The following is a 46439-nucleotide window of genomic DNA, read 5'->3' as shown; positions in this document are numbered from 1 at the left end:
GTATGCGTGCATACTCTCTGCTGTCATTCTCCACGATTGCATCGGCATGGCCGGTGATGACACGCTCCCCTTACCCGGCACCGCCAAACCGCTATGATTAAGGCCAGTCCATGCTTGGAGGATGCATTGTGTCTAGCCTGTTGCTGCGCGTGTTTGTCTTGTGCAGCTTGCTGCTGAGCCATCCACTGATGGCCGCTGAGCCGCGTCTGTCGCCCGATGCCTGGGAGCAGCAGCGAACCCTGGTTTTGGCCGGGCAACCGGTTTATCTGTTTCTGGGCAAGGAAGGGGAGCTGACTGCACCACAGCGCGTGGTGCGTGTGGAAGCGCGGATGCGTGGCCTGGAGTCGGCAGATGCTGCGTTTCCTGTATTGGCCACACCGTATGGTAGCGGTACAAATACCGCCTACCGGATATCCGTGAACGGCAAGCCGCTGTTCAATATCGTTGCTGATGATCTGGATCCGGCTGACGGCTTGAGCTTGAAGCAATCCGCCACCAATGCGGTGGAGCGGCTCAATCAATTACGGCTTCACTATCTGCAGGAGCATTCCTCCCAGGCGCTAAGCATCGCGGCTGGCTATGGTATTGCGGGAACGGTGGTGTTTGTTGGCATGCTCTATCTGACGCTGCGTCTGCGTCGTCATGCCTTGCGGCGCTTGCCCTTGCACCCGGATAAGCTCCCCGGCTGGATTCGGGGGCGGCTTGGCTTACGCAGTATGGTGTTGCGGGCCGAAGGCGGCATCATCAATCTGACCACCGCGCTTTGCATGCTGTTCCTGAGCTATTTGTGGCTGACCTGGTTGCTGGCCCGTTTTCCTTACACCTTGCCATGGAGCCGGCGTCTGGGCGCATTTCTGTGGGAGCTGGTGAGTGCATTGCTCAATAACACAGCTTCGGCGATTCCGGGTTTGCTCACGGTCGCGCTGATTTTTCTGTTTACCCGTTTATTGTCCCGTGGCTTGCGCCTGGTGTTTGGCATGGTCGAAAGTGGCCAGTTACGCTTTCCCGGCCTGCATCCCGAAACGGCGGGGGCCACGCGTCGCCTGCTGGGTGTGGTGCTGTGGTTGTTTGCACTGACCATTGCCTACCCTTATTTTCCGGGTGCCGATTCCGATGCATTCAAGGGGATGAGTGTGTTTTTCGGCTTGCTGGTGACACTGGGCTCGGCGGGTATCATGAATCATGCAATGAGCGGCCTGGTCCTGGTGTATTCCCGAGCCTTGCGTGCCGGAGATTATGTACGTATCGGTGATGTGGAAGGTTATGTGACCGAGCTGAGTGCCTTGTCCACCAAGGTGATGACGCGACAGGACCATGAGGTCACGCTGCCTAACGCCGTTGTGGTGGGCGGCAAGGTGGAAAACTACAGCCGGCCAAGCCAGGGGCGCGGGCTAGCCTTGACCACGATGGTGTCGATTGGTTACGACACCCCATGGCGGCAAGTGCAGGCCATGCTGGAGTTGGCAGCGCACCGCACGCCGACCGTGGATGCAAAACAGCCCATTCTGGTACGTCAGCTGAAGCTGCAGGATTTTTATGTCGAGTACGAGCTGCAGGTGAGTATCCTGCCGGACACCCTGCCAGTGGACCTGTTTACCGCGCTACACGGGCATATACAGGATGTGTTCAATGAGTTTGGCGTACAGATCATGTCCCCGCATTTCCGCGCCCAGCCCGCGCAGGCGGTGATCGTACCGCCACAGCACTGGTATGCCGCTCCGGCGACACCGCCCGAACAGCAGCAAGATGTGCGCTGAGTGAAGGCAGAATGGCAGATTTTCCTAGTAATGACTTTAATTTCATTCTGCTTTTATCAAGTATCGGCCGGGTAATGCTTGCTCCGGAGTGATGTGGGCTGCTATACCAATAGCGTAAACGACCGCATTGCTACCGGCCATGAAATCCGGTGGACATTGCATTCCTGAGGAGTCCGCAATGCCGCCACCCCTGAGATTGTTGATCCTGGAAGACCAGGTCATCCTGCGCAAGCTGATTTCCCGCCAGACCGGCTTCTTCAGTCGGCAAGCCACGACGATAGACGAATTCAGTAACCCAGCCGAAGCGCTGCGCAGTGCAGCGGAAAACAGCTACGACCTGATCATCACCGATATCGGCATTCCCGGCATGAGCGGGATCGACTTCATCAAAAACCTGACGGCCATTGGTTGTCGGGCATCCTTGCTTATCATTTCCGGTTACGACAGTCGCATTCTGCATGCCATAACCAGCATGGCGCGCGGCCAGGGCATACCCAGTGTGAATTTCCTGCGCAAGCCATACAGCATCGACCAGTTCCTGCATCAGCTCAATGCGGTTTTTTCCGACATGGAGCAGCTTTCTGGCAGCGCCCCGCTCGATTCGCAGCAGTTGTGGCATGAGTGTGCGGCGGCCCCCCTGGCGCTGGAGTTTCGCCCTGTGCTGGACGGCGAGCAGCGCCAGCTCCGGGCCATGCAGGTAGCCAGCTTGCAATTGCCAAGTGGCCTGCTGCCACTGGATGCCGGTTTTTACCGACAGCTGACCAGCAATCCGCAGCTGCCGGTGCTGATTCTGGAAATGGTGATGGAGCGGCTGGTGCAGGTTCTGGTTGGTATTCCCCATTCGCTGCGTCAACACATACCGTTCTTGCTGCATCTGGATGCCAGTTGTCTGGCGCATGACAACCTGTTCGATCGCTATGCTGCCTTGTTGCGCCAGCACGGGCTGGTGCCAGGACAAATCGGATTTCTGCTGGCCGATGGCTTGCAGGCCCACCACTCTCCGGTATGCTATGAGAATATTGCCAAGCTGAAATACTTTGGTTTCCATTTGCTGGCAGAGCAATTGGGCGAGGGGAGTCTCACGGTGTGCAATCTGCTTGGCCTGCCGCTGGACGGCGTGCGTGTTACCGCGTCCACGCTGCAGCAGTGGCCGCAACGGCAACAAAGCCTGCTTGCCTTGTTGCAGTGCTGTGGATTGACCACCGCGCAACTGACCATGACGCAGCTGGACAACGAGGCCGATCTGGCGGTGATCAGCGAATTATCCGGCTGCAATGTCAGCGGCGAGCACATTGCCCTGCAGCTGGGCGTGGGGGAGCTATCCTCTTATCTTGAACAACAACAGACTGCTGGCACCTTGCAGGAATAGACCGGCAGCAATGATGTCATGACGTGCAAGGGGTAAATCATGTCGATTGAGCTGGAAAAGCTGAAAATACTGGTGGTGGACGATCAGTCGCTGGTCCGCACACTGGTCAGCCAGTCACTGCAAACGATGGGAATCCGTGCGGAGCATATTTCGCAAGCGCCGGATGGCAGCACTGCCATGCGCACGCTGGACATGCGCATGGTGGACCTGGTGCTGTGCGATGTGGAAATGAAGCCGATGAACGGGCTGGACCTGCTCAAGGAACTGCGCTGTGGCCATACGGCCAATGCATCCAACCTGCCCTTCATCATCTTGTCTGGCCATGCCGATCGCAGCAATGTCACGGTGGCGGTCAAATTGCATGCAGACGGCTTTGTCGTGAAGCCGCCAAAACCCGCAGATGTGGAAAAAGCGATTACCCAGGCCCTGAAGCGGGCACGGCCTGAGGTGGACCCGTTCAGCTATTACAGTGTTGACACCGGAACCGACTACGACAAAAAGGTGTTCCGTCGTCTGTTCGAGCCGCGCGCAGAAGATTTGCCTGCCGTGCAGGGGGAAGTCGTGACGATACACAGTGCCAAGCCCGGTTCGATACTGGCGGCGGACCTGCGCAGCAAGAGCGGGCATTTGTTGCTGCCGCAGGGTGCAAGTATCTCTGCCAACCAACTGGCAGTATTGCGTAATTTCAGCGACCGTTACGGCGTGCACCAGCTGGAAATAGAGATGCCTGACCAAACGCCGGTTGCGGATGCCGCGGCTACCGAACCGTCCGGTCAGCAAGGCTAGGCCTTTGCGCCGGCAAGGGGGGATGGATGGCCAGAATCAACAACAAGACCAGCCAGACGCTGTCCATCGGCAGAGCCGTCATTGCCATAGTCGTCTTGCTGGGCATTTTCCAGATTGGCTGGGTCACCCGCTTGCTGGAGGCATCCTGGCAGCATTATCAGCAGGCGGTGGAGCTGGCCGACGTCCATCAAATCAGCAGCAAGTTTTACACCGCGGCCGATCTGCTGCGGCGTGAAGCCATTCTTGGCCGTGGCTTGCTGTACCGCGACACGCCTCCCTATCCGAGCGAACGCAGCGCACTTGACCTGCTGCGCATGCAGGCGGACAACTGGATGAAGCAGGCGCTGGAGGCCGGTGAGCGCGATATTGTGGCTGAACAGCGTGCCAGATTGGCCGATGTCACATTGCAGCTAGAGAGTTTTCGCAGCTTGCGGCCGGAAGTCGACATGCGGATCGGCCCGGCCTGGGGGCCGGATGAAACGCTGGGCTATGGTGTGGAACTGTCGTCACGTCATTTGCAGGACGCCATCAATGACGTGCTGATCGGCATGAACGGGCAGATGAAATGGCATGCACCGCCCGGCTTGTACATCATGATGGATATCGCCCAGGACAGCTGGAATATCGGCCATGTCCTGCGCACCACCGCCTCTGCCCTGTTGTTGCGCAGCGAGCGCGATGCGCCGCTGAGTGAGACCGAAGAAGGCGACCTGCAATCCCGGCTGGACTTGAGCAACCTGATGTTGCAACAGCTACGTGCCGATGTGGCGCATACCCAGGATCAGGCCTTGCAGTCCAGCTTGCGGCGGGTATCGGATGCCGCCTTGCAGCTGCACATGCTCAACAAGCAGCAACTGGCTGCCATGCAGGCGCACCAGAGCATAGCCGGCATGCAGCCCGACATGCAGCAACTGCTGGCACGGGTACAGCAGGAAAGCTGGAACCTGTTTGTACAGACTAATCGGCAGAGTGCCGCCCAGATCCAGCTGGCGCTCGAAGACTACCGCCGACAGCTGATTCACGATGCGGTGCTGGGCCTGGCCATTCTGGCTCTGGGGCTGGTTTTGCTGTACAGCATGACCAAGCGGGTGCTCAAGCCGCTGAACCGCTTGCAGCGCATGCTGGATGCCGCGGGCGATGCCATCATGACCATCAACCAGCATGGTACGGTGCTGTCGGCCAATGCCGGTGCGCAGCGACTGTTCGATAACGGCAGGGATGAGCTGGAAGGGCGGCAGATCAGCCAGCTGCTGCGTCTGCCAAGTGAACTGGGTGATACCTTGCACCGGGTGACCGAGCTGGGTAGCCAGACCTTGCAAGGCGAAGGCATCAAACTCAACCAGGAGCTATTTTTTGCAGGCATCACGGTCAGTCTTTTTCGCAGCACGGACACCCACAAGGAGTTCATGCTGATTGTGCGTGATGAACATCAGCGCCGCATTGCCGAGCACTCCCTGGAACATAACCTGAGCATGCTGTCCGCCATTTCCCAGGTGGAAAACCTCATGCTCAGTCGCTGGCCGCGCAAGCAGGTGCTCGACCGCCTGCTGGAAGAGTTCATTCGCTTTAGCAGTGCCGAGCAGGGCTTCATGCTGGTGCTGGCAGAGTTCCCGGACGACAGGTTCGAGATTCACTTGCAGGCCGGTAACTGGCCGGACTCCCTGCCGCCACTGGAAACCGTGGCGCATGAACCGGAACCGCTGACCTGGTTGTTGCAACGCCTGGCCGAGATGCCGCCCTGGATTACCCTGCCGGTCTCCATGGATGACGATGTGTCGGCACTGATATGCCTGCTGAAACCCGACCTGGCCTTACTGGGCAAAGGCATTCAGCCCTTGGTGGGGGCTTATGCCAATATCTTGGGCTTCTTTGATGAAGAAGACCGGCGCAAGCTGTCCGAATCCCAGCTGCGCTCGGTCTTGCAAGAAGAAGAGGCGATCTATTCCGCCTCACCCATCGGCCTGTTGCGGTTGAACGAGCAAATGCAGATCGTACGCGCCAACCGCATGGCAGAAGACATTTTTGGGCGTGGTGGCAGCAGCCTGCCCGGCATGCACCTGATGGAGCTGCTGGCCTCTGACCAAAGCTGGTTCGACCTGACCAGCCAGCTCAACAACATGGTGCAGTATCAGAGCAAACTGCGCTGCGAACTTGAATGTGTCGATGCCGAAGGCCGCCCTATCTGGGTGCTGTTTGAAGGCATGCTGCTGTTTCCCGATCGTCCGCGTGAAGGCACCATCCTGGCCTGCCTGGACATTACCGAGAGCAAGCTGGCCGAGTTTGAACTGCGCATGGCGCGTGATCAGGCCAATGCGGCCAACCGTGCCAAGAGTTCTTTCCTGGCCACCATGAGCCACGAAATCCGTACCCCGATGAATGGCGTGCTGGGCATGCTGGAGCTGTTGGCCATGACCCCGCTCAATGCCGAGCAGAAGGACAGTGTGGACACCATCCAGGAGTCCGCCCGCACCTTGTTGCGGCTGATTGATGACATTCTGGATTTCTCCAAGATCGAAGCGGACAAGCTGGAAGTGGTGCTCACCCCCACCGCGGTCAAACCGCTGCTGGAACAGGTGCGCACGCTGTATGCCGAAACCGCGGCGGCCAAGGGCCTGCAATTGAAGCTGGAAGTGGATGAACGCCTGGCACCAGCACTATTGCTCGATCCCTTGCGCCTGCGCCAGATCCTGCAGAACTTCGTCAGCAATGCTGTCAAGTTCACCGCCAACGGCGGCATCACCCTGCACGTGGAAGTGCTGGAGCAGGAGTTTTCCGCCCAGACCCTGCGCTTTGACATCATCGACACCGGGATAGGCATTTCGCCGGACAACCTGGCCCGGCTGTTCGAGCCCTTTACCCAGGCCGAATCCGATACCAGTCGCCGCTTTGGCGGAACCGGGCTGGGTCTGGCCATCTGCCGGCGTCTAGCCGGGCTGATGGGTGGTCATGTGGAACTCGACAGCCAGCCGGGCCAGGGGACGCGTGCGTCCTTGCTGCTGGTGGCCAACATCGTCGATAGCCAGGAGCTGGCTGCCGGCGAGCTGGATGACGATGCCACCCGCACCACCCTCGCAGCCGCACCGGAAACCGAGGACGGCGCGCATGGCCAGTACCTGCCCATCCTGTTTGCCGAGGACAATCCCACCAACCGCAAACTCACCTTGCGCCAACTGGAAAAGCTGGGCTATACCGCCGAATGTGCGGAAGACGGTGCCCAGGCCTACGCCATGTGGCAGGCCGGCCATTACAGCCTGCTGTTGACCGACTGCCACATGCCGGTGACCGATGGTTATGAACTGGCGCGGCTGATCCGGGCTTACGAAGCCGAGCACCCCGAGCGCGGCCGGCTGCCCATTATTGCCTGTACCGCCAATGCCGGTCAGGAAGAACTCAACAAGACCAGCGCGGCTGGGATGGATGATTTCCTGACCAAACCACTGGCGATCAATATTTTGTCAGCCATGCTGCAAAAGTGGCTGCACAACGCAGCGGAGAGTGTGATGGAGCCTAGCAACGTAACGTCTTCTGTCGGCATGACTTGTCCGGTAGACCGGTCTGTGCTGGAGGTCTATAGCGATGGTGACATGGCGGTGGAGCTGGAAATACTGCATGACTTTGCCCAGGCCAATCAGGAAGACATGGACGCCTTGCGCCAGGCGGTGAAGGCCGCCAGTGCCGATCAGCTGGCGTGGGCGGCGCACCGTATCAAGGGTGCCAGCCGCATGGTGGGGGCCAATGATATGGGGCATGCGGCCGAGGCGGTGGAGAAAGCCGCCAAGGCTGGCCAGGTAGAGCAGGCCATCAGCCTGGTGGCTGGGCTGGAGCAGTTGCTGGCAGTGTTCGAGAGCTGGTTGCAACAGCAGGACACCGCCAGCGTTTGATGGCTACATGCTGCGGCTGATTGCCTCGCTGCGCTCCAGCGTGGCAATCAGCCAGTCGCGGAAGGCACGAATCTTGGGTTGCTGTGCCATCTCGTGCGAATACATCAGGTAATACGCCCACTCGGTTTCCAGCACGGTATCAAACGGAATCACCAGCCGTCCGCGCTGGATGTCATCGTTCACCATTGAAACCTGCGCCAGCGTCACGCCCATGCCTGCCGCCGCCGCATGCAGTGCATATTCCAGTGCATCAAAGGTCACGCCGCTTTCCGGGTTGATGTTGCTCACCCCGGCCAGTTTCAGCCAGCGGTCCCATACATCCTGATCCCGCCAGGGGTGCAGCAGGGTGTGGTATTGCAAATCTTCCGGGGTGCGCAGCGGATGGGGGCCTACCAGCAAGGCGGGCGAACAGACCGGAACCAGCTTTTCGCGGCAGATACACTCGATGCGCATGTCGGTATACACCTCGGGGCGCGGCATGCCGATGATAGCCAGGTCGTATTCGGCCCGGTTGAACGGCTTGTCGTGAATCAGCTGGGTAATCAGGTGCAGGGTGTATTCCGGGTAGCGGCTCTGGAAGTCCGGCAGGTTGGGTAGCACCCAGCGCATGGCAGGCGTGGGCGGAATGCGTACCCGCAGGCCGCTTTGCCGTAGTCGCAGCATTTCACTGGCCTCATGCAGCAGCTGGAAGGCGTCGCGTGCCGGCTTGACCAGGGCTTCTCCCTCGGCGGTCAGCGCCAGGCCGCGTGCCTGACGGATGAACAGGCTGGTGCCATAAAACTCCTCCAGTGTCTGGACGTGGCGGCTGACTGCGCCTTGCGTCAGGTGCAGGGCGTTCGCTGCGCGGGTAAAGGACAGGTGTTCGGCGGCGGCAACAAACACCCGCAAGGCATTCAAGGGAGGCAGTTTCATCAGATTCATGCTGTTTATTCATGGCTGGCATGATTATAACTGCTTTGTCACATCAACAGGGGCTGGTTATCCTTGTGGCTAGCTTGTTGATCTGTCAGGGCAAAGTACAGATTATTTGATGTGAAGCATTTTATTTCAGCAAGCCGGCTATCCCGGCTTGTTTGTGCGACTGATGTGTTGTTTGCATGGCTGATATGCCCGGACACCGCCATCAGGTGCGCGGTCGGTTTTTCTGCGGCAAGCAGCCAGCTTGCCGGTAATCACGCTTTCCACCATCTCCACGTTGGGAACGGTCGGGTCCTGCCTCTGTGACCCGGCCGATTTTTTTTGTCTGCCATTTGGCACGGCTGGCAAGCGGGCAAGAAAAAAGGCCACTTTCGTGGCCTCAAGATTCGGAGAAAAAGCCTTGGGGCCTGGCCCCTGCCACCCTGTTACCAGGCAGCTGCTTTTTCGGGTTCCGAGTGTACAACGATGTGCCGGACGGGGCAAACCACATTGTCGGGCACAAAGCCCGGTCAGTCGCCCAGCGCCGCCAGCAGTTCGGTTTGCTGTTCGGCAATCAGCGCATCGGTCAGCTCGACCAGATCGCCATCCATCACGTAATCCAGCTTGTACAGCGTCAGATTGATACGGTGGTCGGTAATGCGGCCTTGCGGATAGTTATAAGTGCGGATGCGCTCGGAGCGGTCGCCGGAGCCAATCAGGCTCTTGCGCTCGGCCGCTTCTTTCTGCTGCTGTTCGCGGCGCTGGATGTCATTGATGCGCGCCGCCAGCACCTGCATGGCGCTGGCTTTGTTGGCGTGCTGCGAACGGCCATCCTGACATTCCGCCACAATGCCGGTGGGCAGGTGGGTGATACGCACGGCGGAGTCGGTCTTGTTGATGTGCTGGCCACCTGCTCCGCTGGCGCGGAAGGTGTCAATACGCAGGTCTGCCGGGTTCAGCACCACATCCACCAGTTCGTCCGCCTCGGCCATCACTGCCACGGTGCAGGCCGAGGTATGGATGCGGCCCTGGGTTTCGGTCGCCGGTACGCGTTGCACCCGGTGACCGCCGGATTCGAATTTCAGCTTGGAATACGCACCGAAGCCGATGATGCGGACGATGGCTTCCTTGTAGCCGCCCAGGTCCGACTCGCTGGCAGAGACGATTTCCACCTGCCAGCGATTGCGTTCGGCAAAGCGGGTGTACATACGCAGCAGGTCGGCGGCAAACAAGGCTGCTTCGTCGCCACCGGTACCAGCGCGGATTTCCAGGAAGATGTTCTTTTCGTCGTTCGGGTCCTTGGGCAGCAGCAGTTTTTGCAGCTCCAGCTCCAGCGCGGCCAGCTTGTCCCGACCTTCGTCGATTTCCAGCTGGGCAAACTCCTTCATGTCCGGATCGGACAGCATTTCACCTGCGGTGGCGATATCGTTTTCGCACTGCTGGTATTGCTGGAAGGTTTCCACCACCGGGGTGAGTTCGGCGTGTTCTCGGGTCAGTTTGCGGAACTGATCCATATCGGCAGTAGCCGATTCGCTGGCCAGAAGATGGGTGACTTCTTCCAGGCGATCGGCCAACTGCGACAGTTTTGTCGCAATCGACGGTTTCATTACGACTCCGGGTGTAAGCGGTACAGGCGGGCGATGGTTTCCACCAGGGCCGCATGCTCCGCGCCGCTGCCCGAGGACAGTGCCTGGGTGGGCGGGTGCATCAGTTTGTTAGTGAGTTGCAAGGACAGGCTTTCCAGCACCTTTTCCGGTGCCGTGCCCTTGGCCAGCTGCTTGAGTGCAGCCTCCAGTGCATGGCGGCGCGTGCGTTCGGCCTCATCGCGCAGGGCGCGGATCAGCGGCACGGTTTCGCGCTTTTTCAGCCAGTCGTTGAATTCGGCCACACGGGCCTGAATGATGGATTCGGCTTCTTCCGCCGCGCTCTGTCGGGCTTCCTTGCCGACTTCCACGATGCTGGCGATATCGTCCACGGTGTACAGGTAGACATCATTCAGCTTGCCGACTTCGATTTCGATATCGCGCGGCACCGCGAGGTCCAGCATGAAAATGGGGCGGTGGCGGCGTGCCTTGAGCGCGCGCTCCACCAGGCCCTTGCCCACCAGCGGCAGCTGGCTGGCGGTGGAAGTCACCACCACATCGTAACGATGCAGCACGTCGGGCAGCTCGGACAGGGTGATGGCGTTGCCGCCAAACTGCTCGGCCAGTTTTTGCCCCCGCTCCAGGGTGCGGTTGGCAATGGTGATACAGGAGGGTTCGCGCGCGGCAAAGTGGGTAGCCACCAGCTCTATCATCTCACCCGCGCCGATGAAAAGGATGTTCAGTTCGCCAATGGTGGGGAAGATCTGCTCGGCCAGCTTCACCGCCGCGGCCGACATGGACACCGAGCTTGCGCCCACCGCGGTGCTGCTGCGTACTTCCTTGGCGACGGCAAAGGTGCGCTGGAACAGGCCATTGAGCAGCGAGCCCAGTGTGCCGACATTTTCTGCCGTCCGTACCGCGTCCTTCAGCTGACCCAGAATCTGGGTTTCACCCAGCACCATGGAGTCCAGGCCCGAGGCCACGCGGAAAGCATGGCGTGCCGCGCTGCTGGCATCCAGCTGGTACAGGTAGGGGCGCAGTTCTTCCACCGGCAGGCCATGGTATTGCGACAGCCATTGCAAGGCCTGCTCCGGATTATTGCTGTTGCAGTAGATTTCCGTGCGGTTGCAGGTGGACACAATGGCCGCCTCACGAGCCGCCTGCGAGCCGACCAGGCTTTCCAGTGCGTTGGGCAGCACCTCGGCCGGGAAGGCAAGCTTCTCGCGCACCGATAGCGGAGCTGTGTGGTGATTCAGGCCAAAGGCAACCAGATGCATGGGCGGAACAGGGCTGCAGGGGAAAGGCCATATTCTAGCCTAAGTTAATCGTCAACGTCCCCAATTCCGGGGCTTTGCGGTGCAAATGCCACGCAGCCGCGCACATTCTTCCACGGTGCGGGTGGCTACCCTTTGCGTCATCTTCTGTCTTAACATGGCGGCATACTGAACCAGGAGAGCGATATGTCGCTGAATCTTGCCGATATCCGCCAGGATTATTCGAAGAAAGAACTGTCACCGGACGACTGCCTGCCCGATGCCATCGCCCAGTTCGAGGTATGGCTGAACGAGGCCATGACCGCCCAGGTACACGAACCCACCGCGATGAACGTGGCGACAGTCGGTGCCGATGGTCGCCCCACTGCACGCATCGTGCTACTCAAGGGCATCGAAAACGGCCAACTGGTGTTCTACACCAACTATCTCAGCCGCAAGGGGCAGCAGCTGGCAGACAATCCCTTTGTATCCATTACCTTTTTCTGGCCGGAGCTAGAACGTCAGGTGCGCGTGGAAGGCCGGGTGCAGCAAGTGGCACCGGAAGTGTCTGACGCTTATTTTGCCAGCCGTCCCTATACCAGCCGGCTGGGGGCGTGGGCCAGCGAGCAGAGCACCGAAATCAGCTCCAAGAACGTGCTGGTGAGCCGCGCCGCCATGTTTGGCGTCAAGCATCCGCTGCATGTACCGCGCCCGCCGCACTGGGGCGGTTATGCAGTGATTCCCGACCGGGTGGAGTTCTGGCAGGGCCGCCCCAGCCGCCTGCATGACCGGGTGGTTTACCTGTTGCAGGCGGATGCCAGCTGGCAACGGGTGCGCCTGGCGCCGTAAATGGATTGGGCGGCTACTGGCCGCCCAATTTTTTGACGAAAGTACGGGAATTACTTTTAATGTTGTTCTGGACTTTCCTGAAACTGCTGCGCGTTGTCACAGATTTCATACCATGAGGGCTTGGAGCCGACAAAAACATGGAATTGAATTGCTAAGCGAGGTTCATCATCCAGGCAATTTGCTGGAATCGGAAATGAGTCATTTTCTGAACCAATCTCGCCTAAGGCTGTTCCGCAAATTTTACAAAATGTTCTTATGTGTTTATATGGGGCACTAGGCACGTAACGTGCAATAAACTCCTGTCCTTCCAGTAGATGAAAAGATTTCTTGTCTGTGAATACTAGTGCACTTGCGCCTAGCTTTCGACAACGAGAGCAGTGACACATACCCATCATGCTCGGTGGCGATGTTAATTCAAATTTTATCGAACCACAGCAGCAGCTTCCTTTAATCATGATTTTCTCCTCCGCTAAAAATCTGAATTCCAAAATCGCTTACTAAAGAGTGTGTGTTGAACGAAAGCCTTTTTGCTGACGATTGGGATCTGTGTTTTATTAATTTTAATTAGTGGCGATGCAAATTTTGATTGCTTGCATCAATTTCAGACTATTCTCTTGTTCGAGTGAGAATATTTCTGCATGTTTGCGGAAAAACTATCCTTTGCGCTGGTTGTATTGAGGGTGATTTTGTGAAAAATGAGGCGTAGCCATCTTTATTGTCATTGTTGATGTCATGTAAGGAGAAGGGCATGCGCAGCGTCGTGAGTCATCCATTCCGTGAAGCAGTTAACGATTTCATCAATAAGAATGCAAATCGCCCAATGGCGAATAAAGTGCTGCATGCACACCGATCGCCGATGCACTGGAAGGTTGAGTATGATCATCAGCGCTTTGATCAAGCCTTGCAAAATAGTGCACAGCAATCGACAAGCATCAATTTTTATATCGGCATACCATTTTGCTTGCCAACGGATCCTCCGCACTGTGGATTTTGCTTGTTTCCTACCACCGCGTATCAGGAAAGTCTGCCATTTCGCAATATTTGCACTATTTGGCGATCAATGTTCCATCGATATGAACTCAGTTGTAATGTGGACATGATTTACGGGTGGCCAGAGCAGTCGATTGATAGCATGCTGGATGGATTGCGGAGAATTTCAGCTGCTGGTGTACATCATATTACGCATTATGAATTGAATATTGCAGGGCGTTCCCATTTTGCTACTAAGCAGCGGGCAGCATTGCCTTCACAAGATGAAAAATATGAAATGTACAAAATTGCGCAACAATTTCTACAGGAAAAGGGGTTTGTACAGAAAACTGCGTATGACTGGGAGCGAAGGTCTGTCAGTAGCCGTGGTGACATTAAGCCATGGGAGTACCTGTATGAGCAGAATCTAAGACAGCCATTTTCTGGCGGTGAGACAAATCCCAAATGTTATATGGGGGCTTAGGTTATGCTGCGGTGAATATTCGTTTGCAGCCAGACGGAAATAAAGACTCATTTTTAGCGATGAATAAAAGAAATCTGGCGGCATATATGGAAGATGTCACTGATAAGCGCAAGCCAATAGGGCGCGTATATTTTCATACTCCGGAGGATGTCAAATTATGCTGGATATTTCAGGCATTGCAGGAGCTTTGTGTGAACATGGCAGATTATCGAGCAGTGTTTGGGAGTGATTTTTTGGCAGAGTATGCGCTGACTATTTCGGGATTGCAGGAGAGAGGATGGGTTGTAGTGCGTGATGACATGGTTTATTTAGTAGGGCGAGGAGAGTTTAATGTCCCTCTGATTCAGGCGATTTTTGCTTTTCAGCTTAGCCCGGAAATCAATAAGCCGGAGTCAGTTATTCCAATTGCTGCAATATGATTATTGAAACGAGGGCAAGATGGAGCACATCATCATTACTACAGCAGATAAAGTACAGATATCACTGTGGAAAGTGACGGGCTCAAACCCTGTGATAGCGTCGACGGCAACACATATTTTCATGACGCATGGTACGTTTTCCGACAAACGTATCTGTCTGGGGTTGGCACATTAATCTGGCGGTGCGCGGTGCCATCTGCTGGGTGATGGAGTGGCGCGGGCATGGTAGTAGCCCGTTGACAGGGGTGAGTTTGATTTTGAGACCATTGCCTTATATGACATTCCAGCGGTGTTGCGCTATTTGCGGCAGCACGAAAAGGTGGCAACCCTGCATGGTGTGACACATAGTGGCGGCGGTTTGGCGCTGTTGATGTGCCTGCTGCGCCAGCCCCAACTGTTGCCTCTTATCGGTAAGCTGGTGTTGTTTGCCTGTCAGGCCTGCCATGCTGCTCCAGCGCTGTCGCGCCGTCTGTTGATGAAATTGGCCCGCCATTTGTCAGCCTGTCTGGGGAGGGTGCCAGGCAAGCGTTTGGGCATTGGGGTACAGGATGAATCGTTTTATTTGATGTCCCAGTGGTTTGATTGGAATCTGACAGGCCGTTTTGTTGGCCGTGATGGCTTTGATTATCTGCCAGCGTTGGCGCATTTGCCGTTTCCGGTGCTGGCAGTGTGTGCCGATCAAGACCGTTTCATTGCGCCTCCCGCAGCCTGCCGCCGTTTCTTTGAGGCTTTGTCGGGCTCGCAGCATCACTACTTGCTGGCTGGGCAGGGAGGCATCGCTGCGGGCTACCGGCACGGCAGCATTTTGCTGTCGCGCCGTGCTGCACTGGAAATCTGACCCAGAGTAGCCAACAGGCTGGATGTGGGCTGAGTGGCGCAGAGCCTGGTACTGGCAGCGCCACTCAGTGGGTAGGTGGAAGCTGATGCGCCGCCAGCAAATCCTGGGTGAAGGCGCGGATCACCTCGCTTTGTCTGGCGTTTTGCCGTGTCACCATGTGGAAGGTGGGGTGGTAGTACAGCTGCACCGCATTGAGCGCCCGCAGCATGCCCTGCTCCACCATGGGGCGGGCGAAGTGCTCCGGTAAAAAGCCCAGATGATGGCCGGACAGAATCAGTACGGCCATCGCTTCCATATTGTCGGCGCGCGCGGTGACGCGCCAGTTTTCCACCGGTAGCGGGATGTCTGGCAGCGGATAGCTGCGCCAGGCCCAGTCATGCCGGGCGGCCTCTTCCACCGATATATTCCCCGCCTGCAAGAACAGCGGATGCTCCTGGCTGCAATAGGCCAGCTGGTGTTCGGTAAACAAGGGCAGGTATTGCAGGCTGGGGGCACGGTGCCAGAAATAGCCGATGCCCAGATGGATGTCGCCGTTGATCAGCGCCTCTTCCAGTGTGCCGGGCGGCAGCATGGATAACATCAGCTCGACCGATTCTTCGCGCTGGCGGAAGCGGCGAATGGTTTCCGACAGGCGGGAATGGGCGCGCATGGTGGTGTGTCCCACCACGCCTATGCGCAACTGCCCCAGCAGTTTGCGCTCCAGCTGACGCGCTTCCACGCAGAAGGCTTCGGCGGCATCCAGCAGATGACGGCTGGCATTGAGCAGCTGGCTACCCTTGGCGGTAAGGGAAAAGCCGGCGCGGCCACGCTCGCACAGGCGATAACCCAGCCGGGTTTCCAGCGCGGCCAGCTGATTGCTGATGGTGGACTGGCTGACGTTCAGGGTGGATTGGGCAGCTGAAATGCCAACAGCATCGACAACGGCACGAAAAACCCTGATAAGGCGTAAATCAAGGCTGGACAGGGTATGGAGCATGGTTTCTTCCAGGTGCTGGCAGTGGGTCAGGCCTGTCATTACACACATTCAGATTTATCAATGTAAACAGTGGAATACGGTGATTTTTCCCAAGTTGCCGCCTGAATAGACTGAGCGTCCCTCAACCTCAGTTTCAGGAGTCAGCATGTCAAACGCTGAACACAATCAGCCGCTGGGTGGCAATGCCATGCCCCGCTTTGGCGGCATTGCCACCATGATGCGGCTGCCCAAGGCCGACACTGCCGCCGGGCTGGATGCTGTTTTTGTCGGCCTGCCCCTGGACATCGGCACCTCCAACCGCAGCGGCACCCGTTTTGGTCCGCGTGAAATCCGCAATGAATCGGTCTTGCTGCGCCCCTACAACATGGGCACGGGTGCCGCCCCCTTCGACACCCTGCAAGTGGCCGATATTGGTGATATCGCCACCAATCCCTACAACCTGCTGGACAGTGTGGCGCGCATTGAGGCGGGCTACCGTGAGTTGCTGCAGCACGATGTGATTCCGCTGGGCCTGGGTGGCGATCACACCGTCACCCTGCCCATTTTGCGCGCCATCGCAGCCAAGCATGGCCCGGTGGGGCTGATTCATGTCGATGCCCATGCCGACATCAATGACGAAATGTTTGGCGAAAAAATTGCCCACGGCACCACCTTCCGCCGTGCCCAGGAAGAAGGCTTGCTCGCGCAGGGACGTGTGGTGCAGATCGGCCTGCGTGGCAGCGGCTATGCCGCCGAGGATTTCGACTGGGCGCGCCGCCAGGGTTTTCGCGTGGTACCGGCGGAACAGTGCTGGAACCGTTCCTTGCAACCGCTGATGCAGGAAGTGCGCCAGCTGTTGGGTGGCGGGCCGGTATACCTGAGTTTTGACATCGACGGTATCGACCCGGCCTTTGCTCCGGGTACCGGCACGCCGGAAGTGGCCGGGCTGACCTCGGTCCAGGCGCTGGAAATCGTGCGTGGCTGTCATGGCCTGAATCTGGTGGGCTGTGATCTGGTTGAAGTCTCCCCTCCTTACGACACCACCGGCAATACCGCCTTGCTGGGGGCCAATCTCTTGTTCGAGATGCTGTGCGTGCTACCCGGCGTCACCTTCCGGCGCTAGGCCATCCTCAGGCTGCCGCAGAGCAGCCGAATCCATTGTGTTTGAACAGCCAATACATTGCCGCTAGGGCAGAGTGAAGGAGAGTAACCATGGGACTCGATATCTTTGTCGTGTTCGTTTACATCGCCAGCATGTTATTGCTGGGCTGGCTGGGCATGCGTCGTGCCACCAGCCGGGAGGAATTTCTGGTGGCCGGACGTAATCTGGGACCGGGTTTTTACATGGGCACCATGGCTGCCACGGTACTGGGTGGAGCCTCCACTGTGGGTACGGTAAAGCTGGGTTATGTGTATGGCATTTCCGGTTTCTGGCTGTGCGCGGCACTGGGCTGCGGCATCCTGGTGCTGAACCTGTTTCTGGCCAAACCGCTGTTGCAGCTGAAAGTATTTACAGTGACCCAGATCCTGGAGCGCCGTTACAACACCGTGGCGCGGCGTACCAGCGCGCTGGTGATGTTGCTGTATGCCGTCATGCTCTGTGTCACCTCGGTGCTGGCCATTGCCACGGTGATGCAGGTGTTGTTCACCCTGCCATTCTGGCTGGCGGTGCTGATTGGCGGTGGCGTGGTGGTGGTGTACTCGACCATCGGTGGCATGTGGTCGCTCACCCTGACGGATATTGTGCAGTTCCTGATCAAGACCATCGGGCTGATGTTCATCCTGTTGCCCATTTGTCTGAACCGGGTGGGTGGCTGGGAGCAACTGGAAGCCAAACTGCCTGCCTCTTACTTCAGCTTCACCAATATTGGTGGCGACACCATTCTTACGTACTTTGTCATTTACTTCTTCGGCATCCTGATCGGCCAGGATATCTGGCAACGGGTGTTTACCGCGCGCAGCACCGGTGTGGCGCGCTATGCCGGTACCGTGGCCGGGCTGTACTGCATTGTGTACGGGCTGGTGTGCGCTGCCATCGGCATGGCCACCAAGGTGTTGCTGCCGGACCTGGCCGTCCCGGCCAACGCCTTTGCCGCCATGGTGAAGGATGGCTTGCCGGATGGTGTACGAGGCCTGGTGATTGCCGCTGCACTGGCGGCGATGATGTCGACGGCCAGTGCAGCCTTGCTGGCTGCCTCTACTACATTGAGTGAAGACTTGATCGTTGGCGACAGGAGTGGCCTGTGGCTAAACCGTCTGCTGACCTTGCTGGTGGGAGGCGTGGTGTTGCTGCTGGCCATGGTGGTGCATGACGTACTCACTGCCTTGACCCTGGCATACAACCTGCTGGTGGCGGGCATGCTGGTGCCTTTGCTGGGGGCGATATTCTGGCGACGCGCCACCACGGCCGGGGCGATTGTCAGCATGGTACTGGGCTGTGGCACGGCCATTCTGGCGATGGTGAGCGATGGGCTGGAGTCCAATCTGCCGATCTATCAAAGCCTGGCGGTGGCGTTGGTCAGCTTCGTGCTGGTCAGCTTGATGACCGCGCGTGGCAGCCAGGTAGCCGCCCGCTTCTAAGCGCGCAGTCCCTGGCCCTACTTGCACGGCCGCTGCCGGTAACGGCGCGGCTGTGTCACCTCTTTCCGCGGCTCAAGCGAGCAGATGGCTGGCGTGAAAGCGCAGCTGCGCTTCGATCAGGCTGGCAATGAAGTAATAGCTGTGGTCGTACCCCGGGTGACGGTGCAATTGCAGTGCATGACCGGCATGGCGGGCGGCGGCTTCCAGGGCATCGGGCTTCAGTTGTTCATCCAGAAAGGCATCGGCCAGGCCGATATCCACCCGCAGCGGCGATATCTGTGCAGCCTCGCCCAGCAAGTGGCAGGCATCCCACTCCAGCCATTGCTGACGGTCTTCACCCAGATAGGCGGCAAAGGCCTTTTGTCCCCACGGTACATTCACCGGGTTGGCAATCGGGCTGAAGGCCGATACCGATACATAATCCTGCGGCCGTTTGAGTGCGCAGATCAGCGCACCGTGCCCACCCATGGAATGGCCGGCAATGGCGCGGCGCGGGCTGACCGGAAAATGCGCCTCAATCAGGGCGGGCAACTCGCGGCTGACATAGTCGTACATCCGGTAATGGCGGTTCCACGGCGCCTGGGTGGCGTTGAGATAAAAACCGGCACCCTGTCCCAGGTCGTAGGCAGGGTCGTCCGCTACATCCTCGCCGCGCGGGCTGGTGTCCGGTGCCACGATGGCGATGCCCAGTTCGGCGGCAATCCGCTGCGCACCGGCTTTCTGCATGAAGTTTTCGTCTGTGCAGGTCAGGCCGGACAGCCAGTAAAGCACCGGCACCTTGTCGCCCTGCGCCGCTTGCGGCGGCAGGTAGATGGCAAAGCGCATGCGGCAAGCCAGTACCGCCGAGTCATGCAGATACTGTTTGTGCCAGCCGCCAAAGCAGCGGTTGCTGCTGATGTTTTCCAGATTCATTTCCGTCTCCCGGGAGCCTGCCGGGCCAGCAATTGGGGCGGCCCGGCAGCATGGTGCTTAGTCTTTGCTGTAGTGGATGACGGAACGAATGCTCTTGCCCTCATGCATCAGCTCGAAAGCGGTGTTCACTTCCTCCAGCGGCATGGTGTGGGTGATGAAGTCGTCCAGGCGGAATTCGCCCTTCAGATAGCGTTCCACATAGGTGGGCAGCTCGGAGCGGCCACGCACGCCGCCAAAGGCGGAACCGCGCCATACCCGGCCGGTCACCAGCTGGAAGGGACGGGTGGAGATTTCCTGCCCGGCACCGGCCACACCGATGATGACCGACTCGCCCCAGCCCTTGTGGCAGCATTCCAGCGCCGAGCGCATCACATTGACGTTGCCGATGCACTCGAAGGAGAAGTCCACGCCGCCATCGGTCATTTCCACAATGACGTCCTGAATCGGCTTGTCGAACAGCGTGGGGTTGATGCAGTCGGTTGCCCCCAGTTTTTTCGCCAGTTCGAACTTGCTTTCGTTGATGTCGATGCCGATGATGCGGCTGGCCCCGGCCATGCGCGCGCCGATGATGGCCGACAGGCCGATGCCGCCCAGGCCGAAGATGGCCACGGTGTCACCCGCCTTCACCTTGGCAGTGTTCACTACCGCACCCATGCCGGTGGTGACGCCACAACCCAGCAGGCAGACTTCTTCCAGCGGCGCGGCCTTGTTCACCTTGGCCAGCGAGATTTCCGGCAGCACGGTGTATTCGGCAAAAGTGGAGGTGCCCATGTAGTGGTAGATGGGCTGGCCGTCCTTGGAGAAGCGGGTGGTGCCGTCCGGCATCAGCCCCTTGCCCTGGGTGGCGCGGATTTTCTGGCACAGATTGGTCTTGCCGGACTTGCAGAACTTGCACTCGCCACATTCCGGCGTGTACAGCGGAATCACATGGTCGCCCACCGCCACGCTGGTGACGCCTTCGCCCACCGACTCCACAATGCCGCCGCCTTCATGGCCCAGGATGCAGGGGAAGATGCCTTCCGGGTCGGCTCCGGACAGGGTGTAGGCATCGGTATGGCACACGCCGGTGGCCACCAGTTTTACCCGTACTTCACCCGCCTTGGGCGGGGCCACTTCCACTTCCTCGATGGACAGCGGCTGACCGGCAGCCCAGGCAACGGCGGCCTTGCACTTGATGATGTCTTGACTCATGGCGATCTCCTGACGGGGTAATCCGCCCGCAACGGCATGCAGCTGTGCGCGGGGCGGTTGAGTAGGGATGCTGGCTGGCAGCAGTAAAGTGCCATTGTATTGCGACTGTTTTTGCCGATAATCTGCCTAATCGGTAAATGATTTTTTCACAGGAGTAATAATGGCGGCATGGCAAGGGGTAAGCGAATTCGTCAGCGTAGCCGAACTGGGCAGCTTTACCCGCGCCGCCCGTGCGCTGGACCTGTCGGTAGCGCAGGTCAGCCGCGAAGTTACCCGGCTGGAACAGCGCCTGCATGTACAGCTGCTGTACCGCACCACCCGCCAGTTGACGCTGACCGAAAGCGGCCAGCTGTATTTGCAGCATTGCCGCCAGTTGCTGGACGGGCTGGACGAAGCTGAACGCGCCCTGTCGCTGCATCAGGCGGTGCCGCAAGGGCGGCTCAAACTCACCGCGCCGGTAGCCTATGGCGAAAGCCACATTGCCCCGCTGATTACCAGCTTTTTGCAGCAATACCCGGCGCTGGACATTCAGCTCAACCTCAGCAATCAAGTGCTCGACCTGGTGGCCGAAGGCTATGACCTGGCCATCCGCCTGGGGCATTTGAGCGAATCCAGCCTGGTGGCACGGCGGCTGGCCACCCGCCGTCAGCATGTCTGCGCCGCTCCGGCCTATTTGCAGCGCTACGGCCTGCCCAACAGCATGTCCGAACTGGAGGGCCACAACTGCCTGCTGGGCAGCAACGACTTCTGGCATCTGCAAGAAGGCGGCAAACGCCGCCTGCTGCGGGTGAAGGGCAGCCTGCGCTGCAATAGCGGCCACGCACTGACCCATGCCGCGCTGCAAGGGGTAGGCATTGTCCAGCTGCCGGATTACTACGTGGCGCGTCATCTGCACAGCGGTGCGCTGGTGGAACTGCTGACGGCCTATCAGGAGCCGGATGAAGGTATCTGGGCGCTATACCCGCACAAGCGCCAGCTTTCGCCCAAGGTGCGCATGCTGGTGGATCATCTGGCGCTACAGTTACCGGCATTCCGGCCGCAGTCGGGCTAGCTGGCACCAGCAAACCGGGTGAAATGCTGCCGGGGATTCCGTATCATGCAGCTTTGCCGCCAGCCTGTTGCCGGGCGGCACCATTCCCGTCATCAAGGCCCGCCATGTCTCTTACTCGGCAAATCCCCCGCGAAGAAATCAAAACCATGCCGCTGTTTCCGGCGCTGACCCCGGACCAGGTATGCATGCTGGACAACCCGCAGGCGCTGGCTGCGGCCATGCCCGCCCTGCTGGCGGCCCCGGTGCTGGGTTTTGATACCGAATCCAAACCCACCTTCCGCAAGGGTGAGGAGTCGGACGGCCCGCATCTGATCCAGCTGGCCGACAGCCAGCGCGCCTGGCTGGTGCCGGTGGTGAAGGGCGTGCTGCCGGAGGAAATCAAAACCTTGCTGGCCGACCCGGCCCGGCCGCTGGTGGGCTTCGATCTGGTGTCCGACCGGGCGCTGCTCAAAAGCCGCCTGGGCGTGGAATGCGGCGGCTTGATCGATCTGGGCAATCTGCTGCCCTCGGACGATGCCCGCATCACCGTGGGTGCGGTGCAGGCGGTGGCGCGCTTGTTTGGCCAGTACTTTCGCAAATCGAAAAAACTGTCCACCACCAACTGGTCGCGCCTGCCACTCAGCCCCGCCCAGCAGGCTTATGCCGGCAACGACGCCTGGGTGGCGCTAAGGGTGTATCAGGAACTGCAAACCCGTGGTCTGTTGCAGGAAACGACGGCATGAGCGACTGGACGCGCGACTTTGCCATCCTGGATGCGCTGGACGAGGCCAGCCGCGCCCAACTGCTGACGCATAGCCATGCCATGCAAGCCCCGGCCGGCACCGTGCTGTTTCGCGAAGGCAGCCCCTGTCAGGCCTATCTGTTCTTGCAGGAAGGGCAGATCCGGGTACAGAAAGTGGGCGAAAACGGCCGCGAAATCACCCTGTACCGGGTGGAAAACGGCCAGACCTGCATTGTCACCACCGCCTGCCTGATGAGTGGCAACGATTACGATGCCGAAGGCGTGGCCGAAACCGCCATCCAGGCTCAGGCGCTGCCGATTCCGGCCTTCCGCCAGTTGCTGGCCAGCTCTGCAGCATTTCGCGACTTCGTGTTCCGCGCCTATGGCAGCCGCATTGCCGACCTGTTGTTGCTGATTGAAGAAGTCAGCTTTGGTCGTATCGACCAGCGCCTGGCCACCTGCCTGCTGCAACGCGCCCGTGGCCAGAACGTATTGAGTACCACCCATCAGGAACTGGCGGCCGAACTGGGCAGCGCGCGCGAGGTGATCAGCCGCCAGCTCAAGGAGTTCGAGCGCCGCGGCTGGATCCGGCTGGGGCGCGGCCAGCTGCAATTGCTGGATTCTGACGCTTTGCAGCAGCTCGCTGGCAAATAGGCTGTGGTATTTAGACCCGCCAACAAAACCCCCGATTCTGCGTTGCGCCGACTTGCCGTACTCATTGTACTGTCTGCGTCGGCGCGCCTTGACTCGGGTGCTCTACGAGGTTTTGTTAGCGGCTCTTATGGCTAGCCGCGCCGCTGTGTGACCTAGTCACTGACCTCGGCGGTAGCAAGGTCTAGCATCTCCTCATCGCCATCCTGCATGGCCCTGAACCGAGGAGAACATCATGTCCCCGAATGTAGGCGGTTTCGACCGCATCCTGCGCATCGTCATTGGCATTGCCCTGATCATCGCCACCGTGGCCGGCCTGCTGCCGGTATGGGGCTGGATTGGCGTGGTGCCGCTGGCTACCGGGCTGATTGGCTGGTGTCCGGCGTATTTGCCCTTCGGCATCAAGACCTGCAAGCTGAAGTAAGCGCGGCTGATAAAATCCCTGCCGCTGCGTTGCGTCCCCATACCCCAGGGACGCTGCGCCTTTATTAGCAGCAGCTGCAAACCTGCCCGGATGGCCGTAGCCGGTGGCATGGTGTAGCCTGACAGCCTTGTTTTCATCGGGTCTGCCCATGTCTGTCACACCACCTGCCCGTCCCCTGTTGCAACGCATCAGCCCCTTGCTGGGGCTGTTGCCCTTTCTGCGTCCTTACCGGCGTCGTGCCTGGCTGGCCCTGCTGGCGCTCACCGTGGCCGCCGTCTCCACACTGGTATTGCCCATGGCCTTCCGCGTGCTGATCGACCAGGGCTTTTCCAGCCGCAATGCCGGTCACATCAACCAGTACTTTCTGATGCTGTTTGGTGTGGCGGTGGTGCTGGCGCTGGCCACTGCCGGGCGCTTTTACCTGGTGTCCTGGCTGGGCGAGCGGGTGACGGCCGACGTGCGCAGCGCGGTATACCGCCACGTCATCAGCATGAGCCCGCAGTATTTCGAAACCACCCAGACCGGCGAAGTGCTGTCGCGCCTGACGACCGATACCACGCTGGTGCAGACAGTGATCGGCACCAGCCTGTCCATGGGCCTGCGCAATGTGCTGCTGATGCTGGGCGGGCTGGTGATGCTGGCCATGACCAGCCCCAGCCTCACCGGCTACATTCTGGTGACGCTGTTGCTGGTGGTGCTGCCCATCGTGCTGTTTGGCCGCCGCGTGCGGGCGCTGTCAAAGTCCAGTCAGGACCGCATTGCCGATTCCAGCGCCATGGCCGGTGAAGTGCTGAACGCCATTCCCACCGTGCAGGCCTTCAACCAGCAAGCGGCGGAGGCCAAGCGCTTTGTCGGCTCGGTGGAGCTGAGCTTTGCCACCGCGCTGGCGCGCATTCGCGCCCGTTCGCTGCTGACGGTGGCGGTGATCATGCTGATCTTCGGCGCCATCGTGTTCGTGCTGTGGCTGGGTGCGCAGCAAGTGCTGGCCGGGCAGATGAGCGGCGGCCTACTGGCACAGTTCATCCTGTATGCGGTGGTGACTGCCGGGGCGATTGGTGCGGTGGCCGAAGTATGGGGCGATGTGCAACGCGCCGCCGGGGCCACCGAGCGGCTGATGGAGCTGCTGCAACTGGCCTCGCCGGTGACCGAGCCTACCCAGCCGCATGCGCTGCCAGCAGCGGGCAGGCTGCGTTTGCAGCAGGTGAGCTTTGCCTACCCCTCACGGCCGGAGCAGCCCTCGCTCAGCCATATCGACCTGGAATTGGCTCCCGGCGAGCACGTTGCGCTGGTGGGGCCGTCCGGCGCGGGCAAGTCCACGCTGTTCCAGCTGTTGTTGCGTTTTTACGACCCGCAACAGGGGCAGATTTCGCTGGGCGGCATCGATATCCGCCAACTGGCGCTGGCCGATTTGCGCCAGCACATTGGCGTGGTACTGCAGGATTCGGTGATTTTTGGCAGTAGCGCGCTGGAGAACATCCGTTATGGCCGACCGGACGCAACAGATGAGGAAGTCCATGCCGCCGCCCGTGCCGCCGCCGCGCACGACTTCATCCAGGCACTGCCGCAGGGCTATGCCACTTATCTGGGCGAGCGCGGTGTGCGCCTGTCCGGTGGCCAGCGCCAGCGCATTGCCATTGCCCGCGCCATCCTGAAAAACCCGCCCATCCTGCTGCTGGACGAAGCCACCAGCGCGCTGGATGCCGAATCCGAACAGCTGGTGCAAGGCGCGCTGGAACGCGCCGCCGCCAATCGCACCACGCTGGTGATTGCCCACCGGCTGGCCACGGTGAAAGAGGCCGACCGCATCGTGGTGCTGGAAGGCGGGCGCATCGTGGCGCAAGGGCGACATGAGGAACTGCTGCACAGCTCGCCCTTGTATGCGCGGCTGGCGGCCTTGCAGTTTGCTGCCGGTTCAGCCGGCGAGTGACAGCCCACGCTGGCGGAAGCGCTGGTGTTCCTCTGGCGGAACCAGCGCGCCGCCGGTGGTCCACACCACATGATGGGCATCCGCCAGCTGCGCTTGCAGGCCATGTGCCACCAGATAAGCCTGCCCTGCCGGGCTATTGCATAGCCAGTCCGGGCCACGAACCGCCGCCGCAGCAGATGGCTCCAGCGCCAGCTGGCAGTGCTCTTCCACCTGCAAGCGCAGGCGGAACAAATCGTCATCGCCTACCGTAAACACCCCGCTCAATTCGGCCCGCATCAGCGGCGCCACCAGTGGCGAAGCCAGCCCCACCGCCAGCCCGTCGGCCTCGGTACGGTTGTCCAGGCCGATGTCGTACACCGAGAGCGGCGCATCGCCGCCACTGGCCAGTTGCACCAGCATGCAGGGCGAGGCCACCGGTTCGGCAAAAAAACAATGCACATGCGGGCCGAACAACAGCTTCAGGCCATGGGCGATGCCGCCCGGCGCGCCGCCCACCCCGCAAGGCAGGTAGACAAACAGGGGGTGGGCTGCATCCACCGTTGCGCCCTGCGCCGCCAGCTGTGCCGCTAGCGGTGCGGCGGCAGCGGCATAACCCAGCAGCAGCGGCAGCGAATGTTCGTCATCGACAAAATAGCTGTCCGGGTCGGCCTCGGCGGTGGCACGGCCTGCCGCCACGGCAGCAGCATAATCGCCAGCATGTTCCACCACCGTCACACCGCGCTGGCGCAGCCGTGCCTTTTTCCATTCCTTGGCCTCTACCGACATGTGCACCACCGCCTGAAAGCCCAGCGCCGCCGCCATGATGCCTATGCTCAGGCCCAGATTACCGGTGCTGCCCACCACCACCTGATGCCGGGCAAACAGCTGACGCGCCCCCGTGTCAGCCAGCAGGCGGCGGTCGTCCTCCGGTTGTACTACGCCGTGCTGCAAGGCCAGTGCCTCGGCATGGGCCAGCACTTCGTGAAAACCGCCACGCGCCTTGATGGAACCGGCCACCGGCAGCGCATGGTCGCCCTTCAGCCAGCACTGCCCCTGCACGCCACGGTATGGCGGCAGCGCGTATAGCGCACTGGCGTCATGCAAGGGGGACTCGATCTGCCCCTGCGTGGCCGCCAGCTCGGGAAACAACATGGCCAGCAGGCCGGCACAGCGTTGCAGCCGCGCTGCCGCCGCGCCGACTTGTTCCGCCGTGGGGGTGTTGGCAGGCAAGGCGCTGCCCAACTGGGGGTTCAGCCACAGCAGGCCTTGTTTTGACTGTAGTGCGGCTAATAAGCTGGCTGGCAAGGTGGCGGGCATGGTGTGTCTTCCAGGTGAACTTTCAGCCTGCATTCTAGAGCGCCATCACGCCGCAAAAACAGCGATACTTGCTGCTGAATCCATTAGTGGAGCTTATGCCAATGCTTGATGCCCACATTCTTGCCAACCTGCGTTGTTTTGAGGTGGCTGCGCGTCTGCTCAGCTTTACCGCTGCTGCCGGTCAGCTGCACCTGACTCAGAGCGCGGTCAGCCAGCAAATCCGCCAGCTGGAGCAGCGCCTGGGCTACCCCTTGTTTGTGCGCCAGCACCGCCGCCTGCAACTTACCTCGCAGGGCCAGACGCTGTACCGCACCGTCAGTACCGCCTTGCAAGACATCGACACCACCTTGCAGCAGCTGGCGGAGCAGGACAGCGTATTGCACATCAGCTGTGCGCCGTCCTTTGCGCTGGACTGGCTGATGCCGCGCCTGAGCGCCTTCCAGCAGCAATACCCGGCCATTCCGGTGCGATTACGGGCTGAATTCCAGCGCATGAGCCGACAGGACATGCTGGCGGCGGGTGTGGCTGTCTGCATACGTTACGACCCGGACGATCTGGCCGATCTGCCCGGCACCACCTTGCTGGATGAAGTCCTGCTGCCGGTAGCCAGCCCTGACTGGCTGGCCGCCCATCCCGACCCGTCCCGTCCAGGTGTACTACTTGGGCGCCTGCATGACAGCGCCGCCTGGGATGGCGCCCCGCCGTTTGCCGAGTGGGACTGCTGGCAGCAACATGCTCCGCCAGCCTGCCGCTTTGCCGCCGGGCCGTGGCTGGAGCGGGAATACAATCTGGCCAGCCTGTCGCTGGCTGCCGCCTGCCAGGGGCAGGGCGTGGCCATGGCACGGGCGGCCCAGGTGCTGGAACATCTGGAGCAAGGCCGCTTGCGTCAGGTATTCCCCGCCACCGTGGCTGCCCTGGCGCGCTATGTGTTGCGCTGCCCGCACCCGACAGACCGCCGGGTGCAGCTGTTCTGCCAGTGGTTGCAGCAGGCCTGCCAGCAGTTTGCCCGACAGCGCCAGCAGCTGCTGGGAGTTTGAGCGGTGTGGCGGACAGGGTAAACACTGGCCCGCCACCGCGCTTTGCACTACATTGATTTTTCCTGTTTTCTCCGCCAGCCATCATGAACCAGCCAGCAACACCGGACAGCCAGGGTTTTCTGCCTGCCACCCACCAGGTGGTGCTGCGCTATCACCAGGCGTGGAAACAGCGGCGGCTGGAAGACATCCTGGCGCTGTACCACCCCGACATCGCCTATCACGACTTCCTGCAAAACCGGGTATTCCACCACGGCCAGCTGCGTGACTACGTGCTGTCTTCCCTGCCGCAGGGCGAGGCGGAACGGCTGGAACATATCGACCGCATCCGGGTAGATGGCGATACCGCCTTCATCCAGTACCAACTGGTGCTGCAAGGCGGCAAGGGGCTGGTGTGCTTTCACAGCAGCGAGGCCATCACCGTGCGTGACGGGCTGATCTGGCAGGTGCGCGAATACGCCACCCTGCAACAAGGGCCGCAGGGACAAGGTCGCCCGGCCAGTCAGCAGCCCTTGCAAAAGCTGGGCCTGTCGGCGCGCCAGCTGGGGCGCATGGCGGATGAGCTGCACGGCTATTTCCGGCAGGCCCGGCCCTATCTGCAGGCCGACTGCAATCTGGCCGCCGTGGCGGCCGCCACCGGCTACAGCCGCAACCAGCTGTCCTATCTGCTCAACCAGGTGCTGGGCCAAAGCTTTTACGGCTATGTGAACCAGGCTCGCTTGCAGCATGTGCTGGACCACCTGCCTGCCAGCGACAGCAAGGTACGGATGGATGAACTGGCCTTTGCTGCCGGCTTCAATTCGCTGTCGGTGTTCTATCGCTGCTTCCGTCAGCATACCGGCTTGTCACCCGCTGCCTGGCTGCGCCGTTTTCCGCGCGGGCACGCAGCGACGACAGAGAGCGACCCCGCTGCATAAGCTTGGGGCCATCAACAACGGGAGAACCGACGATGGCCGCCAGCCCCTTTATCAGCCTGTGGATGGAACAACTGGGTGACAGCCTGTCACCGCGCCCGGCCCTCACTGGTGACATCGAGGCCGATGTGGCCATTGTCGGGGCCGGTTATACCGGGCTGTGGACTGCCTATTACCTGAAGCAGCAACTGCCGGCGCTGCGCGTGGTGGTGTTGGAGGCGGAAATTGCCGGTTTTGGGGCTTCCGGCCGTAATGGCGGCTGGGTGATTGGCGAAGTGCTGGGCGAGGACCGCTTGCTGGCCGGGCTGAACCCGGACGCGCGGGCGCTCAGCCGCAAGCTGCTGCATGATATTCCGGACGAAGTGGGCCGGGTGATCGCCCGCGAAGGCATTGACTGCCACTACCGCAAGGGCGGCGTGCTGTATTGCGCCGCGCGCTACCCGGAGCAGGAAGCCCGCCTGCGCCAGCAACTGGCAGACTGGCGCGACCATGGCCATGGCGAGGACGATTACCGCTGGCTGGATGTTGCCGCGCTGAACAGCCGTCTGCGCTTGGCCACGCCGTATGGCGCAGTGTATTCGCCGCATGTGGCCACCATTCAGCCCGCCCGCCTGGTGCGCGGCCTGGCGGAGTGCGTGGAGCGGCTGGGCGTGCAGATTTACGAGCAATCCCGCGTCACCCACTGGCAGCCGGGCAGCCTGCACACCGCACAAGGCCGGGTACAGGCGCGCTGGCTGGTGCCAGCGGTGGAAGGCTATGCCGCCACGCTGCCACCCTTCGGCCAATACCAGCTGCCGGTGCAAAGCCTGATCATCGCCACCGAACCCTTGTCCGACGCGCTGTGGGAGGAGATTGGCCTGCGCCACGGTGAGGCCTTCAGCGAAAACAGCCGCCAGGTCAGCTATGGCCAGCGCAGCCGCGACAACCGGCTGGTGTTTGGCGCGCGTGGCGGTTATCGCTTTGGCGGCAAGCTGCGCCAGGACTTTACGCTGACCGCAGACGAAATCGCGCTACGCCGTCAGTTGATGGTGGAACTGTTCCCTATGCTGGCCACGGCGCGTATCAGCCACGGCTGGGGTGGCAATCTGGGGGTGGCGCGGCGTTTCCAGCCGTATATGGTGTGCGATGCCAGCCAGGGCCTGGCCTGGGCCGGTGGCTATGGTGGCGAGGGCGTGGGGGCCAGCAATCTGGCCGGTCGCACCCTGGCCGACCTGATGCTGGGGCGCGACACCCTGCTTACCCGCCAGCCCTGGGTGCGCCAGCCCGGCAGCCTTAGCCGCTGGGAGCCGGAGCCACTGCGCTGGCTGGGCTACAACGCCATCATCCGAAGCTTTGTGCGTGAAGACCGCACGCTGAACAATCCGTCCAGCGCGCCGTGGCGACGCCGCCTGGCCATGCACGTGGCCAGCTGTATGGAAGGGCTGATGCAGTAAGCGCCGCAGACAACAGCTCTGCTGCTGCGTTGCGTCTTGCACCAGGCACGCCAGGCTGTTTTGTTAGCCTCGCGCAGCCTGTTTTATCGATGTACTCACCCATCAATTTACTCATCCATCACCGGAGCACACCATGTCGATCACCCATTTGCCGGACAGTCATCACGCCGTCCTGTCCGCTCCCACCCCGGTGGCCGTACCACTGGGCGCGCCAGTGTCCACCGTCGCCGTGCATGCGGTGGAGCGGCCTGACGGTGTGGAAACCGGGGTATGGGAGTGCAGCCCCGGGCGCTGGCGGCGACAGATCATGCAGGCCGAGTTCTGCCATTTTGTGCAGGGTCGCTGTCGCTTCATTCCCGATACCGGCAGCCCGATTGACATTGCCGCTGGCGATGCACTGTATTTCCCTGCCAACAGCAGCGGGGTGTGGGAAGTCAGTGAAACCGTGCGCAAAACTTATGTACTGCTACCAGACTGAACGGGGAGTGCTGCGCACCTTTCAGCTGTCATGACGAATGCCTAGACGGGACAGGATGCTTGCCCTAAACTGCATTTTGTCGTCTTGAGTCGGCTGCCTCCTGGCAGCAAGAGTTGCAGCCATGAGTGTCGTCGCCAACTTGCTTGCCGCCATGCGCATCCGCTGGCGGGTACGTATTCCTGCCGCCCAGTGGCCGGAGTTCGAGCATTACATCTTGCGTCAGCATCGCCCTTTTTTACTGCTGACCAACATCATTGCCGCCTTTGCCTTTTTTTCCTATGTGATGGCCGATGCCCTGCTGATTCCGGACATGGCCTCCACCTCGCTGCTGGTGCGCAGTGTGCTGCTGCTGATTGCGCTGTTCAATATCTGGCTGGTGTTCGGCCACAGCCGCAAAATCCTGTTGATGGACCAGCTGATGCCGGTACACGACCTGATTGCCACCCTGGCCTGGTTCGAACTGCTCAAGCGCAGCCACTCAGCAGATGTGCCCACCTTTCTGTATGCGTCGCTCATCTTCATCGTGTTTGCCAATCTGGGCGTGCGGGTGTCGTTCAAGGGCGCGGTGGTCAGCTCGCTGGCCATTTCCCTGGCCATCATCGGCAATGTGGCGCTGATGAACCCGCACAACAGTAAACCACTGCTGGTGTTCTCGCTGGTGTACTTGCCGGTGCTGCTGTTTTGCCTGTTCATGAGCTGGAACACCACCACCAGCGTGCGGCTGGCGTTTTATGCCGCGCAGGAACAGCGGCGGCGCAAGCAGGAACTGTCGCTGCTCAACCAGCGCCTGCAAACCCTGGCCTCCACCGACGCGCTCACCCGGGTGGGGAATCGCCGCGCCTTTGATGTGCAGCTGGAGGAGTTCTGGCAGCAAATGCGCCAGCATGGCCGCCCCTTTGCCTTGTTGCTGGTGGATATTGATTTTTTCAAGCCGTATAACGACCACTACGGCCATCAGGCGGGCGACCATATCCTGGCTGATGTGGCCAGCGCCATGGTCAGTTGCCTGCGCAGCGGTCAGGCCCGCGCTTTCCGTTACGGGGGCGAGGAGTTCGCCATCCTGCTGCAAACCGCCAGCCAGGATGAGCTGCAGCATATTGCCCAGCGTTTGCAGCAGCAGGTGGCGGCACTGGAAGTCATACACCAATACCGCCCGGATGGTTTGCAGCACCTCACCATCAGCCTGGGCGCTGCATTGTCCAGCATTGCCGGGCTGCATCAGGCCAGCGATTTGCTGTACTGCTGCGACCGCATGCTGTATCGCGCCAAGCAGCAGGGGCGCAACCAGGCACAGCTGGCCTGCTCGGAAACTGCCGTCGCGGCCTAGCCTCCAGCCCGCCCCAGCACCGCGCCCAGCAGAACATCCGCTCCCATGCATATATTCTCTGGCAGTGCATCTTCCGCCTCGTTGTGACTGAGGCCGCCCACACAGGGAATGAAGATCATGCTGCTTGGACAGTGGCGCGCCAGATGGATGGCATCGTGACCGGCACCGCTGACCATCTCCCGATGCGGATAGCCCAGGGCAGTTACTGCCTGACCTACCGCTGCGATGCAGTCCGGGTCGAACGGCGTGGCGGCGCTGAACCAGTGTGGCTGGATATCCACCGTCAGGCCGCGTTGGGCGGCCACTTGCTGTAGCAGCGCACAGGTACGCTGTTCCATGGCTGCGATCTGTGCGTCCTGATGGTGGCGCAGGTCCACGGTAAAGCGCACCTGACCGGGAATGGTATTGCGAGATGAGCCCGGGATGAGCAACTGGCCCACGGTAACCAGGCCATGTGGTGCAAACGCCTCGGCCAACTGTTCCAGCTGGCGGATCATGGCGCTGGCAGCAAACAGCGCATCGCGGCGCAGGTGCATAGGCGTGGTGCCGGCATGGGCCGGTTGGCCGGTGACTCGCACATTCAGCCAGCAAATGGCCTGGCCACCTGTCACTACGCCAATCGGTACACTGGCCTGTTCCAGAATGGGCCCTTGCTCGATATGCAGTTCGAAATAAGCATCAAAAGGCCGGCCCAGAGGCAGACTGCCGGCGTGGCCTGCCAGTGCCGTGGCCACGCTGATGCCCTGTGCGTCTTCCATTGCCAGTGCCTTGTCCAGTGGCAATACCCCGCAAAATGCAGCCGAACCCAGCATGGCCGGGGTGAAGCGAGCACCTTCTTCGTTGGTCCATACCGCAATTTCCAGTGGCTTGTCGGTGGTGATACCGGCATCGTTCAGGCTGCGTACCACTTCCAGCCCGGCCAGCACGCCATAAACGCCGTCGAAACGCCCGCCGGCGGGCTGGGTGTCCAGATGGCTGCCCATCACCACCGGCCTGGCTTGCGGGTCGCGCCCGGCGCGCCGGGCAAACAGGTTGCCGATGGCATCGGTATCCAGGCTCATGCCCGCCTGGTGGCACCAGTCGGCAAACAGGGCGCGACCGGCAAAATCTTCTGCCGACAAGGCCAGTCGGCAATTTCCCCCGGCAGCGGTGGCACCGACTTTGGCCATTTCCATCAAGCTATTCCACAAACGTGGGCCATTCACGGTCAGCATGGTTGTTCTCCTTGGTATGGGTGGGGCTGACAAGGGTCAGCCCAGTACCGGGCCTCCGGGGCAAAGGCCTGGCGCAATCTGGCCATCCGCCCGGCATCATCGGTCAGCAGGACAACCGTGTTCATCGGCAATAATCCGCCTGCTGATCGGCAATTAGCGACAGCGCCGCCTGCCAGCCCAGGGCGATGATTTCTTCTTCGTCGTCACGGGCAAACTGGGCCGAGGTGTGCTGGCGCACCGCCTCGCCGGGATAGTGCAGTTGCGCCCCGCCAGCCATGGCCTGCACCTGGGCCTGACAGGCGCGCTCCAGGAAATAGATTTCATGGAAGGCTGCGGCGACCGAACGCCCACCGGCCAGCAGGCCGTGATTGCGCAGAATCATTGCCTTGTTGCGCGGGCCCAGGTCGTCCACTACCCGTTCACGCTCTTCCAGCGACAGCGCAATGCCCTCGTACGCGTGGTAACTCAGGCGGCCGTAAAACTTCAGCGCATGCTGGGTAATCGGTAGCAGGCCGTGTTCCTGTGCCGATACCGCCATACCGGCTGCGGTGTGGGTGTGTATCACGCAGTGCAGGTCGGGCCTGGCCATGTGCACGGCGGAATGAATGACAAAACCCGCCTTGTTGACACGCTGGCTGGCCGCATCGCCGCCCACCACATTGCCGTGCTGGTCTATGCGCACCAGGTGGGAAGCCCGCATGTGCTGGAACAGCACGCCGTAGCGATTGATGAGGAAATGATGATCAGGGCCGGGAAGGCGCAGTGAAATATGGGTGTCTATCATGTCCGTCATGCGGAAATGGGCGATCAGCCGGTACAGCGCGGCCAGCTCGCAGCGGGCCTGCCATTCTTCAGGGGAAAATCGGCTTGCTGGGTTCATCAGTTTCTCCAGGCATTAACGCGCAAGGGCTGGTTGGGAAAAAGTGTTCTGCTGCCGCAGGCGGGACAGCCCGGTCACCCCGACAAAAGACAGCAGGGACAGCAGCGAGAAAAACAAGGCCAGCGGCCACCACTGGCCGGCAAAGCGGCTGGCCAGCCAGGTGCCGATCAGCGGTGTAGTGCCGCCTGCAACAGCGCAGATCAACTGGTAGGCCAGCGAAATGCCGGAATAGCGCAGCCGTACCGGAAAGGCCTCTGCCATATAGCCGGCAATCACCGCATACAGGCCGGACAGGGTGACTACCGCCATGGCAATGCCCAGGGTCATCAGCAGAAGGTCGCCGGTTTCCACCAGCAGGAACATGGGATAAGGCAGCAGCACGCATAACAGCGCGACGATCTTGAGGAAACGGCCTTCGCCCATTCTCTCCGCCAGCAGTGCCGAACAGGGTTGCGACAGGAATTGCAGGATGGTCACCAGAAACAGCGTGTCCAGAATGGTGGAACGGGCAATACCCTGATACTGGGTCACATAGGTGATCATGAAGGTGTTGGTAAAGAAGAAACCGGCCGAACCAATGGTGACGGCGGCAGCGGCAAACAGGATTTCGCGCCAGCAATCGCGTATCACTTCCAGCACCGGATATTTCGCCGTGCTTTGTTCGGCCTGCACGGTTTTGAATTCCGGCGACTCATCCACGCCGATGCGGATAAGCAGCCCCACGCACATCAACAGGCCGCTGGCCAGGAAAGGCAAGCGCCAGCCCCAGCTGAGAAAGTCGGCCGGGTCGAGCAAAGTGACCAGCCGGAAGGCGATCAGCGACAGAATCAGGCCTGCCGGGCTGCCCAGCTGGGCAAACGAGGCATAGAAGGTCTTGCGTTTGGCCGGCGCGTGTTCGCTGGCCATCAGCACGGCACCGCCCCATTCGCCCCCTACCGAAATACCCTGGATGAAGCGCAGGGCCACCAGGCCGACGGGGGCCCAGATACCCGCACTGGCATGGCTGGGCAGCAGGCCGATGCCAGCGGTGGCCACGCCCATCAGCGTCATGGTGAACAGCAGCATTTTCTTGCGCCCCAGGCGGTCGCCCAGATGGCCGAACACCACTCCGGCCATAGGGCGGGCGACAAAGCCGACGGCAAAGGTGGCAAAGGCGGCCAGCGTGCTCAGCGTGGGGTCGCTGCTGGGGAAGAACACCTGTCCCAGCACCAGTGCGGCTGCGGTGGCATAGATGTAGAAATCGTAAAACTCGATGGTAGTACCGATGAAGGCGGCTGCCGCAGCGCGGCGCGACTGGCTGGGGGCGGGTGTCATGGCGCAACTCCTCATTTGTGGATACGTGTGACGAATAGGGCTGCATGCACGTGGTCTGCGCTCTGGTGGCGCTTTAATGGTTCATTTCGTCCGCATTCCCATCATTGAAATCATCCGGATTGACACTTGAAGGAAGCAAAACGAATGGAGAGGAGGCGGGCTGAACATGGCAATCACGACAGTGACAAGCCAAACCAGCATGACAACAGGAAGAGGTTTTCTGGGCGATAGGCGAGATTGGAATCTGGGCCGGACTTATCTGGTAATTACTCAGGAAAACTGCAGGTACCGCTCAGAATCTGATGTTGTGTACGCGTGAGCAAAAGCCGGGCAGAGCGGCAAGTGTGTTGCTGCAGGCAATGAAAGATAGTGGGTTGAGCCGGGACAAGGGCAGAGGGCAAGAAAGGCGTCACATCCTGCAACACCAGTGACCAGGCTGGCAGTGGCGCATCTGCCAGCCCGTGCACTCGGGCGGATTCAGCTGGTAGGCGTACCGCACTGGTTGCAGAACCGGCTTTGCGGCGTCAGTGCCGCTGCACATTGCCGGCATTGGGTGGGAGACAGTGCATTACCGCATTGCAGGCAGAAGCGGGCAGCGCTGGCCGCCGGGGTCTGGCAACGCGGGCAACGGCCAGTGTGTGCTGATGTCATGGTGCTGGCGGTGTGAGAGCCGACGCTGGTGTCATGCCCACCCCGGCTGCCATGCCCACCATGTGCACCGGAATTGCCGTGACCACCGTGTCGTCCATGTCCGCCATGTCCACCGGCATTCACCTGCCCCAGTATTTTTTTCCAGAATTCCATCAACAGACTCCTTGTTTGCATAGGGATAGCTCACCTTGCCCGCCCCGATCCGGAGCAAGGCAAAGTGCAGAATCCCTATTGCAAACCATAAAGTAACTTTATGGACAACAAAATAATCACAGCCATGCTGATCAAGTCATGCGGTTTGGTCTGTGCTGCTGTGGCAAGGACATGCCGCCGGGCGGCAAAGATTGCCAGAGGGCGGAAAAAATGGGCGTAAAGAAATGTAAAGAACTGATTATAAAGGACAATTTTTCGCAAATAAGGCTGGCATCAAAATTGCAAAGACAGCGGCCATACCCGTAGTTGCCAGCCACGCTGCCATGCTGGGGCAACAGACAGCAGCACCATTGACCATCCATCAGGAGCACACACCATGGCCATGCCGATTTCCCCGATCAGCAATTACAACAGCTATGCCCCCAAAACCAATAGCACCAATCGCCAGACTCCGCCGTCCACGCCGGCGACCACCAGCCCGGAAACCGACCCGCCAGTCAATCAGGGCGGCAGCCTGGGCTCGATGATCAACACCAAGGCCTGACACCCTGGGGTGCCAGGCCGGCGTCAGGCCCCCTACACCTGATAGCGCGCCAGGATATCCGCCTGCATGCGGGCCAGCTGGTCCAGCTGTGCCGCACTTTGCGCGGTGTTCTGTGCGGCGGCGCTGGCTTCTTCCGATGCCTGGGCCGTGCGCTCCACCATGGCAGCAATATTATTGCTGGCCTCGCCCTGCTGCTGAATGGCGGCGGCAACCGCATCGCTACCCTGCACGGCAGCCCCGGCCAGCTCGCCAATCCGGCGCATGGCATCCGCAGCCTGGTCGGCACGGGTGACGCCCACTTTCACCAACTCTTCTGCTTTTTGCATTTGCGTGGTGGCATGGTTGGCATTGCCCAGCATGGCTTCAATGGTGGCGGAAATTTCCTGGGTGGATTTGGTGGTACGTTCTGCCAGCTTGCGCACTTCGTCGGCCACCACGGCAAAGCCCCGCCCCTGTTCGCCAGCCCGTGCAGCCTCGATGGCGGCATTCAGTGCCAGCAGATTGGTCTGGTCGGCAATGTCGCGAATCACATTGATGACCGTGGCGACCTCTCCGCTATGGGTTTCCATTTCGTGAATGCTGTTGGCAGACACTGTCACCACCTGCGAAATCTGGTGAATGTCACGGATGGTCTGCTCGATGATGCCGCTGCTTTCCAGCACCAGCGACTGGGCCGACTTGGCACCATCGCTTTGCTCCACCGACTGCGCGGCAACGTGGTTGATGCTGACCGTCATCTGCTCGATGGTGGCGGCAATATTGGCCGATGCCTCACTTTGCGCACCGGCAGCCATGGACACCTCACCTGCAGTTTGTGACAGCTCCTGCGCCGCATGCTTTACCTGACGCGAACCATCACCCAGCTGCCGCATGGCCCCTTGCAGGCTTTCCAGCAGATGGTTAAAAGCACTGGCGGTACGGCCGATTTCATCCTGACTGTCGGCCTTGGCACGCAGGCGGAAATCCTGCTGGCGGTTGACCTGTTCGATGGTGTTTTCAATATTGCTCAGCCCGTTGCGGATATTGCGGTACAGCAAGGTAGCCAGCACGCTGGTGAGCACCGCTGCCAGCACCATCAGGGTGATGGCCACGGTCAGCACCTGATTGAAGGTGCGGTCGTTGTCCGCCGCCAGTTGGTCGGCCTGTTGGTAATTGAACTTGGAATGGGCTTGCACCGCTTCCATCAGCTGCACGGCGGTACGGGAGAAATCGCTGTTGATGAGGGCGGAAGCCTGCTCGATCTGGTTGCTGCGCGACAAGGCCAGGATGCGGCTGCGTCCTTCGCGGTACTGCGTCATCATGGCTTTTTCCGCGTCCAGCAACTGGCGGTCTTCGGCGCTGGCGCTTTCACTGACGTGGTAATCGTTCATCTGCTTGTCAAAGCGCTGGTCGGCATCTTCCAGATTCTTTTCCGCCGTGGCTTTCTGTTCGGCGCTATTGGCCAGCACATGCCGCAAGGTATTGGCCCTGATGTCCGCCACGGCACGCAAGGTGCTTTGCATCACGCGCAAATTGGGCAGCGTTTCGCTCTGCACATAGGAAAAGCGCTGCTGGGCCGCATGCAGCTCCCTGATGGCATAGCCGCCCACCAGCAACATGCAGGCCAGGGCGATGGCCAAGGTCAGTAACAATTTTTTGGTAATCGTCATGGTGAACCCCGAAATGAATGATGTTTCACTGCCGCTTCAGATAATGCCCAACCCGGTACGCAATACTAAAAGGTTTTAGCACTGCTATATGTGGCCAAATAATCTTACTTTATGCCGTACGCGTTGCAGGAAAACTAATGCAAGCAGCATGGTTGGCTACTGTGGTATGCATGACAAAACGGTATGTCAGGCCGCCTAGACTATAACAGAACACTTATTTTGCATGGCTGGTTTACTACTGCAATTGTTTAATATCAGCTTTTTTAACTATTTACATGGCACTAGCCGACCTGTTTTTCACCTCGTCCGCTTGCCTCCATGCTCTTGGAGCATGGCAAGTGTGCAAGCTGACCGGCGCAATAAACCCGGCAACGATAAGGGAATGAAAGGGGGGCTGGATGAAGCCGCTAAGGAATGCGCTGGCATCGCCCGTGCAATAGCGGGCAATGAGCGTCTTTGTCAGGTTCCTGCCATGTCACAAGCGCACGAGGAGGCAAACGGCAGCGCGCGTCTTGTCATTGGCAAGGCACAGCCAAAGACCCGCAACAAGCGGGCCTTTTTCATCGCGGCGAACGCAGCAGGCTTTAGTTGAAGGGTGTGGGGCGTGGCGTGTTATTGCTGGAGGCAGGCAAGGTAGGCAGCACAATCTGCGGCTGCTTGCCGGTCAGGGTATGCAGGAAGGCCACGATATCGCTGACTTCCTGCGTGCTGAACTGCCGTCCCAGTTGCAACTGGCCCATGGTGGACACCGCAGCTTCCAGCGTGGGCGCGCCGGCATCGTGGAAGTAAGGCGCGCGCAAGGCCACGTTACGCAGCGAGGGCACCTTGAACAGCATGCGGTCGGCATCCTTGCCGGTTACGCCGGCCCGGCCTTGCGCCGGGTTGCTGGTTTGGTATGGCGATACCAGGCCCATTTTCTGGAAGGAATTACCACCCACCGCCGGGCCATTATGGCAAGCCACGCAACCGGCAGTCTTGAAGGTTTGATAGCCGCGCAGCTCCTGCGTATTCAGCGCCTTCTTGTTGCCCTTCAGCCACTGGTCAAAGCGTGAATCCGGCGTCACCAGGGTTTCTTCAAACGCGGCAATCGCCTGCGTCACCTCCTGCATGGTGATTTGCTTGCGGCCAAACACCTGATTGAACTCATTCACATAAGCGGGAATGGAACGCAGCACATCCAGCGCCAGTACATGGTTGGACGCCATTTCCTTGGGGTTGGCAATCGGGCCGCTGGCTTGCTCCTGCAAGGACTTGGCGCGGCCATCCCAGAACTGCGCCACATTCATGCTGGAATTCAGCACCGAAGGCGAACGGATAGGCCCCTGCTGCCAATGGTCGCCAATCGAGGAACTGAGATTGTCACTGCCGCCGGTGGACAGGTTGTGGCAGGAATTACAAGAAATAAAACCGGACTTGGACAGACGCGGTTCAAAAAACAGTTTCTTGCCCAATTCCACCATGGCCGGGTTTTTAACCACAGCTTTGGGAATGGGTTGAATCGGCTCGCTTTGAATTGCTGCAGCGGCATGCACTGATGTGGCCATGAATAGCGGCAGCAGCATGCTGAAATAACGGAGAGATTTCATCGTTTGCTCCATCTGCGTTAAAAATACTTGTTTTCAATCAGTCCTGAATGGCGTTAAACCTGAATGCAAGCCAGTGCCCATTGCGCAAAGCCTTTTTTAGCAAGGGACTGCCTTAAATAAAAAAAGCATGCACAAAATAAAAGGCAATATCTCCCCCTGGCTGCGTGGCCATTAAATTTCAATAAACAAGAGGCTGGATTAAAACCTTTATTGAAGTAAGGTTTTTAATGGCAGATACAATGCGGTAGATTGAAACCGGCAGATTTGTCGCAGATCAAATGCCGGAATTGAAAACCATGCTGAACGAATTGATATTTTAAATGCCCTTGATAGCCAAAAAATATCAGTACGTAAATGGGAGATTAAGGTGCACGAAAAAATGCAATGCACACACCGCAGCCTGCTTGCTGTTTGGCGGCGTACCGGGCAGGTATGGCGCTGGCTGAGGGCCAGCAGGGCGGATGCATGACAGGGCGTTTGGAGGTGCCCGGCGTGACTCCGCGTGACAGGGCGCGCGTGGCTGGGCTGGTCAGCCCTTATTTGGCAAAAAAGATAAAACCCAGAGCCAGGCCAATCAGCAGGCACAAACCGCTGATGCAGCAGATGCGTTCGATGATGGCGTCAAGGCAATGCACGAGGTACTGGCCAGCTTTTTTGCGCATGGTTTCCCCAACCATTGAACGTGGCAGTAATTTGGACATGGCACCTTGCCTGGAAAAATACATGGTTTGACAGCTCTTAACAAAAATTGCCAGCAGACAATAAATGTTAAATCTGGCTGCTACAAGCTATTGAAAGGAAGATGGGCTGTTAAATTATGAAAATAATCGTTTGGCATTGTTGGTGGAGTCTGAATCGTCCACTTGAGATAGCCGCCGGATGAAAGCCATTTGACCAGATCACCCTCCGGCAGGCAATAATGGCAGATTAACGCAGGCAAAGCAGCGTAGTGACCGCATACAGTAAACAATGCAATGCGCGCAGGTGAGTCCGCGTAAGACGGCAAGTGGTTGTGCTAAAACAGCGAGCGCCCGGTATAAGTGGTAAACAACTCCAGCGCCTGCACCCCGGCCAGCGAGTTGCCGTTGGCATCCAGCCCCGGCGACCACACGCACAGCGCCAGCTCGCCCGGCAGCACTGCCACAATGCCACCGCCCACCCCGCTTTTGGCGGGCAGGCCCACGCGGAAGACAAAATCCCCGGCGGCATCGTAGGTGCCGCAGGTCAGCATCAGCGCGGACAGCCGCTTGTTGGCGCTGACATCCAGAATGCGCTCGCCGGTCAGCGGGGCCACCCCGCCATTGGCGAGAAACAAGGCCGCCTGCGCCAGTTCCACACAGCTCATGGTGATGGCGCACTGGCGGCAATAGGCTTCCACCACCTGTTCCGGGTTCATCTGCATATTGCCGAAGCTGGCCATGAAATGGGCTATCGCCCGGTTGCGGTTGGCATGTGCCATTTCCGACTGCGCCACCCGCGAGTCGTAGTTGAGGTCTGCCTGGCCGATCAGCCGCCGGATAAACTCCAGCACCGCCGTGTCCGCCCGCACAAAACGCTGTGCCAGCACGTCGGTCACGACCAGCGCCCCGGCGTTGATAAACGGGTTACGCGGCTTGCCCTGTTCGGTTTCCAGCTGCACCAGCGAATTGAACGCCGTGCCGGATGGCTCGCGCCCCACCCGTTGCCACAGGGCATCACCCAGCAGGCGAAACGCCATCACGCAGGCAAACAGCTTGGAAATGCTTTGAATGGAAAAACGCTCTTTGGCGTCGCCCACGGTAAAGCAGCGGCCGTCTACCGTCACCACCGCCATACCGAACTTGTCCACCGGCACCCGCGCCAGCTCCGGAATATAGCCCGCCACGGTACCGCTCCCGCGCCAGGGGGCAATGTCGCGGTAAATGTCATCCAGCACGGTTTGGTAATTCATCCGGCAGCATCCTGTGTGGCGTCAAAGCGGGGCGATTAATGTACTGGAAACAAACTGGCCAACTCCAGTGCATTATGTGCTGCGCTGCGATAGCCGACCAATTTGCACCGGACGGGCAGATGCACGCCAGGTATCTGGGCGATATTTGATAAAACACCTTGTTTTGCCACAATGGCGTGATAATCTTCAAAGAATGCATTTCAGGTATTAATGCGGGCAATAATGCATTTGACATGTTTTTACATAGGTTATTGCCGCTTATGCCGTTTAAGGCGGCAGTTATTGATGCCCGTCATGCATTCAATTTTCAGAAAATGCCAAACTACATCTTCTGTCATAAATAACCAAAAAAATAATCCGGGACATGCAGAAGCATTCATCAGTGGCTGATGGACTGCCACCTGCTCCTGGTCTTCATTCCGTAGCGTGGAGGCATCATGTCAATTTCCCAGCGTATATCGCTTTTGCTGGCTGTATTGTTCGCGGCCATTGTTTCCCTCAGTTTTGTGGGCATTTATGGTTTGAATGGTGCGCAAGACCGTTTTGAGTATTATCAGGACAACACCGCTCCCAGCGTGAAGGCGCTGAGTGAGGCCAATATTCTGACCCAGAAAATCCGCGTGCTGGCACGCGACTACCTGATCTTCACCACCCAGGAAGGCCGGGCACAGGCAGAAAGCAAGCTCAACGATTCCGCAACGCGGATGACGGCACTGCTGGATAACTACGAAAAGAACTACATTTCCGACGATACCGACCTGGCCATGACCAAGCAGGACCGGGAAATGTTTGCGTCCTACATCAACAGCACCCACAAGCTGCTGAGTGCCGCCGCCGCCAGCAATACCGCAGCAGTACAAGCCAGCTTTGGCGACGGAGGAGACTTCCGCCGGAACGCCATGGCGCTGGAAAGCCAGCTGCAAAAGCACGTGGACTACAACTGGAAGCTGGGTGATGTACTGCGCGAAAAGAACCAGCAAGCCTACCAGCGCCTGCTGATCACCCTGATTTCCATCAGCGCGCTGGCCATTGTGTTCAGCCTGGTATTTGGCACCATCACCATCCGCAATCTGCGCAACCGTCTCACCCGGCTGGGCAACTTTATCGACCACGTCACCGGCAAGCTGGACTTCACCCCGCGTATCAAAGTCACCCGCGATGACGAGCTGGGCAAGGTGGCCGACGCCATGAACAAGCTGCTGACCCGCCTGCAAGACAGCCTTAACGAAATCAACCGTGGCGCGCTGTCCATTGCCAGCGTGTCCGACTCCCTGTCGCAAAACGCCAGCCAGGTCGCCAGTGCTGCCGGCTTGCAAAGCAGCGCCTCGGCCAATGTGGCCTCCACCGTAGAACAAATGACGGTCAGTGTGAATCATGTGGCAGACCGTGCAGCTGAAGCCAATACCATGACCATGGAGTCCGGCAAGCTGGCCAGCAACGGCGTGACCGTCATCAATGATGCTGCCACCGGCATCCGTAATATTGCGGCGAACATCAGCAATGCCGAAACCCTGATTCACGATCTGGAAACCAGAACCCAAGACATCGAAAGCGTGATTCAGGTGATCAAGGACGTGGCAGACCAAACCAATCTGCTGGCGCTGAACGCAGCGATTGAAGCCGCCCGCGCCGGCGAACAAGGCCGTGGCTTTGCCGTGGTGGCCGACGAAGTACGCAAACTGGCAGAACGCACGGCCAGCTCCACCCAGGAAATTACCTCCACCATCGTCAACATGCGGCAAAGTGCCGAATCCGCCGTGCGCGGCATGCAAGACGTGGTTGGCCTGGTGGAACACAGCGTCAACAACACCACCACTGCCAACGACGCCATCAACCGCATCCAGAGCAGCAGCCAGCAAGCCAGCCATGTGGTGAGCGAAATCACCAGCGCCATCCAGGAACAAAGCGTCGCCACCAACAATATTGCCCAACAGGTGGAAAGCATTGCGCAAATGGCCGAACGCAGCAGCGTCTCCGCCACCGATACCGCCAAGCTGGCGCAAGACCTGGACCAGCTCTCCCGCTCGCTCAAGGGCATTGTTGACACCTACACCTTAAACTCGGCCCACACCACGCTGATGTAAGGCAAAGGCAGCCAGGGCCCCCCACCTTGGCTGCCTGCGCGCTAGCGCATGTACAAATCGGTACTGGCGCGGCGCAGCTGCTGATGGGTGAGCGACAAAATGCGGTAGATATCTGCGTGCGACAGGCTGTCGCCGCGCTCATCCCCCAGCTTTTCCAGCAAATGCGTCAATGGCTTCAGGCTGCCGTTCAGGTCGGCCTCCACCTTGTCCAGCCGCGCCTGCAACTGCAGGCACACCCGCCACACCCGCTGCATGCAGGCATCGGCCAATAAATCCGGCTCTGGCCCCAAGGCCTGCTGCAAACACTCCAGCGCCGCATGCAAACGGCCCAGCGGCAGGCACACCTGGTGCATGAACGAAACAAACTGCGGGTCGGACTGGGACGGGAAATCAGCAGGCAGGGACGACGGGAACGGCGGTGGTTGTGGTGTACTGCTCATGACAAAACCCTCCGAGATAAGGTTTTGGCCTACGCTCCCGACGCCAATCGGGGGGTGGCAGGCACATGGCAGGATTGGCGTTACCGGAATCTCGGAACCGGCGTCTCCGAGGAGACTCCCGCCAAGGCCTGCCGTCGATGGGCAAAGCAATGGCGTGAGAACTGGAGCGCATTGTGCTTACGCCGCAGTTCCCGAGATTCCAACGGGACGCCAATCCCGGTGCCGCTATTGAACGGCACTTGGCGATTATCGTTTGGCTTGGGGGTGAGAAGCAAGGCAGATAGCCACCCAAACGCCAATACCCGATCAGATGACACGGCGTGGATGAGCACAGCGATGGATGAGCAGATGAATGCCCCGCGCAGTCCGGCAAGGCAGACAAAGAATGTGACGTAAAAGCGGCTGACAAAGCCAAGCCAGCCACCCAAGATGGCAAAGGCGTTACCAACAACAGGAAACCGGTGCCCAAGCGGCTCCCACCAAGGACTGCAACAGCATGAAAAAAGCCCACCACCTTCAGGCGTGATGGGCTTTCAAATTGGCCGTGTTGCTAACAGCGAGCATCCAATTGCACTAAGCCAGGTTGGCGTGTCTTATTTCTTGCCCTTGCTTCCCGTGCCAGATTTCGCTGCCTTTGCTGCTGCTTTGGCAGCAGCCTTGTCCTTGGCTAGTTCAGCATGGGCTGCTGCCACTGCCTTGGCTTGTGCCTGGATGGCGGCCTTCAGGGCTTCTGCAGCGGACAAATCTGCTTGAGCGGTAGCGATGTCACCGGCCTTTACTGCCGCAGCCATTCCGGCCAAGGCCTCCTGCCGTGCTTTCACGCTTCCCTCCAGTGCGGCAAAGGCTTTGTCCAGCGCCACGCGATCAGCGGCCAGTTGTGCGTTGCTGATGCCGGGTTCGTTTTCTTCTGCATGGATAGTGGCATCACCCGTCATATCACGCACATCTCGCGTCAATTCCGCTTTGTCCAGCGCACGGTCCAGACGATCTGCCGTGAGCTCACGGTGTACTTGCGCAACCTTGGTTTCTTCCTGACGGATGGCACTGGTCAGTGCCGCAACCTTGGCCAGGTCGCTTTGCGCCGCTGCGATATCGCCGGCTTGCACCGCCTTGGCGAGTGCTTCCTCTGCGATACGGCGATCAACGCGCAAGGCCGACGCTGTTGAGAGATCTGCCCGCAACACCGCACGGTCAGCCTGAATGTCAGACCTGTCATGTGCGATATCAGCAGCGTCGCGGGCAATATCACGCGCGTCCTGATTGATATCGCCAGCAAAGGCCGACGCGCTGGCAAACCCCAGCACCAGTGCCGGGACGATGATTTGCTTCAACATGGTCACTCTCCCTGAATCGCTGCCTGGCATGACAGCCACCTGCTATTGCATGTATGGCTGCGCGACGAAGCCAGCAGCTTTATGGCTTATCCGTTGTGGAATCAGTTGGCGTTCTTGATTTGCTTGCTGACCTGGTTTTCTTCCTGATTCAGCACCTTTTGTTCGCTCTTGGTGATGTGTCCATGATCCAGCCTGGCCATGTCACGTTCCTGCTGGCGAATGTTCTGGTCTTCCTTATGCAGTTTCTTCGCTTCAGCACGACTCATATGGCCATCATCTAGCTTGTGGTCGATGCGCTGGTTTTGTTTGTTGAGCCGCTTGTTCACTTCGGTGCGACGTGGGTGGTCTTTTTGCCACTGGGTTTCTTCCGCGCTGGCCATGGAACTGGCCAGTACACCGCATAGAGCAAACAAGCTGAGACAGACGGTAGTGCAGCGAGCAAATTTCTTCATTTTGGTTCTCTCCTGGATGGACCCAGCATTCTGCGGATCTGCACGTAGGATAGAACAGGTAAAAAAACAATAAACACAAAAAATATAAGTAAACATGTGTAAGTGTCTACATGTTCACAGAGTTTAATAAATGGCTTGCCGGATCAAGCCAGTGCTCTCTGACATACGGCACCTGGCCGATACACTCCCCGTCCACTGGCTGCTGCCGCCCTGCGCAGAAGCACCGTCA

Annotated in this window: 42 protein-coding genes; 23 read left to right on the top strand and 19 right to left on the bottom strand. The window is 59.6% G+C overall.

Annotated features, from left to right (window positions below):
- Positions 1-128 precede the first annotated feature (128 nt).
- From HWX34_RS07175 to HWX34_RS07160, 4 genes are all read left to right on the top strand, one after another.
- On the top strand, positions 129-1757 hold the full coding sequence (locus tag HWX34_RS07175) for a mechanosensitive ion channel domain-containing protein (protein WP_218645098.1): 1629 nt from the start codon (positions 129-131) through the stop codon (positions 1755-1757).
- Positions 1758-1935: 178 nt separating this feature from the next.
- Positions 1936-3126, top strand: coding sequence for an EAL domain-containing protein (locus tag HWX34_RS07170; RefSeq protein WP_178971604.1), 1191 nt, complete (start codon positions 1936-1938; stop codon positions 3124-3126).
- Positions 3127-3165: 39 nt separating this feature from the next.
- A complete protein-coding gene (locus HWX34_RS07165) occupies positions 3166-3912 on the top strand; it encodes a response regulator (RefSeq protein ID WP_178971603.1) in 747 nt (248 codons plus the stop codon).
- Between the two features lie 26 nt (positions 3913-3938).
- Positions 3939-7793 (top strand): ATP-binding protein, encoded by a 3855-nt coding sequence (locus HWX34_RS07160; protein WP_178971602.1) that lies wholly within the window; start codon positions 3939-3941, stop codon positions 7791-7793.
- A gap of 3 nt (positions 7794-7796) precedes the next feature.
- Here HWX34_RS07160 and gcvA read toward each other — a convergent pair whose 3' ends face one another.
- The 3 genes from gcvA to hemA all read right to left on the bottom strand — a co-directional run bounded on the left by gcvA (position 7797) and on the right by hemA (position 11550).
- The gene (gene gcvA / locus HWX34_RS07155) at positions 7797-8714 is read right to left on the bottom strand and encodes a transcriptional regulator GcvA (RefSeq protein WP_178971601.1); all 918 of its coding nucleotides are present in this window, start codon (positions 8712-8714) and stop codon (positions 7797-7799) included.
- 506 nt (positions 8715-9220) lie between these two features.
- Entirely contained in the window at positions 9221-10297 is a 1077-nt protein-coding gene (prfA, locus tag HWX34_RS07150) for a peptide chain release factor 1 (protein WP_045848436.1), read from the bottom strand.
- Positions 10297-11550 carry a glutamyl-tRNA reductase gene (gene hemA, locus HWX34_RS07145; protein WP_178971600.1) on the bottom strand — a complete coding sequence of 418 codons (1254 nt, stop codon included), beginning with the start codon at positions 11548-11550 and terminating at the stop codon, positions 10297-10299. Before hemA ends, prfA begins: the two co-directional genes overlap by 1 nt.
- A 183-nt stretch (positions 11551-11733) precedes the next feature.
- Here hemA and pdxH point away from each other — a divergent pair, with 183 nt between their 5' ends.
- On the top strand, positions 11734-12375 hold the full coding sequence (gene pdxH / locus HWX34_RS07140; RefSeq protein WP_178971599.1) for a pyridoxamine 5'-phosphate oxidase: 642 nt from the start codon (positions 11734-11736) through the stop codon (positions 12373-12375).
- Positions 12376-12431: 56 nt separating this feature from the next.
- On the opposite strand, the gene HWX34_RS07135 is transcribed toward pdxH, so the two are convergent.
- Positions 12432-12830, bottom strand: a complete 399-nt coding sequence (locus tag HWX34_RS07135) for a GFA family protein (RefSeq protein ID WP_178971598.1) — start codon at positions 12828-12830, stop codon at positions 12432-12434.
- 293 nt (positions 12831-13123) lie between these two features.
- Here HWX34_RS07135 and HWX34_RS07130 point away from each other — a divergent pair, with 293 nt between their 5' ends.
- The 3 genes from HWX34_RS07130 (at position 13124) to HWX34_RS07120 (ending at position 15085) form a co-directional block, all read left to right on the top strand.
- A complete protein-coding gene (locus HWX34_RS07130) occupies positions 13124-13828 on the top strand; it encodes a hypothetical protein (RefSeq protein ID WP_178971597.1) in 705 nt (234 codons plus the stop codon).
- Between the two features lie 11 nt (positions 13829-13839).
- The gene (locus HWX34_RS07125; RefSeq protein WP_178971596.1) at positions 13840-14247 is read left to right on the top strand and encodes a hypothetical protein; all 408 of its coding nucleotides are present in this window, start codon (positions 13840-13842) and stop codon (positions 14245-14247) included.
- 289 nt (positions 14248-14536) lie between these two features.
- A complete protein-coding gene (locus HWX34_RS07120) occupies positions 14537-15085 on the top strand; it encodes a hypothetical protein (protein ID WP_178971595.1) in 549 nt (182 codons plus the stop codon).
- A 64-nt stretch (positions 15086-15149) separates the two neighbouring features.
- On the opposite strand, the gene HWX34_RS07115 is transcribed toward HWX34_RS07120, so the two are convergent.
- On the bottom strand, positions 15150-16100 hold the full coding sequence (locus HWX34_RS07115; RefSeq protein WP_255496609.1) for a LysR family transcriptional regulator: 951 nt from the start codon (positions 16098-16100) through the stop codon (positions 15150-15152).
- A gap of 106 nt (positions 16101-16206) precedes the next feature.
- Between HWX34_RS07115 and speB the strand changes: the two genes are divergently transcribed.
- Positions 16207-17163, top strand: a complete 957-nt coding sequence (gene speB / locus HWX34_RS07110) for an agmatinase (protein ID WP_178971594.1) — start codon at positions 16207-16209, stop codon at positions 17161-17163.
- A gap of 89 nt (positions 17164-17252) precedes the next feature.
- Positions 17253-18620, top strand: coding sequence for a sodium:solute symporter (locus HWX34_RS07105; protein WP_178971593.1), 1368 nt, complete (start codon positions 17253-17255; stop codon positions 18618-18620).
- Between the two features lie 72 nt (positions 18621-18692).
- On the opposite strand, the gene fghA is transcribed toward HWX34_RS07105, so the two are convergent.
- Both fghA and HWX34_RS07095 read right to left on the bottom strand, forming a co-directional pair.
- A complete protein-coding gene (fghA, locus tag HWX34_RS07100) occupies positions 18693-19526 on the bottom strand; it encodes an S-formylglutathione hydrolase (RefSeq protein ID WP_178971608.1) in 834 nt (277 codons plus the stop codon).
- Between the two features lie 63 nt (positions 19527-19589).
- Positions 19590-20711: an S-(hydroxymethyl)glutathione dehydrogenase/class III alcohol dehydrogenase gene (locus HWX34_RS07095; RefSeq protein WP_370459683.1), complete on the bottom strand. Its 1122-nt coding sequence runs from the start codon at positions 20709-20711 to the stop codon at positions 19590-19592.
- A gap of 172 nt (positions 20712-20883) precedes the next feature.
- Between HWX34_RS07095 and HWX34_RS07090 the strand changes: the two genes are divergently transcribed.
- The 5 genes from HWX34_RS07090 to HWX34_RS07070 all read left to right on the top strand — a co-directional run bounded on the left by HWX34_RS07090 (position 20884) and on the right by HWX34_RS07070 (position 25497).
- Entirely contained in the window at positions 20884-21774 is an 891-nt protein-coding gene (locus HWX34_RS07090) for a LysR substrate-binding domain-containing protein (RefSeq protein ID WP_178971591.1), read from the top strand.
- Positions 21775-21920: 146 nt separating this feature from the next.
- Positions 21921-22496, top strand: coding sequence for a 3'-5' exonuclease (locus HWX34_RS07085; RefSeq protein ID WP_218645097.1), 576 nt, complete (start codon positions 21921-21923; stop codon positions 22494-22496).
- The gene (locus HWX34_RS07080; protein ID WP_178971590.1) at positions 22493-23149 is read left to right on the top strand and encodes a Crp/Fnr family transcriptional regulator; all 657 of its coding nucleotides are present in this window, start codon (positions 22493-22495) and stop codon (positions 23147-23149) included. The genes HWX34_RS07085 and HWX34_RS07080 overlap by 4 nt, the downstream gene beginning before the upstream one ends.
- 232 nt (positions 23150-23381) lie before the next feature.
- Positions 23382-23570: a DUF2892 domain-containing protein gene (locus HWX34_RS07075; protein ID WP_178971589.1), complete on the top strand. Its 189-nt coding sequence runs from the start codon at positions 23382-23384 to the stop codon at positions 23568-23570.
- A 148-nt stretch (positions 23571-23718) separates the two neighbouring features.
- A complete protein-coding gene (locus tag HWX34_RS07070; protein WP_178971588.1) occupies positions 23719-25497 on the top strand; it encodes an ABC transporter transmembrane domain-containing protein in 1779 nt (592 codons plus the stop codon).
- Here the strand turns inward: HWX34_RS07070 and HWX34_RS07065 are convergent.
- Positions 25483-26793, bottom strand: coding sequence for a D-serine ammonia-lyase (locus HWX34_RS07065; protein ID WP_178971587.1), 1311 nt, complete (start codon positions 26791-26793; stop codon positions 25483-25485). The two genes, HWX34_RS07070 and HWX34_RS07065, sit on opposite strands and share 15 nt — an antisense overlap.
- 101 nt (positions 26794-26894) lie before the next feature.
- Between HWX34_RS07065 and HWX34_RS07060 the strand changes: the two genes are divergently transcribed.
- The 5 genes from HWX34_RS07060 to HWX34_RS07040 all read left to right on the top strand — a co-directional run bounded on the left by HWX34_RS07060 (position 26895) and on the right by HWX34_RS07040 (position 31979).
- Complete coding sequence (locus tag HWX34_RS07060; RefSeq protein ID WP_178971586.1) at positions 26895-27830, top strand: LysR family transcriptional regulator; 936 nt, start codon at positions 26895-26897, stop codon at positions 27828-27830.
- 83 nt (positions 27831-27913) lie between these two features.
- Positions 27914-28744, top strand: a complete 831-nt coding sequence (locus HWX34_RS07055) for a nuclear transport factor 2 family protein (protein WP_178971585.1) — start codon at positions 27914-27916, stop codon at positions 28742-28744.
- Between the two features lie 32 nt (positions 28745-28776).
- Complete coding sequence (locus HWX34_RS07050) at positions 28777-30174, top strand: FAD-binding oxidoreductase (RefSeq protein WP_178971584.1); 1398 nt, start codon at positions 28777-28779, stop codon at positions 30172-30174.
- A gap of 133 nt (positions 30175-30307) precedes the next feature.
- The gene (locus HWX34_RS07045; protein ID WP_178971583.1) at positions 30308-30652 is read left to right on the top strand and encodes a cupin domain-containing protein; all 345 of its coding nucleotides are present in this window, start codon (positions 30308-30310) and stop codon (positions 30650-30652) included.
- Between the two features lie 121 nt (positions 30653-30773).
- Positions 30774-31979, top strand: a complete 1206-nt coding sequence (locus HWX34_RS07040; RefSeq protein WP_218645096.1) for a diguanylate cyclase — start codon at positions 30774-30776, stop codon at positions 31977-31979.
- Here HWX34_RS07040 and HWX34_RS07035 read toward each other — a convergent pair.
- The 4 genes from HWX34_RS07035 to HWX34_RS07020 all read right to left on the bottom strand — a co-directional run bounded on the left by HWX34_RS07035 (position 31976) and on the right by HWX34_RS07020 (position 36191).
- Positions 31976-33193, bottom strand: a complete 1218-nt coding sequence (locus HWX34_RS07035; protein WP_178971582.1) for a Zn-dependent hydrolase — start codon at positions 33191-33193, stop codon at positions 31976-31978. The genes HWX34_RS07040 and HWX34_RS07035 overlap by 4 nt on opposite strands.
- A gap of 121 nt (positions 33194-33314) precedes the next feature.
- Positions 33315-34073: a class II aldolase/adducin family protein gene (locus tag HWX34_RS07030; protein WP_178971581.1), complete on the bottom strand. Its 759-nt coding sequence runs from the start codon at positions 34071-34073 to the stop codon at positions 33315-33317.
- A 15-nt stretch (positions 34074-34088) separates the two neighbouring features.
- Positions 34089-35387: an MFS transporter gene (locus HWX34_RS07025; RefSeq protein ID WP_178971580.1), complete on the bottom strand. Its 1299-nt coding sequence runs from the start codon at positions 35385-35387 to the stop codon at positions 34089-34091.
- A 477-nt stretch (positions 35388-35864) separates the two neighbouring features.
- Positions 35865-36191, bottom strand: coding sequence for a zinc ribbon domain-containing protein (locus HWX34_RS07020; RefSeq protein WP_178971579.1), 327 nt, complete (start codon positions 36189-36191; stop codon positions 35865-35867).
- Between the two features lie 376 nt (positions 36192-36567).
- On the opposite strand from HWX34_RS07020, the gene HWX34_RS07015 reads away from it, so the two are divergent.
- The gene (locus HWX34_RS07015; RefSeq protein ID WP_178971578.1) at positions 36568-36735 is read left to right on the top strand and encodes a hypothetical protein; all 168 of its coding nucleotides are present in this window, start codon (positions 36568-36570) and stop codon (positions 36733-36735) included.
- A 32-nt stretch (positions 36736-36767) separates the two neighbouring features.
- Here HWX34_RS07015 and HWX34_RS07010 read toward each other — a convergent pair whose 3' ends face one another.
- Positions 36768-38384: a methyl-accepting chemotaxis protein gene (locus HWX34_RS07010; RefSeq protein ID WP_178971577.1), complete on the bottom strand. Its 1617-nt coding sequence runs from the start codon at positions 38382-38384 to the stop codon at positions 36768-36770.
- Between the two features lie 223 nt (positions 38385-38607).
- On the opposite strand from HWX34_RS07010, the gene HWX34_RS07005 reads away from it, so the two are divergent.
- On the top strand, positions 38608-38976 hold the full coding sequence (locus HWX34_RS07005) for a hypothetical protein (RefSeq protein WP_178971576.1): 369 nt from the start codon (positions 38608-38610) through the stop codon (positions 38974-38976).
- Here HWX34_RS07005 and HWX34_RS07000 read toward each other — a convergent pair.
- From HWX34_RS07000 to HWX34_RS06995, 3 genes are all read right to left on the bottom strand, one after another.
- Complete coding sequence (locus tag HWX34_RS07000; protein ID WP_304506134.1) at positions 38969-39970, bottom strand: cytochrome-c peroxidase; 1002 nt, start codon at positions 39968-39970, stop codon at positions 38969-38971. The genes HWX34_RS07005 and HWX34_RS07000 overlap by 8 nt on opposite strands.
- A gap of 536 nt (positions 39971-40506) precedes the next feature.
- Positions 40507-40632: a hypothetical protein gene (locus tag HWX34_RS21245; RefSeq protein WP_255496608.1), complete on the bottom strand. Its 126-nt coding sequence runs from the start codon at positions 40630-40632 to the stop codon at positions 40507-40509.
- A 353-nt stretch (positions 40633-40985) separates the two neighbouring features.
- Positions 40986-41900 (bottom strand): glutaminase, encoded by a 915-nt coding sequence (locus HWX34_RS06995; RefSeq protein ID WP_178971574.1) that lies wholly within the window; start codon positions 41898-41900, stop codon positions 40986-40988.
- Between the two features lie 437 nt (positions 41901-42337).
- On the opposite strand from HWX34_RS06995, the gene HWX34_RS06990 reads away from it, so the two are divergent.
- Positions 42338-43984: a methyl-accepting chemotaxis protein gene (locus tag HWX34_RS06990; protein ID WP_178971573.1), complete on the top strand. Its 1647-nt coding sequence runs from the start codon at positions 42338-42340 to the stop codon at positions 43982-43984.
- 41 nt (positions 43985-44025) lie between these two features.
- On the opposite strand, the gene HWX34_RS06985 is transcribed toward HWX34_RS06990, so the two are convergent.
- The 3 genes from HWX34_RS06985 to HWX34_RS06975 all read right to left on the bottom strand — a co-directional run bounded on the left by HWX34_RS06985 (position 44026) and on the right by HWX34_RS06975 (position 46210).
- Positions 44026-44424, bottom strand: coding sequence for a hypothetical protein (locus HWX34_RS06985; protein WP_178971572.1), 399 nt, complete (start codon positions 44422-44424; stop codon positions 44026-44028).
- A 593-nt stretch (positions 44425-45017) separates the two neighbouring features.
- On the bottom strand, positions 45018-45758 hold the full coding sequence (locus tag HWX34_RS06980) for a hypothetical protein (protein WP_178971571.1): 741 nt from the start codon (positions 45756-45758) through the stop codon (positions 45018-45020).
- A gap of 101 nt (positions 45759-45859) precedes the next feature.
- A complete protein-coding gene (locus HWX34_RS06975) occupies positions 45860-46210 on the bottom strand; it encodes a hypothetical protein (protein ID WP_178971570.1) in 351 nt (116 codons plus the stop codon).
- Positions 46211-46439: the final 229 nt, after the last annotated feature.

The sequence above is a fragment of the Aquitalea sp. LB_tupeE genome, assembly GCF_013391415.1.
In the GTDB taxonomy this organism is placed as follows: Bacteria; Pseudomonadota; Gammaproteobacteria; order Burkholderiales; family Chromobacteriaceae; genus Aquitalea.
Note: the sequence above shows the minus strand (reverse complement) of the source record. Positions and strands in the feature narration are given on the sequence as shown.

Coding starts and splice junctions, on each gene's coding strand:
- gcvA (WP_178971601.1), bottom strand. CDS start 8,714: ATGAATCTGATGAAACTGCCTCCCTTGAATGCCTTGCGGGTGTTTGTT.
- HWX34_RS07085 (WP_218645097.1), top strand. CDS start 21,921: ATGCCGCTGTTTCCGGCGCTGACCCCGGACCAGGTATGCATGCTGGAC.
- HWX34_RS06995 (WP_178971574.1), bottom strand. CDS start 41,900: ATGAATTACCAAACCGTGCTGGATGACATTTACCGCGACATTGCCCCC.
- HWX34_RS07035 (WP_178971582.1), bottom strand. CDS start 33,193: ATGCTGACCGTGAATGGCCCACGTTTGTGGAATAGCTTGATGGAAATG.
- HWX34_RS07165 (WP_178971603.1), top strand. CDS start 3,166: ATGTCGATTGAGCTGGAAAAGCTGAAAATACTGGTGGTGGACGATCAG.
- HWX34_RS07010 (WP_178971577.1), bottom strand. CDS start 38,384: ATGACGATTACCAAAAAATTGTTACTGACCTTGGCCATCGCCCTGGCC.
- HWX34_RS07115 (WP_255496609.1), bottom strand. CDS start 16,100: ATGACAGGCCTGACCCACTGCCAGCACCTGGAAGAAACCATGCTCCAT.
- HWX34_RS06985 (WP_178971572.1), bottom strand. CDS start 44,424: ATGAGCAGTACACCACAACCACCGCCGTTCCCGTCGTCCCTGCCTGCT.
- HWX34_RS07080 (WP_178971590.1), top strand. CDS start 22,493: ATGAGCGACTGGACGCGCGACTTTGCCATCCTGGATGCGCTGGACGAG.
- speB (WP_178971594.1), top strand. CDS start 16,207: ATGTCAAACGCTGAACACAATCAGCCGCTGGGTGGCAATGCCATGCCC.
- HWX34_RS07000 (WP_304506134.1), bottom strand. CDS start 39,970: ATGAAATCTCTCCGTTATTTCAGCATGCTGCTGCCGCTATTCATGGCC.
- prfA (WP_045848436.1), bottom strand. CDS start 10,297: ATGAAACCGTCGATTGCGACAAAACTGTCGCAGTTGGCCGATCGCCTG.
- HWX34_RS06990 (WP_178971573.1), top strand. CDS start 42,338: ATGTCAATTTCCCAGCGTATATCGCTTTTGCTGGCTGTATTGTTCGCG.
- HWX34_RS07060 (WP_178971586.1), top strand. CDS start 26,895: ATGCTTGATGCCCACATTCTTGCCAACCTGCGTTGTTTTGAGGTGGCT.
- hemA (WP_178971600.1), bottom strand. CDS start 11,550: ATGCATCTGGTTGCCTTTGGCCTGAATCACCACACAGCTCCGCTATCG.
- HWX34_RS07020 (WP_178971579.1), bottom strand. CDS start 36,191: ATGGAATTCTGGAAAAAAATACTGGGGCAGGTGAATGCCGGTGGACAT.
- HWX34_RS07040 (WP_218645096.1), top strand. CDS start 30,774: ATGAGTGTCGTCGCCAACTTGCTTGCCGCCATGCGCATCCGCTGGCGG.
- HWX34_RS07170 (WP_178971604.1), top strand. CDS start 1,936: ATGCCGCCACCCCTGAGATTGTTGATCCTGGAAGACCAGGTCATCCTG.
- HWX34_RS06980 (WP_178971571.1), bottom strand. CDS start 45,758: ATGTTGAAGCAAATCATCGTCCCGGCACTGGTGCTGGGGTTTGCCAGC.
- HWX34_RS07045 (WP_178971583.1), top strand. CDS start 30,308: ATGTCGATCACCCATTTGCCGGACAGTCATCACGCCGTCCTGTCCGCT.
- HWX34_RS06975 (WP_178971570.1), bottom strand. CDS start 46,210: ATGAAGAAATTTGCTCGCTGCACTACCGTCTGTCTCAGCTTGTTTGCT.
- HWX34_RS07015 (WP_178971578.1), top strand. CDS start 36,568: ATGGCCATGCCGATTTCCCCGATCAGCAATTACAACAGCTATGCCCCC.
- HWX34_RS07030 (WP_178971581.1), bottom strand. CDS start 34,073: ATGAACCCAGCAAGCCGATTTTCCCCTGAAGAATGGCAGGCCCGCTGC.
- HWX34_RS21245 (WP_255496608.1), bottom strand. CDS start 40,632: ATGCGCAAAAAAGCTGGCCAGTACCTCGTGCATTGCCTTGACGCCATC.
- HWX34_RS07005 (WP_178971576.1), top strand. CDS start 38,608: ATGGCTGGTTTACTACTGCAATTGTTTAATATCAGCTTTTTTAACTAT.
- HWX34_RS07050 (WP_178971584.1), top strand. CDS start 28,777: ATGGCCGCCAGCCCCTTTATCAGCCTGTGGATGGAACAACTGGGTGAC.
- HWX34_RS07105 (WP_178971593.1), top strand. CDS start 17,253: ATGGGACTCGATATCTTTGTCGTGTTCGTTTACATCGCCAGCATGTTA.
- HWX34_RS07135 (WP_178971598.1), bottom strand. CDS start 12,830: ATGATTAAAGGAAGCTGCTGCTGTGGTTCGATAAAATTTGAATTAACA.
- HWX34_RS07025 (WP_178971580.1), bottom strand. CDS start 35,387: ATGACACCCGCCCCCAGCCAGTCGCGCCGCGCTGCGGCAGCCGCCTTC.
- pdxH (WP_178971599.1), top strand. CDS start 11,734: ATGTCGCTGAATCTTGCCGATATCCGCCAGGATTATTCGAAGAAAGAA.
- HWX34_RS07065 (WP_178971587.1), bottom strand. CDS start 26,793: ATGCCCGCCACCTTGCCAGCCAGCTTATTAGCCGCACTACAGTCAAAA.
- HWX34_RS07160 (WP_178971602.1), top strand. CDS start 3,939: ATGGCCAGAATCAACAACAAGACCAGCCAGACGCTGTCCATCGGCAGA.
- HWX34_RS07090 (WP_178971591.1), top strand. CDS start 20,884: ATGGCGGCATGGCAAGGGGTAAGCGAATTCGTCAGCGTAGCCGAACTG.
- HWX34_RS07130 (WP_178971597.1), top strand. CDS start 13,124: ATGCGCAGCGTCGTGAGTCATCCATTCCGTGAAGCAGTTAACGATTTC.
- HWX34_RS07070 (WP_178971588.1), top strand. CDS start 23,719: ATGTCTGTCACACCACCTGCCCGTCCCCTGTTGCAACGCATCAGCCCC.
- HWX34_RS07075 (WP_178971589.1), top strand. CDS start 23,382: ATGTCCCCGAATGTAGGCGGTTTCGACCGCATCCTGCGCATCGTCATT.
- HWX34_RS07055 (WP_178971585.1), top strand. CDS start 27,914: ATGAACCAGCCAGCAACACCGGACAGCCAGGGTTTTCTGCCTGCCACC.